This window comes from Blastococcus sp. OS1-29 (assembly GCF_057628075.1).
In genome coordinates, this window is the sequence record NZ_JBXXJK010000009.1 from 170603 (window position 1) to 226698 (window position 56096).

Genomic DNA, 56096 nt, shown 5'->3' on the forward strand with positions numbered 1-56096 from the left:
GTCGGTCCGGAACGGCAGACTGCTGTCGTGTCCGACAGCCTCGACGCCGCCCTCGCGACCCTGACCGAGCCCGCCCCGGCCGAGGAAGACGGCAGGGAGCGGCAGGTGCTGGACCTGCTCATCTGGGACGCGCCGAACATCGACATGACGTTGTCCACCGTCATCGGCGCCCGGCCGACCGCTGCCTCGCGCCCGCGGTTCGACGCGATCGCGGCCTGGTTCGTCGAGGGCGCCGGTGACCCGTCGCGGCCGGACGCCCCCGACGTCGAGGCGTGCGTGTTCGCCAACATCCCGCCGCAGCCGGGCACGTTGCAGCGCTGGGTGGAGGCCCTGCGCGGGTTCGGCTTCGCCGTGTTCGCCCGGCCGAAGACCCAACCCGACGACGACATCGACCAGGACATGCTCGACCACATCGCCGTCCGGGCCCACAGCCACCGGCTGCGGCGCCTGGTCGTCTTCTCCGGTGACGGACGGAACTTCGCCGAGCCGCTCGAGCAGCTGGTGCGCGAGGGCACGCACGTCGTGGTCGTCGCGTTCAGCGAGGTCGCCGGATACGCCATCAGCTCCGACCTGCTCGAGTTCATCGACATCGAGGACGTACCGGGGGCGTTCACCGAGCCGCTGGACCGGGTGCGCCTGGACGCGCTGCCGCCGGACGGAGCCTGGCTGCGGCCCACCCGCAGCCTGCGGGAGTTCGTCAGCAGCTTCACCGCCCGCCGAGACCGCTGACCTCCGATCGCCGGAGGTCACCCGCACGAGGAGGACCGGACAGCCGCTGCTCAGGTCGGTACCGGTTCGTGCCGATGGGCAGAGCGTGTTCGCTGGTCCGTTCCGCCGTCTGGTCGCGCTGCTGCGCCGGGGCGACGTCCTGCCCGGTGCAGGGACGTCGCCAGGCCGCGGGCGCAGGACCGACGACGACCCGGCCGGCGGCGCGACCCCCACCAGGGGATCGTCATACCGCGATCTGGGCGCCGTGGTGCCCGGCCTGGGTGACGAGCTGGCCGGTCGGGCGCGGGCCGCGGGCCTGCTGGTCTGCTGGGTGGCCATCGTGGCGGTGCCGGCGTGGACCGTGGTCGACCGGATCACCGTCCCGCACCTCGCCGCGGCGTTCTGGACCGTCCGGCTCGTCTGCGAGATCCCGATGGTCGTGGCGATGCTCGCCCTGTGGCGGCTGCCGATCGGCCGGCGCCGGCCGGAAGCCCTCACCTTCGCCGTCCTCGCCGTCGTCCAGTCCGAGATCGCGTGGATGATCCCGCAGACCCACGGCCAGGCGTACTACCTGCTCGGCTTCACCCTCGCCGTCTACGGCAGCGGCTGCATCCTCGTGGCGCGGCCACGCTGGACCATCGCGCTCGTCGGCCTCTCCTGGGCGGCGCTGACGCTGTCCGTGCTCGCCTTCCCGGGCGGACTGACGCTCCAGGACCTCGTGGCGGTCACCGTTTATCTCGGCACCGCCTCGACCATCGCCGCTCTGGCCCATCTCCAGCGCTACGCCCTGAACGGCCGCGAGCTCGTGACCCGCGTGCGACTCGAGCGCGAACAGCAGCGCACCGGCGTGCTGCTCGCCCAGCTGCAGCGGCTCAGCCACGAGGACCCCCTCACCGGCCTGGCCAACCGCCGCCGATGGGACGCCGAGCTGCTCGCCGCGTGCACCCAGGCGCGGCAGGACAGCTCCGTCGTCGCCGTGGTGCTGCTCGACGTCGACCACTTCAAGGCGATCAACGACCGGCACGGTCACCCCGGCGGGGACGAGGCCCTCCGCCAGGTCGCCGAACTGCTCTCCCGCCGCGTCCGCGCCGACGACCTGGTCGCCCGACTGGGGGGCGACGAGCTCGCCGTCCTCCTGCCGGGGTCGGACCTCGACCGCGCCGTGGAGCTGGCCGAACGCCTGCGCCGCGAGGCCGCGGAGCTCCGTCCGAGCGGCTTCGGCGCCGGCGAGATCAACCTGTCGCTGGGCGTGGCCGCCGCCGAGGGGGACCAGGCCTATCCGCTGGAGCTCATGTCCCGCGCCGACGAGCAGCTGTACCGCGCCAAGATCACCCGCAACGCGGTCGGTGCACCTCGCGCAACCCCCTCGCAGCTGCCGCTCCCGCGCTGACGCCCACCCGCGTGCTCATGCCTGCGCGGGCCGCCCGTCCATCCCCTGCCGGGCGAGCCAGTCCAGCACCGCCTGGGCCACCTCGCGCCAGCCGGAGTCGACGGTGAGCGAGTGGCCGCGGTCCGGGAACTGCCGGAACTCGGTCACCGCCGCGGATTTCCCGTACATCTTGTAGGCCGCGCGGGTCACCGTGTCCGGGATGGTGCGGTCGGCGCCGCCGGAGATGATCAGCAGCGGCGCGCGGTCACCCTTCGCGGTGTCCACGGCGGTGGCGGCCCGCGACCGCGGGGTGGCGTTGGCCAGTGCCGCCTGGAAGAGCGGACGTCCGGGTCCCGGGATCGTCCACTGCTCGTGCAGGCGGGCCGACTCCTCCTCCGACACCGCGTTGCCGAACGCGTGGCGGAACTGCCCCGCCGTCAGGCTCACGGCCCGCTTGCGGTTGGCGGGATTGCGCAGCACCGGGAAGGTGGAGGCGAGCTGCGCCGGGGGCGTGCGGACGACGCCACGGATCTGCGCCGGGTCGATGGCGACGCCGGCCCGACCGAGTCCCCGGTCGAGCAGCGACAGCACGACCAGGCCACCGAACGAGTGCCCGATCAGCACGGGAGGCTGGTCCAGGTCCCGGACGACGGCTTCGTGGTGGTCGATCACCTGGTCGATGCCGACGCCGGCCTGGCTCTCGGGGTGCTCCCGCGCGGCGGCGACGGTGGCCGGGACCCCGGGCCACTCCGGCAGGACGGGCTCGTAGCCGGCCGCCCGGAACAGCTCGGCCCAGGGCGCCCAGCTCGTCGAGTGCAGCCACAGGCCGTGGATGAAGACGACCGGCACACGGTCAGCGGGCATCGGGTGCTCCTTGTCGGCGGTGCGCTGCCCCGCGACTGTCGCGCACCGGCCCTTCGGACAGGGGAGCACCGGGTCTGCCCCTATCGGGTGGCCACCGGCCTCCTGCGCTTCCTCACTGCGGGTGTTCGGCCGATGACCCATGCGGGGGGCATGCGCTGCGCCCGCGCGGCGCGTCACGGACGGGCGGCGTGCTCGGGCATCCGCCCGACGGCTACCGTTCCCCACCGCGGGGTCCGGCCCGGGGACATCGGGCCAGGGCACCCCGCGGTACAGATCGGAGAGGACGAATGACCAGCGGCAGCGTTCCGGGCGTCGACCACCCGGTGGAGCAGACCGAGGCAGAGGTCACGCTCACCGGGCGCGGCATCTCGGTGAGCTCGCGGGTGGAGGTCGTGCAGAACGAGTTCATCTCGGTGCGTCCCTCCGTGGGCGAGTTCGTCGACCAGGTCGTCGTGAAGGTCGGTGACGTGGTCGAGCTGTTCTGGAAGACCGACGACGCCCAGCGGGCCCTGCCCGCGGAGATCACCGACGTCGAGCAGGGCGCCGTCGTCCGCTGGCGGATGCGCGCGACCGGACCGGCCGAGGCCAGCCAGCGACGCAAGGCGGTCCGCGGCCGGGTCACCGTCCCGGTGACCGCCGAGTACGGGTCGATCGACCTCAAGGGCGAGACCGTCGACCTCAGCGAGGCCGGGCTGCGCGCCGAGTTCGAGGGCCTGGGTGCCCCGCCCGAGGCCGGTGCCAAGCTCGACCTGGTCGTCGCGCTGGAGGACGGCGTCATCAAGACCAAGGCCGAGGTGGTCCGCACGGTCGCCCGCGGCGCCCGGTGGGTCATCTCCATCCGGTTCGTCAACATCCAGGAGAAGGACCAGGACCACGTCCGCCGTCGCGTCTTCCAGGCGCTGCGCGAGGAGCGGGCCAAGAAGGCGGACGACGCCCCGCCGGACCTCCGCGGGTAGCGGACGCGTTCGCGGGGCAGTTCCCGGAGTGTGACCGCCCCGCCCCGCCTGCCCGACGCGCTCGCCGCGCTGCGGGACACGCTCGCCACGACGCCGCTCGGTCTGGCCACGCCGGAGCGGGACGACGCACGCCGGGCCGCCCGCGCGGTCACCGATCAGATCGACGACTACCTGCTCCCCCGGCTGCGGGATCTCGACGCGCCGCTGCTCACCGTCGTCGGCGGGTCGACCGGGGCGGGCAAGTCGACGCTGGTGAACAGCCTGGTCGGCCGGGCCGTCACCACCGCGGGCGTGTTGCGCCCCACGACGCGCTCACCGGTGCTGGTCTGCGCCCCGGCCGACCTGCCGGCCTTCTCCGGGGACCGCGTACTGCCCGGGTTGCCGCGGGTCACCGGCTCGGCCGGCGGACCGGGCACGGTGCAGCTCGTCGTCAGCGACGAGATCCCCGCGGGTCTGGCGCTCCTGGACGCCCCGGACGTGGACTCCGTCGTCGAGTCCAACCGGCAGCTGGCCGGCCAGCTCCTGGCGGCCGCGGACCTGTGGGTCTTCGTGACGACGGCGGCCCGCTACGCCGACGCGGTGCCCTGGGACCTCCTCCGGACGGCGCAGGAGCGCGGCACCGCGCTGGCGGTCGTGCTCGACCGGGTGCCGCCGGAAGCCGCCGCGGAGGTGGCTGCCGACCTCGCCGGGATGCTCACCCGCGCCGGGCTCGCCGGGGCGCGGCTGTTCGTCGTCGAGGAGCGGCCGCTCGCCGACGGCCGCCTGCCCGAGGACCAGGTCGGGCCCCTGCGGGACTGGCTGCACGCGCTCGCCGCCGACCAGGGGGCCCGCGCGGCCGTCGTGCGGCAGACCCTGACCGGTGCACTGGACAGCCTGGAACAGCGGGTCGCCGGCGTCACGAGCGCGGTCGAGGCACAGCAGGCGGCCGCCGCGGTGCTGCGCGACGCGGCCGGCGCCGCCTACGACGCCGCGCGTCTCGGCGTGGACGAGGGCGTCCGCAGCGGCACGCTGCTCCGGGGCGAGGTGCTGGCCCGCTGGCAGGAGTTCGTCGGCACCGGCGAGTGGATGCGTACGCTGCAGGACCAGGTGAGCCGGCTGCGCGACCGGGTGGTGAGCGCGGTGACCGGGCGCCCGGTGCCGGCCGAGAACCTGCAGGGGGCGCTGGAGAACAGCGTGGAGCAGCTGCTGCGGGCGGAGGCCGACCGGGCCGCCGAGCGGACGGTGACCGCCTGGCGCTCGCTCCCCGGTGGCGCCGGGCTGCTCGCCGCCGACGAGCGGGAGCTCGAGCAGGTCTCGCCCGACTTCCCCGAGGCCGCCGCGGCCCAGGTGCGCGACTGGCAGGGGGCGGTGCTGGACCTGGTCCGGTCCCAGGGGGCGGACAAGCGGTCCCGCGCCCGGCTGCTGTCCTGGGGCGTCAACGGCGCGGGCGCGGTGGTGATGGTGGCCGTGTTCGCCCAGACCGGCGGCCTGACCGGGGGCGAGATCGCCGTCGCCGGTGGGACGACCGCGCTCGGGCAGCGGGTGCTGGAGGCGGTCTTCGGGGACGCCGCCGTCCGTTCGCTGGCCGACCGGGCCCGCGAGGACCTGGCGGCGCGGGCCGATGCCCTGCTCCGCTACGAGGAGGAACGCTTCGATCTCCGGGTGGCCGAGGCCGCACCCGGGCGCGGCGCGGCCGATCGGCTCCGTGGTGCGGTGGACGCCCTGACCGCGGCGCGCCGGGCCGCCGCGTGAGCCGCCGGGGGATCCCGCTCGCCGACCGGCTGGCGGCGCTGCGCGATGCGGTCGAGGTCGCCGACGGCCGGCTCGAGGTGCCGGAGATCGGGCGGGCCCGCGCGCTGCTGGCGAAGGCCGGCGCGCGCTCGGCGCTCGGCGACGCCACGGTCGTCGCCCTGGCCGGAGCGACCGGCAGCGGGAAGTCGACGCTGTTCAACGCGCTGTCGGGGGCGGAGATCAGCACCCCCGGCGTCCGCCGTCCCACGACCGGCGTCGCCCATGCCACCACCTGGGGCGAGCAGGAGACGGACCGGCTGCTCGACTGGCTGGAGGTGCCGCGCCGGCACCGGCACGAGCCCGAGCCCGCGCTCGACGGCCTGGTGCTGCTGGACCTGCCCGACCACGACAGCGTGCGGCTCGAGCACCGGCTCGAGGTCGACCGCCTCGTCGGGCTGGTCGACGTCCTGGTGTGGGTGCTGGACCCCGAGAAGTACGCCGACGCCGCGGTGCACGACCGCTACCTGGTGCCGCTGGCCTCGCATGCCGGGGTGCTCCTGGTCGTGCTCAACCAGGTCGACCGGCTGGACGCCGCGGCGGAGGCGGCCTGCCTGGCCGACCTGCGGGGGCTGCTGGACCGCGAGGGGCTCGCGGGCACCCCGGTGGTGCCCGTCTCCGCCCGCACCGGGGTCGGAGTCGCCCAGCTACGTGGGGAGCTGGCCCGGCGGGTCGCGGCACGGCGAGCGGCGAGTGACCGGCTCACGGCCGACGTCCGCAGCCTGGCCGGCGCCCTGGCCGCGCACTGCACGGCGACGCCCGACCCGGGCTGGGGACGGCGGCAGCAGGCGGCCCTCGTCGACGACCTCGGCGACGCGCTGGCTCGGGCGGCCGGCGTCCCGACGGTCACCTCCGCGGTCGAGCGCTCGGCGATGCGGGAGGGGGCCGCCCGCACCGGCTGGCCGCTGCTGCGCTGGGCACGGAAGCTGCGGCCCGATCCGCTCGGACGGCTGCACCTCGGCGACGAGCGTTCCCGCACGTCGCTGCCGCCGGCCGGCGCGGTCGAGCTGGCGGCCGTCGCCACGGCGGTACGCCGGGCCCGCGAGGTCGCCGGGGAGGACCTGCCCCGGGCCTGGCGCGACGAGTTGCGCCGCACCGTCGAGGACGCCGAGCAGACGCTGCCCGACCGGCTGGACGCCGCGGTGGCCGGCACGGACCTCGGCCCCGATCGCGTTCCGCTCTGGCAGCGCGCCGTCGGCGGCCTGCAGTGGGTACTGGCGCTCGTGACACTGGCCGGTGCGCTCTGGCTGCTCGTGCTCGTGCTGCTCGGCTTCTTCCGGCTCGACGACGTCCTGCCCCTGCCCCGGGTCCAGGGCGTGCCGCTGCCGACGCTGCTGCTGGCCGGCGGGCTGCTCGCCGGCCTCCTCCTGGCCCTGGTCAGCCGGCCGCTGGTGGGCATGCGCGCCCGCCGGCGCGGGCGGGCGGCCGCGCGCCGGCTGCGCGCCGCGGTCGACGCCGTGGCCGAGGAGGAGGTGCTCGACCCCATGACCGACGTGCGCGCCGACGCCGACCGGTTCCGGACGGCTGTCGAGGCAGCGGCTCGTTAGGAGAAGGACCCCCTTCTCCCCACCCCTCGCAAGCTCGGGGCGGTACCCGGAAGGGGGCCGTGCCAGAAGGAAGTCCCTCTCTTACTCGTGGTGGAAGTGCGGGGCGCGGGGCTCGGGCAGCTGCTTGCGCTGCCAGTCGCCGGTCTCGCTGCGGCCCGAGGGCAGGCGGGCCCAGACGTGCTTGCGGCCGGGCCGGCTCTCCCAGCCGTAGTCGGTCGAGAGCTGGGCCACCAGGTGCAGGCCCATGCCGCCGAGGGCGGGGTCGCGGTCGACGGCCGGAACGGGCGGCCGGTCGGGCGCCTCGTCGCTCAGATCGAGCAGCCAGCCGTTGGGGCCGGCAACCACCAGGGCTCGCACGTCGCCACCGCCGTGCCGGAGCGCGTTGGAGGCCAGCTCCTCGAACACCAGCAGCAGGCCGTCGCGCGCGTCGTCCGTCGAGGCGGACGAGACGGACGGGTGCGCGATGCGCGCGCGGAGGTCGCTGCGGACCCGCGAGACGACGTGCATGGCCTCGAGCTGCCAGTGCCAGACGTCGCCGGGAACCGACGGAACCGGTGCGCTCGGCCAGGCGGCGTGTGCCGGCTCGGGAACCGTTTCGCCGGCCATCGCCTCCCCCTCGTATCCGCTCGCGGGCGGGACCGGTTGCAGGCCCGGATCCTGTCCATCCTGACCGATCCGGCGGCGGCGCGCGAAGGGGGGCGGGTTCCGGGGTCCCCGCCAGGCACACTGAGGGCGTGGAAGACCTGCTCCGAGAGCTGAGCCGCGTCGTGTTCGTCGACCGGACGCTGACCGACGTGCTCACCGACGTGACCGCGATCGCGTCCCGCGGCATCCCCGGAGCCGAGTCGACCTCGATCACGCTGCTGCGCGGCGACAAGGCCTTCACCGTCGCGCACTTCGGGGAGATGGCCCTGGCCGCGGACGAGTTGCAGTACGAGCACGGCTACGGCCCGTGCATGGACGCGGGCCGGGGCGGCGTCCTGCTCCGGGTCGACGACATGCGCACCGAGGAGCGCTGGCCGGACTACGTGGCGCACGTCGTCGCGTCGACGCCGGTGCTCAGTTCCCTGTCGGTCCCGCTGCCGTACCAGGGATCCAGCATCGGAGCCCTGAACATCTACTCCACGAAGACCGCCGCCTTCGCGTCGCCGGAGTCCCTGCGCGCGGGGACGGACGTCGCGGAGGTCATCGCCGTCGTGGTGGCGAACGCCGACGCGCACGCCCAGCTGTTCGACCAGGCCCGCAACATGCGGCTGGCCATGGAGTCGCGCGCGGTCATCGAGCAGGCGAAGGGCGTGCTGATGGCCCAGCGGCGGGTCGACGCGGAACAGGCCTTCGAGATCCTCCGCGAGGCCTCCCAGCGCTACAACCGCAAGCTGCGCGACATCGCGAAGGGCATCGTCGACTCCACCCAGGGCGCCGAGCGGCCCCGCTGACCTGCCCCCTGTCAGCGGCGGTCGAGCGAGGCCAGTCGGGAGACGAGGAACTCCACGGCGGCCGGACTGTCGACCCGCTCCGCCACCTCGACGGCGGTCGGCGACGTCGAGACCCTGCGGCGGTCGACCAGGGTCTGACCGCGGCCGGCGCCGAGGCCCGTGTCGACCACGACGTCTCGCCGCACCGTGCCCAGCGTGCCCGGCCGGACGGCCTCGGTCACGGCCAGGGCGTCGTGGACGACGACCCCGGTCGTGCCGTACGCCCCGCGGGCATGGTCCAGGTACTGCCGGAGGATCGCCGCCGCCCCCGCGCCGATCGGGCCGGCTGCCGCGAACCGGGCGATCCCGGCCTCGTCGAGCACGGTGGGCAGGGTGACGTCGAGGCCGACCAGCACGGTCGGCAGTCCCGCCGTGAACACGGCGTGCGCGGCCTCGGGGTCGGCCCAGGCGTTGAACTCCGCCGCCGCGGTCACGTTGCCGCCGCGCGCCGCCGAGCCACCCATGACGACGAGCCGGCCGATCCGGGCCGCGGCGTCGGGGAAGACCCGGAGCAGCAGGGCGATGTTGGTCAGGGGCCCGACCGCGGCGACGGTGACCGGCGCCGGCGAGGTCACCAGCAGGTCGGCCAGGGCCACGACGGCCGGCCGCGGGTCGGGGACGGCGGGGGAGCGGGGGAGCTCGACGCCGCCGAGCCCGGCCTCGCCGTGCACGTGCCCGGCCCGCTCCGGCTGCGGGTGCACCAGGGACTCCCGGGCGCCCACCGCGACCGGGACGTCGGAGCGCCCGGCCAGGTGCAGCACCCGTAACGCGTTCTCCGTCGTCTGCGCGAGCTCCACGTTGCCGTGCACGGTCGTGATCAGCCGGAGGTCGACCTCCGGGCTCGCGAGGGCCAGCAGGATCGCCAGCGCGTCGTCGATGCCGGGGTCGGTGTCGATCACCAGAGGGATGGGTTCAGGCACCCGCGGATCTTCGCAGCCGCCCCCGACACGCCGCGCACGTCGTGGCGTCGCGGGCGTGACCGACCGGTCCGTCAGCGCTTTTCCCGCTCGGAGCGCGCTGCTTGTCGACTTGTGACTGCTGCGGAGGATGGGTCGTCGACCCGCCGGCAGGGTCTGCACAACGGTTCGGTCACGCGCCTCCGGGAGCCCGTCGCAGAAGCCGACCGCGAGGGCCTCCGCTCCCTAGTTTTCTCCTTGTCCGCGACACCTTCCCCGGTCGCGGACACGACTTCGGGAGGCGACATGAGCAGCAGCGAGCGGGCGACCGCGGCGCCTCTGTCCGTCGACCCGGTGGCCCTGGAGGCCCGCCTCAGCGTCGCCGCGCTGTTCGACGTTCTCGACCGCGCCGGCGCCGGCCCCCTGCCGGTCCGCTCCCCCGCTCGCCGGCCGTCCGCCTACCGGCCCGCCGGTGCCCGCCGGGGGGCCGGCCGGACGGTTCCGCTGCGGTCGGTGCGGCCCGCGCCGATGGCCCGGCCCGTGCCCCGGACTCCTCGTGTCGCCGAGGTGCCCGCGCCGGCCGCGCCCGGGCGACTCGCTGCCCTGATCCGGCGGGCGGCGCTCTGGGGCGCCGGCCCGAACGGTGAGTACCTGGCCTGGCGTCCCGCGGCCCGCACGGCCGCGGCCGCCGCCGTCCCCACCCCCGACGCTCCCCGGCCCGCACGACGCCCCGGCCTGGTCGCGCGTGCCGCGATGTGGGGCGCGGGCGACCACGGCGAGCACCTCGCCTGGGGCCGTCCGCCCCGCCCGGCTCCCAAGCCGGCCGCCGACCGCCCCGTGGTGCTGCGCGAGATGCCCAGCACCCCCACGATCCAGCTCCCGGCGCCTTCCCCCGCTCCGGAGCTGAGCCACCGTCGTCCGGCTCCGGCCGGACCGCGGTGGACGCCGCCGGTCCCCCGTGGAGCAGTGGCCGTCCCCGGCATAAGACCGAGCGGACCGCCTGAACGCTCCCGGGCCACCGGCTGGCCGCCGCAGGGCTCGAGGACCGGTGTCCCCACCGGCCTGGCCCGGTCCCGCGGTGACCCGCTGTCGAGTCCGGCCCGCGGATCCCCCGGGCCGGCGCGACGATCGGTGTCCCCGAACTCCTCGCGGAGCTCGTTCCCGTAAGGACCTGCTCGCCGCCTCCGAGATGGGCGCAAGCCCGCGCCTGACCGAATGCTGATGCGCGACCACGGCAGCCAGCCGCCGGACGCCGTCCTCCGCTCTCCCCCGAGCACGCCGAGACCGGTCGCCCCCTTCCCCGGGTGACCGGCACCGACGACTCGGTCCCGCTGAGTTCTCCGCCTTGCAGGCCGATCCCGGCCGCCCTGGCTCCCTCCGACGGCGCACTCCCGGCCGTCGACCGAACGTGTCGCACCACCGCTCTGCCCTCGACCTCCCGCCGACTCGCCCTCGTGCAGCGCGCGGACCCTCCAGGGAGGCGCAGACGTGCTGCGGCACCACCGGTCGGCACCGGATCCGTCGGGAGCCCGCGGCGCCGGCGCGGCGCGGCGAGAGGGCTCACGAGGGCCGGGGCGCGGCCCGGCCGGCCTCGGGAGACGGCGACGCTGGACGACGCCGCCCGGCACCGTGGATTCCCGTGCGGCGGACGCAGCTTCTCGTCCGCCACCCCCGCCGGACGGCGGGCGCTCTCCGGGTGACCCGGGGAGCGCCCGCCCCGGCCACCTTCTTCCCCTCTCCCCGCCGACCGGACCCCCCGGTGCCGATCGGCGGCTCCCGGGCCGGAATGCTGGGACCGCACGCCCCACCCCGCCCGCCGGAAGGACCTTCCCCGTGACCGCCCCCGAGCCCGGCGCCGGCTCGTCCGGGGAGCGGACGGCAGCGGTCCGCCGGCTGGAGTCCACGGCGCTGGGCTCGCAGCCGCTGCAGCGCCTGACCGCGCTCGCCGCCCGCCTGCTCCACGCCGACGCCGCGGCGGTCTCCCTGGTCGGCGACGTCGAGACCGTCGTCAGTGCCCACGGTCTCCCCGGTGGCACCCTCGGCGCCCAGCTCCCGCTCGCGGACTCGCTCAGCGCTGTCGCCCTGTCCGGTGACGGGCAGCCGCTCGTGCTCCGGGACGCCGCCCGTGATCCGCGGGTGGGCGGCCTGTCCCCGGTCGTCGACGGGCTGGTCGTCGGATACGTCGGCGTGCCCCTGCTCGCCTTCGACGGCTCACCCGTCGGGACCCTGGCCGTGGCCACCCGCGCACCGCGGGTCTGGGCGGACGACGACGTCGCCCTCCTCCGTCAGCTGGCCGAGTCGGCCGCGACCGAGCTGGAGCTCTCGGCACTCTCCCGCGAGTACGAGGCGCACCGGCTGCGCTTCGAGCTGGCCATCGACGCCGCGGAGATCGGCAGCTTCGACTGGGACCTGTCCAGCGGCCGGTTGGTCTGGGACGACCAGATGGTGGCGCTCCTCGGCTACCGGCGCGAGGACTTCGACGAGACGATCGACGCCTTCGTCCGGCGGCTGCATCCCGACGACCGGGACCGGACCGTGGAGGCGATGCGCGTCGCGGTCGAGGCCCGTGGCGATTTCGACGCGTCGTTCCGCATCGTGCTCCCCTCCGGGGAGATCCGCTGGCTGCAGAGCCGCGGCCGGGTCGTGGCCGACGACGACGGGGCGGCGACCCGGTTCCTCGGCGCCGGGTTCGACATCACCCGGCAGCAGGCCGAGGGGGCCCGCGTCGTCCGGGTGCTCGAGTCCATGAACGCCGCCTTCTTCTCGCTGGACCAGGACTGGCGGTTCGACTACGTCAACGCCGAGGCCGAGCGGCTGCTGCAGCACTCGCGCGAGGAACTGCTGGGCGGCTCGGTCTGGGAGCTGTTCCCGGCGTCGGTCGGCAGCGACTTCGAGGAGCACTACCGCGGGGCCGCGGCGACCGGCGAGGAGCGTGTCTTCGAGGCCTACTACCCCGCGCCGCTGGACTCCTGGTACGAGGTGCGGGCTTGGCCGAGCCCCGACGGGCTGTCGGTCTACTTCCTGGACGTCACCGAGCGGAAGACCGCCGAGGAGGAGGCCCGCCGGGGGGCGGCCCGGTTGGCGGTGATCGCCACCACGACGTCCGCGGTCACCGACGCCCTGGCCGAGGACAGCGGCGAGGAGGAGGCCGTGCGGCGGCTGACCCGTGCCGTCGTGCCGGTTCTCGGCGACTGGGTGATCGCCAGCCTCGTGGGGGAGGACGGCCGGCTGTTCGACGTGGCGAGCTGGCACGCAGACCCGGAGCTCCGCGAGACCGCGGCCCGCTACTCCAGGCTCCGGCTGGGCGCGCTGCGCTCGACCGCACCCATCGTGGAGGCGCTGCGCTCCGGCCGGCCGATGGTGGTCGACGACGTCGCGGCCAGCGTGGGCCGGACGCTGCCGCCCGGCCCGGTGCGCCGGGCCTTCGAGGAGCTCGCGCCCAGCACCGCCGTCGCGCTGTCGCTGCTGGCCCGCGGCCGCACGGTCGGCGCCCTGAGCATCTACCGCTCCGGCGCCCGGCCGGCCGCCGACGCCGAGGACGTCGCCACGATGCGCGAGGTGGCCGATCGGGTCGCGCTCGCGCTGGACAACTCCCGGTTGTACGAGCAGCAGCGGCGGCTGGCCGAGGGTCTCCAGCGCAGCCTGCTGACCGCGCCGCCCGAGCCCGCGAACACCGAGATCGAGGTGCGCTACCGCCCGGCCGTCCGGGCCGCCGAGGTGGGTGGCGACTGGTACGACGCCTTCGTGCAGCCGTCCGGCTCGACGGTCGTCGTCATCGGGGACGTCGTGGGGCACGACACCGAGGCCGCGGCCGCCATGGGTCAGCTGCGGGGCATGCTGCGCGGCATCGCCTACCGGGACGGCACCGGGCCCGGCGCCGTCCTCACCGAGCTGGACAACGCCATCGAGGGCCTCGGCATGGACACGATGGCCACCGCCGCGATCGCGCGCCTGGAGCAGACCGACGCCGAGCGGGCGGCCGGCACGACGCGCGTGCGCTGGTCGAACGCCGGGCATCCGCCGCCGCTGCTGATCGCCGCCGACGGGACGATCGCGGAGCTGTCGACGGCGCGGGCCGAGCTGATGCTCGGCGTGGATCCCGGCACCGTGCGCACCGAGTCCCTGGTGACCGTGGCCGCGGGCGCGACGCTCCTGCTCTACACCGACGGCCTCGTCGAGGGGCGCGACCTGCCCCTGGACGACGGCATCGCCCGGCTGAAGGCGGTGCTGGCCGAGCTGGGCGAGCGCCCGCTGGCCGAGCTCTGCGACGAGGTCATCGAGCGGCTGCGCCCGGGCGGGCTGGAGGACGACGTCGCGCTCGTCGCCGTCCGGCTGCACCGGGAGCCGCCCGCGGACGGCTGATCGGTCAGCCGCGGGGGAGGAGCGCCCAGACGTACTTGGCGCCGCCGTCGACGTACCAGCCGTGCTCGGTGGCCATCTCCGCGATCAGGTAGAGGCCGAGGCCGCCCTCGCTGGGGTCGCGACCGACGGCCGGCGTGGGCGGCGCGGACGCGGCACCGTCGGAGACCTCGATCAGGTACGCCGTGTCGGTGAACCGGACGGTGGCCCGCACCTGACCGCCGCCGTGCCGCAGGGCGTTGGAGGCCATCTCGTCGAACGCGAGGATCAGCTGGTCGAGCAGATCGGGGTCCGACGCGTCCGAGGTCGTGTTCCGGCGCAGCTGGGCGCGGACCCCGGGCAGTTCGGCCACGTCCGCCAGCTGCCAGGTGAGCGCGGCCGACGCGGGTGGCGGGGACGCGGACGGCCAGACCGCGCCCGCCGCGTGCCCTGTCATCCGTCGTTCCCCTTGCTGGTTCGCGGCCGTTGTCGTCGGCCGAACACTCCCGTATCGGCTCGGCGGGGGCGGCCCAAACCTGATGCGACCCGGATCACCCCTGAGTGGGTGAGCCGCTCGAGAGCTCGCCGAGCCGGGTGACGGTGTTCCAGTTCCGGCCGGTGCCCGCCACCGCGAGCAGGCGGTCCCACTTCCAGGCGCCGAGCGGGGTGTTCGCGATGCCGTCGGGCAGCCAGAGGTACAGCTCGCGCCCCCGCACCTGGTACTCGCCGCCGCCGTCCTCGACCGGCGGCAGGGAGGCGACCTTGTCCTCGGCCGGTGCCTCCGGCAGGAAGGTGACGAGGTACCGGGCGGGATCCGTGGCGACCGCCGCCAGCGGGTTGCCGGCGATCACGCCGGCCAGCTCCGCTCCGGTGCGGACGACGACCGGAACGGCCCAGCCGAACTCCTTCTCGATCGCCTGCTCCAGGTCGGCGACCAGTTCGGCCTCACTCAGCGGGCTGTCCAGGACGACGTTGCCGCTGCGCAGGTGGCTGCGGACGTTCCCGTGGCCGCGGGCGGTGAGCACCTCGGTGAGCCGCGGCATCCCGATCTGTCGCGCCTTGCCGACGTTGATGCCGCGCAGCAGCGCCACGTAGCGCGTCGGGGAGGGGGCCACGGCGGCACCGTAGCGCGCCTTGTCAGCCGGAGAAGAGGGGGTGCCAGGCGCCGGTGCCCACGCTGAGGGCGACGGCGAGCGCGCAGACGGCGACCGCCGCGGCGACGAACGCGGCGTCGCGGCGGTGCAGCCGCGACCCGCGGGCGTTGGTCCGGGGGATGCCGGAGTCGAACCCGCGGGCGTCCATCGCGGTGGCGAGGCGGGACGCGCGGCGGACGGCGCCCACCAGCAGGGCGAACACGACGCCGGAGAACAGCCGGGCCCGGGCTGCGGGGCCGCGGGCCTCGACGCCCCGCGCGCGCCGCGCCAGCCGCAGCGCCTCGAACTCGCCGGCCAGCAACGGCACCAACCGCAGTGCCGCGAGCGCGCCGAAGGCGAAGCGGGTGGAGACGTGCCAGTGCAGCGTGAGCGCGTCGGCCAGGCGGACCGGGTCGGTGGTGGCGACGAGCAGGACACCGGGCAGCGCCAGCCCGACGACCCGCAGTGCCAGCCCCGCGCCGGTGACGACGCCGGCGTCGGCGGAGAGCAGCACGTTGACCAGCCCCACCGAGGTGGCGCCGAGCAGCAGCGGCCAGGTCCGGCGCCACAGGGCGCGCGGGGTCGCGAGACCGGCGGCGGGCAGCAGGCACAGTTCGGCGGCGACGACCACGGCGGGCGTGACGAGGTCCAGGCTGGTCAGCAGCACGACGGTGACCACGCCGATCGCGGTCAGCTGGGCGACGGGGTTGATCCGGCCGAGCGGGGTGTCCGCGGTCGGTCCGAGGGCCAGGGAGGTCACAGCTGCAGCCGCTCGTCGGCGAGCACGTCGACGAGATCGGCGTCGTGGGTGACGAGGACGACCGCACAGCCGCGGGCGCGCTGCTCGGCCAGCAGGGCGACCAGCTCGCGCCAGGTGGCGGCGTCCTGGCCGAAGGTCGGCTCGTCGAGCACCAGCACCCGGGGGGCGGTGGCGAGCGCCGTCGCCACCGAGAGCCGGCGCTGCTGCCCTCCGGAGAGCGTGTACGGGTTCGCCTCGGCGAACGCGGCGAGCCCGAGCCGGTCCAGCAGGGCGTCGGCGGTGGCGCGGGCGGCGGTGGCGTGCTCCCCGGAGCGCAGCGGCCCGAGGGCGAGTTCGTCGCGCAGCCGGCCGGTCAGGAACTGCTGCTCGGGGTTCTGGAAGACGGTGCCGATCCGGGTGACCAGCTCACCGGCCCGCCAGCGGTGCGGTGCCCGGTGGCCGCGGCGGACACCGGCGGCCAGCTCGGTCGTGGCCTCCACCCGGCCGCTGGTGGGGGCGCGCAGCCCGGCGATCAGCAGCGCCAGGGTGGACTTGCCGGTGCCGTTGGGGCCGGTCACGGCCAGCGCACGGCCGCCCCGGAGGCACGCGCTGACCGGCGGCAGGGCGGGGGCCGGGCTGCCGCGGTAGGTGAAGCCGGCGTCGTCCGCGGTCAGCAGGAGCGCGCCGGTCGCCGCCGGCGGCAGGTGCAGCCCGACGGAGTGCACCGGCGGTCGCCAGTCCGGGCCGTGGGACACCAGACCGCCCGCCACCACCTCGACCACGCGGTCCACCAGCGGGAGCCACGGCGCCGCGTCGTGGTCGACGACGATCGTGGTGGCGCTGCGATCGGCGGTGGCCCGGGCGACCGCCGAGCGCACCAGCGCCGCGCCCGGTGCGTCCAGCTGTGACGTCGGCTCGTCGAGCAGCAGCAGGCCCGGCCGCCGGGCCAGCACACCGGCGAGGACCAGCCGCTGCTTCTCCCCGCCGGAGAGCGCCTGGGTCGGGCGGTCGCGGCCGTAGGTGAAGCCGACCGCGGCCAGGGCGTCGTCCACGCGCGGCCAGATCTCGTCCGCCGGCACCCCGGCGTTCTCCAGCCCGAAGGCGACGTCGTCCCCGGCCCGGGTCATCACCAGCTGGCTGTCGGGGTCCTGGGCGACGAGACCCAGCTGCCCGCGGGCGTCGCGCGGTGCGCCGCCGTCGACCGTGACCTCGCCGGTCACCTCCGCGCCCTCGGCGTCGAGGATCCCGGCCAGCGCCGCGAGCAGGGTGGACTTGCCGGCACCCGAGGCGCCGGTGAGCAGCACGCGCTCCCCGGGCTCGAGAACGACGTCCACGCCGGTCACGGCCCAGGCTCGGCGGGTGGGGTGCCGGACACCGAGGCCCCGGGCGACGACGCGGACCGGGCCGGTCGCCGTCCGGGTGCCACCGAGGGTGGTCACCGCGGGTCAGACGCGGCTTCGCCCGGCGGCGAACGAGCTGAGTGCGCCGGTGCGGGCCAGCGCCCGGACCAGGGCGGTGCCCCCGATCCCGCACACGACCACGGTGCTGGCGACGACCACCACGACGTAGGTCAGCTTCCAGCCGGCCGCCCAGACCGGGTACCAGTACACGAGGTCGAGCACCGCGGCCGCCAGCCCGGCGAGGGCGGCGGCGACCACGGCCTGCAGCCAGCCGAAGCGCCGGTAGCGGAACAGTGCGAAGCCGAGCTCGCCGGCGAGCCCCTGGACGAGCCCGTAGACGACGACCTGGGCGCCCCACTGTGCCCCCAGCAGGGCGGAGACGATCGCGGCGACCGTCTCGGCGAAGATCGCGGCGCCGGGCTTGCGGACGATCAGCGGCGCCACCACGGCCGGCAGCAGCCAGACGCCGTACATGAACGCCTGCGCGGGTGGGAACGCGGTGAAGGCGGCGCCGGTCGCTGCCCACAGCAGGTTCCAGGCCCAGAAGACGACGCCGAAGGCGACGCCCAGGACCGCGGTGACGACGATGTCGACGGTGCGCCAGCGGCTGCCGGCCGGAGCCGGTTCGGTGGCATCGGACGACGGACGGACGGCCTGTTCGGCCATTGCTTCCTCCAGACTCCCTGCGCCGGCATGACCCGGATCAGGTTCGAGGGTCTGCGGTGTCCCGCACTCTCAGCGCCGAAGCGCTCCCCTGCTGCGTGTGTTCGGTTGTGTCGCCGAGCGTAGACCTGCCCGTGGGAGATCAACACCCGCAGGCCACGGTCAGTGGGTCGGCCGGTGGCGCGTGGACCCCGGCGCCGGTCTCGACCGGGAGACCCTCGCGGGCCCAGTACTCGAATCCGCCGAGCATCTCCCGCACCCGGAAGCCGAGCAGGGCGAGGGCGAGCGCCGCCCGGGTAGCGCCGTTGCAGGCCGGGCCCCAGCAGTAGGTGACCACCGGGACGGACCGGTCCAGCTCGCCGTCCGCCCGCGCCGCGATCTCCCGTGCGGGCAGGTGGACCGCGCCCGGCACGTGCCCCTGCTGCCACGCCTGCACGCTGCGGCTGTCGACCAGCACGAAGCCGGGGCGGCCCGAGTCCAGCGCCGCGGCGACGTCGCTGACGTCGGTCTCCATGGCGAGACGGCGGCCGAAGTAGGCGGCGGCTGCGGGCTCGGTGGTCCAGTCGACGATCATGGTGGCGACGCCAGGGACGACGCCCGTCGCGGGACGAGGCCGGGAACTGCCGATGTCCGCCGGTCTCCTGCCGCTTCCCGGTGCGCTACCTGCTGTCCCCGCTCATCCCGCGGCGGGTCATCGCGGCGGTCGCCGCCGTCCATGCCCGGACCGGCACCAGCCGGGCCGCCTTCATCATCAGCATCATCGGCAGCGGGAAGACGATCTCGGCCTTGTCCTTCGCCATCCCGTCGGCGATCGCCCGTGCGGCTCGCTCGGGCGACACCATGAACGGCATCGGGAAGGTGTTCCGGTCGGTCATCGGCGTCTTCACGAATCCCGGCGCCACGGTCTGCACGACGACCCCGCGCGGGCCGAGGCTGCCGCGCAGCGACTCGAGCAGGTTGAGCAGCGCGGCCTTGGTCGACCCGTACGCCTCGGCGCCGGGAAGGCCGCGGTAGCCCGCGACCGACGCGGTACCGACGATCCGCCCACGCCCCTCCGCGAGCATGGTCGGGACGACGGCCTCCAGCGTGTGCACCGCCCCCATGAGGTTCGTCTGCAGGTGGTCGGCGAACGCCTGGCTGTCCCATTGCTCCACGTGGAACCGTGACCACGTGCCGGCGTTGAGGACCGCCGCGTCCAGGCCACCCAGCGCCTCCCGGACTGCATCGCCCGCCGCCACCGTGGCCGCTCGGTCGGTGACGTCGAGGGGCTCGACGTGCATCCGACCGTCTGCGACCGCGCGCAGGGCGTCGGCGTTCCGTGCGCTGATCGCGACCGAGGCCCCTCGGACGGCGAGTTCCCGGGCCAGGGCCGCGCCGATGCCGCTCGACGCACCCGTGACCCAGATCCGTGCTCCCCGGATCTCCACTCAGGCGCCCGGGAACGGGGGCCGGGCCAGGCCGAGCTGGCTGACCCCCAGGTAGCCGACGCGGAAGCCGGCCTCGCAGTAGGCGAGGTAGAACTCCCACATCCGGCGGAACGTGTCGTCGAAGGAGCCGGCGAGCTTCTCCCAGTTGCCGAGGAACTGCTCCCGCCACAGCGCGAGGGTGTGCGCGTAGTGCGGGCCCAGGTCACGGCGCTCGACGATCGACAGCCGCGTGTGGGCCGCCAGGTTGTCCGAGATGGACCGGATCGACGGGATGATCCCGCCCGGGAAGACGTACTTGTGGATCCAGGTGTAGCTGCGGCGGGTGGCCAGCAGCCGGTCGTGGGCGATGGTGATCGCCTGCAGTCCCACCCGGCCGCCGGGGCCGAGCAGGCCGTCCAGTGCCGAGAAGTAGGTCGGCCAGTAGGCCTCCCCGACCGCCTCGATCATCTCGACCGACACGATCGCGTCGTACCGGCCGGTGGCGTCCCGGTAGTCCTGCAGCCGGACGTCGACCAGGTGCCCCACGCCCGCCTCGTCTGCGCGCCGCCGGGCGAGCGCCTGCTGCTCGGTCGACAGGGTCAGGGTGGTCACCCGCGCGCCACGCTCCCGGGCCGCGCGGATGGCCAGCCCGCCCCAGCCGGAGCCGATCTCGAGCACGTGCATGCCTGACCGCACGCGCGCCAGGTCGAGGACGCCGTCCATCTTGCGGCGCTGGGCGTCGGCGAGCGAGTCGCCCGGCTCGAACCAGGCCGACGAGTAGGTCATCGTCTCGTCCAGGAACTGCTCGAACAGCTCGTTGGACAGGTCGTAGTGCCGAGAGATGTTGGTCCGGCTGTTCTGCTTGCTGTTCTCCTCGTGCGCCGGCTGGGTGCGCTCCACGACGTGCCGCAGCCGCTGCAGCAGCGGGTGAACGAGCGAGGCCATCCGCCCGGCGAACGGCGCGAGCAGATCGGCCAGGTCGGTGCCGGGCCCCGTCGTCCAGTCGCCGGTCATGTAGGCCTCGCCGAAGCCGATCTTCACGTCGGCGCCCAATCGGGCGAAGACCGCCGCCGGGCGCACCAGCCGCATGACCGGGGCGTCCTTGCCGCCGGAGCCCAGGACGCGACCGTCGGGGAAGACCACCCGCACGGGCAGCGGGGCAACGGCGCGCCGGAAGATCAGTTCGGCGATCCGCGCGTGCACCGGCGCCTTCGGCGGCGTGGCCAGACCGGGCCAGTGCGCCTCGTCCGGGCGGGGCACGGGGAAGCCGGCCCGCTCGATCCGGGGCCGCTGGACGGTGGTCACGCCGGGCTCCCGCTCGGAGGACGGGGGACGACGGGCAGTCGGCGCAACCACAGCTTTCCTCCTTGCAGCCGGATCAGGAAGGCGACCCGGAGAGACATCATCGGGAACCGCAGCGCGGTGAGGAAGACGTTGCGCGCCGTGGCGGGGCGGGCCTCGCCGCGCACGCTGGCGGTGAACGGCGTCGCACCGTCCCTGCGCAGCGCCATGCTGATCCGCAGCTGCGGGGCCGGCGCCGAGAACCGCATCAGGTAGCGGCCGTCCACCTCGAAGAACGGCGAGACGTAGAACTCCTTGTCCACCTGCACCCGTCCGGCCCCGTCCGGCCGCAGCACGTAGGCGTGCCGCTGCCCGTAGGTGTTGTGCACCTCCGCGACGATGCAGGCCAGCGACCCGTCGGCGCGGTAGCACCAGTGCGTCGACAGCGGGTTGAAGACGTAGGAGGCGCGCCCGGCGCCCGAGCGCGCCGACGCGAGCATCAGCACCCGGGAGACGTCGTCCACGCCGTGGTCCCGGGCGAGCGCGACCACGTTGTCCCTGATCGAGGACGCCGGGTCGCCGAGGTGGTCGGCCGCGTCGAACCGCGCCTGCGACCGCAGCCAGCGCGGCAGCGGCCGGCCCTGGACCAGCCGCCCCGCGGCGACGTCGTCCAGATCGACCAGCCAGAGGTAGCCCCGGTACTCGAAGGAGTTGCGCAGCGGCGTCGTCCGCGTGTGCGCGATGCGGACGTCGTAGAGGGCGGGGGTCGCGACCGGGGGGACGGCGGTCACCAGCGGGCCCCGAACGCGGCGGCCGCCCGGACCCCGGCGGCGCAGCCGTCCTCGTGGAAGCCCCAGCCGTGGTAGGCCCCGGCGAACGCGGTACGCCCGGTGTTGAGCGCCGGCAGCCGCCGCTGCGCGGCCACCGACGACGGCGTGTAGACGGGGTGCTCGTAGACCATCCGGCGCAGCACGGTGCCGGGCTCGATCCGGTCGGTCGCGTTCAGGGTGACCAGGTAGTCCAGCGGCTCGTCCAGGGCGTGCAGCCGGTTCATCCAGTAGCTGACCTGGACGTCGTCCGAGCCTCCGGCGCAGGCGTCCATCCGGTAGTTCCACGAGGCGCGGGCCCGGCGGGCGGCCGGCAGCACGCGCGCGTCGGTGTGCAGCAGCGTCTCGTTGCGGGAGTAGCGGAACGCGCCGAGCACGGCCTGCTCGTCGTCCGTGGGGTCGGCGAGCAGCCGCAGCGCCTGATCGGGGTGGGTGGCGACGACGACGGCGTCCGCCGCGCGCCGCTGGCCGTCCTCGTCGATCAGCTCGACGCCGTCCGCGTGCCGGGTGACCGCGCGGATGCCGGTGCCGGTCTCCACGCCGGTCAGACCCTTGGCCGCCCGCTCGACGTACGTCCGCGAGCCGCCGGTGACGGTGCGCCACTGCGGGGAGCCGGTCACCGAGAGCATCCCGTGGTTGTCCAGGAACCGGAACAGGTAGAGGGCGGGGTACTCCAGCGAGGTGCGGGTCCCGCTCGACCAGACGCAGGACACGACCGGGATCATGAAGTGCCGGACGAAGTACCGGGAGTAGCCGCCGAGCGCGAGGAACGTGCCCAGCGTGAGGGCGTCGACGTCGTCGGCCGCGCCGCCGTCGGCGTGCTCGATCAGCCGCCGGGCGTGCGCGTGGAAGCGCTTGACCTCGCCGAGCATCCGCAGGTAGGCCGGGTTGCGGGCCAGCCGCGGCTGGGCGAACAGGCCGGCCAGGCCGCGGGCGCCGGCGTACTCCAGCCCGCACCCCTCGCAGGTGATCGACATGCTCATCTCGGTGGGCTGCGTGGCCACGCCGAGCTCGCCGAAGAGCCGGAGCAGGTTCGGATAGGTGCGCTCGTTGTGCACGATGAAGCCGGTGTCGATCGGCACGACCCGCTCGTCGGGGGTGACGACATCCTGGGTGTGCGCGTGCCCGCCGAGCCGCGCGTCGGCCTCGAACAGCGTGACGTCGTGCGTGCGCTGCAGGAGGTAGGCCGCGGTCAGCCCGGCGACACCGGCGCCGACGACGGCGACGGTCGGCCGGGCGGACGGCGCTGACGTCACTTGCCGGTCCAGCGCAGCGAGAGCGCGTTGAGCGCGGCGAAGCCGAGCGCGGCCCCGACCGCCTTGGCCTTCCGCCGGGCGTCGGGCGCGTTGAGCCCGAAGGCGAGCGCGTCGGTGGCGTCGGACGCGATCCGGAACAGCGTCGCCGCCCGCAGCGCGGGACCGGCGGGGGCGAAGGTGATCGCGAGCCCGGAGAGCACGTCACGGGCGCCGAGCGTCTGGTGCCAGGTGCGCATCGCGGGCGACGGCCCGGAGATGCCGGTCGGCTTCGCCCAGAGGTCGGTCGTGACGAACTCCAGGGCACCGAAGGCCACGGTGGACAGGCCGAGAGCGCGGGACAGGGCCGGCATGGGAAGCACTCCTGACTCGAGAGCGAGTCCGGAGGGCCTCAGAGCGGGACGGCGAGCCCCTCCGGAACAGGTTGTCGCAGCGCATTCGCAATGTCGGCCCGCATCGGTTCGATCCCCGTCCCCCCGAGGACGACGTCACGCACGAACCGGTGCCAGCGCAGCGCTCCACGGATCATGGAGTGGCCCCCCGGCGTCACGAACCGCGCGACGTCCGCGCCGGCCGCCCGGGCGCGGAGGGCGAAGTCCGCCGACAGCTTCGCGGGCACCCACCGGTCGCCCTGGCCGTGCAGGATCGCCACGGTGCGCTCGCGCAGGTGGTCGACGGGCTCACCGGGTGGGGTCCAGGGCGCCAGTGCGCAGATGGCGGCGACCTGGGGGTCGCCGCCGGCGCGCAGCACGGCCCGGCCGCCCATCGAGTGGCCGACGAGCACGATCGGCAGGGCGGGCCCGTGCTCGGCGCGCAACTGCTCGACCGCCCAGCGGACGTCGGTGTAGGCGTCGGCGGCGGCCCCGTTCCAGCCGGCGACCCGGTAGCGGAGCAGGTGCGTGGCGATGCCGCGGTCGGCGGTGCTGGAGCGGACGAACTGCTCGATCGCGCGCATGCGCACCAGCGACAGGGCGGCCTCGCGGGGCGGTTCGACGCTGCTCGCCGTCCCGCCGTGGCAGAACATGGCCAGACCGCGCAGCTCGCCCGTGGCGGCATGGCTCTCGAGGGTCGGGGTGGGCGGGGATGTCATGCAGCGGATCTCGGCTCTCGTCGATCGTGCGGCGGTCCGTCAGCGTTCGGCCCGGGTGGCCGGCGGATGGTCAGGCGGTGCGGCGGCCGCCGCGGAGCCTCGCGCGGGCCCGGTCGCCCAGGTCACCGGCGCGGAGCAGCGCGCGGCTGACGCGGCTCCGACCGCTGCGCCGCTCGAGGGTTCGGCCGACCCGGCGGAGCAGGCCGGTGCCGAGCGGGACGAGCACGGTCAGGAGAAGCCACATGCGCAGCCGGCGGGTGAAGAAGAGCCACATGCGGGAGGAACTGCCCGCGATGGGCACGGTTCATGTGTCGCTGAGCCGGACGACCATCTTGCCGGTGTTGCCGCCGCGCAGGAGATCGAGGAAGGCGGGCACGGCGTCCTCCAGGCCTTCCCGCACGGTCTCGCGGACGACCAGCCGGCCGGAGGTCACGAGCTCCGTCGCCTGGGCGATGAACTCGCCGTGCAGGTCCGCGTGGTCGCTGACGATGAACCCGCGCAGGCTGAGCTTCTTGGTCACGAGCATGAACATGTTGCGCGGCCCGGGCTGCGGCTCGACCGCGTTGTACCCGGAGATCGCCCCGCAGAGGGCTGCCCGCCCGTGCTCGTTGAAGGCGCCGATGGCGGCCTCGAGGTGCTCGCCTCCCACGTTGTCGAAGAAGACGTCGATCCCGCCCGGCGCCGCGGCCGCGAGCTGCTTCGCCACCGGCCCGTCGTGGTAGTCGAAGGCGGCGGTGAAACCGACGTCCTCGGTCAGCCAGCGCACCTTCTCCGGCGTCCCGGCACTGCCGATGACCGCCGAGGCGCCGTTCAGCCGGGCGAACTGGCCGACCAGGCTGCCGACCGCGCCCGCGGCACCGGAGACGAAGACCGCGTCGCCCTCGGTGAACCCGGCCAGCCGGAAGAGGCCGACCCAGGCCGTCAGCCCGGGCATGCCCAGCACCCCGAGGTGGTAGCTGGCCGGGACCCCGGGAAGATCGGGCAGCACCCGCACGTGCGCCGCGTCCAGGACGGCGACGTCGCGCCAGGCGGCGTCGGCGAGAACCAGGGCGCCCTCGGGGACGGCGGGGGAGCGCGAGTCGATCACCCGGCCGACCGCGCCGCCCTTCATCGTCTCGCCGACCTCCCAGGCCGCCGCGTAGGACTTCCCGGCGTTCATCCGGCCGCGCATGTACGGGTCCACGGACATGTAGAGCATCCGGACGACGACCTGCCCGTCCTGCGGATCGGGTCGCTCGGTCTCCACCAGGCGGAAGTCGTCGGGGGTGGGCTCGCCGTGCGGACGAGCCGCAAGCTGCCATTCGCGGGTCTGCACGGGCACGGGTCCGATCCTGCCCGGCCCGCGGCGACGGCGCGCGGCCTGGTTGCGGTCCGGGCCTACGCTCGGAGCATGTTGTTCTCCCGCTTGAAGACGCAGGCGGTCACCGCCGAGGACGCGCTGCCCGGGCGCCCGGAGCCCCTCCCGCACGTGCCCGAGGTGCACGCCGTCAACGGCAACCGCATCCAGCCGCCGTTCTCCGAGGGCATGCAGACCGCGGTGTTCGGCGCCGGGTGCTTCTGGGGTGTGGAGAAGGTCTTCTGGGAGACGCCGGGCATCTACTCGACCGCGGCGGGCTACGCCGGCGGTTACACGCCGAACCCGACGTACGAGGAGGTCTGCTCGGCGCGCACCGGGCACACCGAGGTCGTGCTCGTCGTCTTCGATCCGGCGGTCATCTCCCACGAGCAGGTGCTGAAGGTGTTCTGGGAGGACCACGACCCGACCCAGGGCATGCGCCAGGGCAACGACGTCGGCACGCAGTACCGCTCGGCCATCTACTTCCAGACGCCGGAGCAGGAGAAGGCCGCGCTGGCCAGCCGTGATGCGTACCAGGAGCGGCTGACCGCGGCCGGCTACGGCGAGATCACCACCGAGATCGCCCCGCTGGGCCAGTTCTTCTACGCCGAGGACTACCACCAGCAGTACCTGTTCAAGGTGCCGAACGGCTACTGCCCGGTGCACTCGACCGGCGTCTCCTGCCCGGTCGGCCTCCCCGGCGTCTGAGGCCGTAGCTTCGCAACCATGCAGGCCCTGCGCACGCCGGACGACCGGTTTCCCGACCTGCCCGACTTCCCGTGGGTCCCGCGCTTCGTCGAGGTCGCCGACGGCGACGGGGGCGTGCTCCGGGTGGCGTGCATCGACGAGGGCCCCCAGGACGCCGAGCCGGTGCTGCTGCTGCACGGCGAGCCCTCGTGGTCGTTCCTCTACCGGCGGGTGCTCCCCGTGCTGCTCGATGCCGGGTTGCGCGTGGTGGCGCCCGACCTGGTGGGTTTCGGGCGCTCGGACAAGCCTGCCGCCGCGAGCGACTACAGCTACGCGCTTCACGTGGAGTGGATGCGCGCGGCCGTGCTCGACGAGCTCGGCCTGACCGGGCTCACCCTCGTCGGTCAGGACTGGGGCGGCCTGATCGGGCTCCGGCTGGTCGCGGAGCACCCCGACCGCTTCGCGCGCGTCGTCGTCGCCAACACCGGCCTGCCGACCGGTGACTCGCCCATGAGCGACGCGTTCCTCGCCTGGCAGCAGTTCGCGCAGACCGCGCCGCGGTTCGAGGTCGGCCGGATCGTCGCCAACGGCACGGTCGGTGCGCTGCCGCCCGAGGTGGTGGCCGCCTACGACGCGCCCTTCCCGGACGACGCGCACAAGGCCGGGGCCCGCGCCTTGCCGGGTCTCGTCCCCACCAGGCCGGACGACCCGGCGAGCGCGGCCAACCGCGCCGCCTGGGAGGTGCTGGCCCGTTGGGAGCGGCCGTTCCTCACCGCCTTCTCCGACCAGGACCCGATCACCGGCGGCGGCGACCGGATCTTCCAGAAGCTGGTTCCCGGGGCGCAGGGCATGCCGCACACCACCCTGCACGGCGGTGGGCACTTCCTCCAGGAGGACGTCGGCCCGGAACTCGCCCGCGTCGTCGTCGGCCTGATCGCATCGACGGCGGTCCGTTGACCGTCCCCGAGGACGTGCTCGGGCTGCTGCGCCGGGAGCCGGACGTCGACGCCCCGGAGCTGGTCGCCGTCGATGCCACCGACCGTCTCCTGCTGGACCTCGCCGCCGACCTGATCGCGCGGTGCGGCCCCGGTGAGGTCGCCGTGGTGGACGACAACTACGGCGCGCTGACCCTGGGCGCGGTGGCCCTGCACGGCGCCCGCGACGTCCGGGTCGCACAGGATCTGCTCGTCGGTGAGCTGGCCCTGGCCCGCAACGCGGAGCGGACGGGACTGGCCGGGACGTACCGATCCGTCCCGCTCGGCCCGCAGCTCGCCGACGGCGCCCGGCTGGTGCTGGCGCAGGCGCCGAAGGCTCTCGACGCGCTGCGCGAGATCGCGGAGGTGGTGGCGGCCGCCGCGATGCCTGACGTGACGCTGCTCGTCGGGGGCCGGGTCAAGCACATGACGCACGCGATGAACGACGTCCTCCGGGACTCCTTCAGCGAGGTGTCGGCGAGCCTCGCCCGGCAGAAGTCCCGGGTGCTCGTGGCGCGCGGGCCGAGGCCGTCGGCCTCGTCCTTCCCGCGCAGCCAGGAGCACAAGGATGTCGACCTGACCGTGTGCGCGCACGGCGCGGCCTTCGCCGGCACGAAGATCGACATCGGCACCCGGGCGCTGCTGGGCTGCCTCGACCGGATGAGGCCGGCTGCGACGGCGCTGGATCTCGGGGCCGGTTCGGGTGTGCTGGCCGCGGCGCTGGCCCGTCGTCGTCCGGAGCTGACCGTCCTGGCGGTGGACCAGTCGGCCGCGGCGGTCGCCTCGACGCTGGCGACGGCGGAGGCGAACGGCGTGGCGGACCGGATCCGGGTCCTGCGGGACGACGCGGCGGCGTCCGTCCCCGACGGCAGCGTCGACCTGGTGGTCTGCAACCCGCCGTTCCACGTGGGGGCCGCCGTCGTCACCACCGCCGCGGACCGGCTCTTCGCCGCGGCCGGCCGGGTCCTCCGGCCCGGCGGCGAGTTGTGGACCGTCTACAACAGCGCCCTGCGCTACAAGCCCACGCTCGCCCGCCTCGTGGGGCCGACCGACGTCGCGACGCAGACGCCGAAGTTCACCGTGACGGTGTCGACGCGTCGCTGACCGCCCCGATGTGGACGCTCAGCTGAGGCAAGGCTAACCTCGCCCCACAGCATCGTCGTCCCGGGAGCTCTTCGTGATCGCCAACTACCTCATCGGCTTGCGTGAAGGCCTCGAGGCCGCGCTGGTCGTCAGCATCCTCGTCGCATACCTCGTCAAGACCGGGCGACGCGACCGGCTGACTCCGGTGTGGGTGGGCGTGCTGGCCGCGGTCGCGGTGAGCCTGCTGTTCGGGGCGCTGCTCACCTTCACCTCCAACCAGATGAGCTTCCAGGCACAGGAGGCGTTCGGCGGCAGTCTGTCGATCGTCGCGGTCGCCTTCGTCACGTGGATGGTCTTCTGGATGCGGCGCACCGCCCGCTCCCTGTCGAAGGAACTGCGCGGCCGGATGGACGCCGCACTGGCCGTCGGCACCGGGGCGCTGATCGCGACGGCCTTCATCGCCGTCGGCCGGGAGGGGCTGGAGACCTCGCTGTTCATCTGGTCGGCCATCCAGGCCACCGGCCAGAACACGCAGCCGGTGCTCGGCGCCGCGCTCGGCCTGCTGACCGCTGTGGTGGTCGGGTACCTCTTCTACAAGGGTGCCCTGACGATCAACCTCGCGAAGTTCTTCCTCTGGACCGGAGCGATCCTCGTCGTGGTGGCCGCGGGGGTGCTGTCCTACGGCATCCACGATCTGCAGGAGGCCGGCATCCTCCCCGGCTTGAACTCTCTCGCGTTCGACGTCTCCGGCGCCGTTCCCCCGGACAGCTGGTACGGGACGCTGCTGCGCGGGACGATCAACTTCACGCCCGCCACGACGTGGCTGCAGGCCATCGCCTGGGTGGTCTACATCGTGCCGGTGTTCGTCTTCTTCCTCTGGCCGGCCCGGACGCCCGCGGCGGCTCCGGCCCCGACCGCGTCCGCCGCGGTCCCGGCCGCGGGCCGCTGACGCCGCACCTCCGTCCGTCGCTCTCTCCCGCTTCCTCCTGCCCTGATCGGAGTACTGCTGTGCTGTCGCGGTCCGCCCTCCTCTTCGTCGGCGCCCTCTCGCCGCTGCTCGCCGCCTGTGGCGGTGACGACGCAGGTTCCGCGTCGACCTCCAGAACCACGGTGGCGGTGGCCGCCGGGGAGGACAGCTGCACACTCGAGCGCACGAAGCTCGAGGCCGGTGCCGTGACGTTCGCCGTCACCAACAAGGGCTCGTCGACCACCGAGGTCTACGTGTACGGGGAGAAGGACGGCGACTTCACCCGCGTGGTCGGCGAGGTCGAGAACATCGGTCCCGGCATCTCGCGGAATCTCGACGTCGACCTGGCCGGCGGCTCCTACGAGGTCGCCTGCAAGCCGGGTCAGCGGGGCAACGGGATCCGGACGCCGATCACGGTCAGCGGCGGGGACGCGTCGTCCAGCGACCAGACCGAGGACGGCGGGTACGACCGGGAGATCGAGCTCTCGACGGACGGGAAGGCGATCACCGGCCTGGACGGCGGCGCGAGCACCGGCGAGCGGATCGAGTTCAAGCTGACCAACGGTGCCGACGGGCCGCGGGTCCTCGAGCTGAAGAACCCCGACGGGGGCGTCGCCGGCGAGGTGGACGTCGATGCGGGCGCCACCGGCGAGCTCGTCGTCGAGCTGGACGCCGCCGGGACGTGGCAGGTCATCGTCGAGGGGGACGGCGTCGAGGACCTGGTGGCCGAGCTTCCGGTCGGCTGAGCCGCTCCGGTCTGACTGAAAGTCTCGAACTTCAACGATTTCCGCTGTAGTCGCTCCAATGAGCGGCCGAAGAACGGGGCACCGGTGGGAATCCACCGGGTGGCCCGCTCCCGTGGAGACCCTGATGGCGCACTCGCTCTGGTCCGATCGCCCGCTCGGCGTGAAGCTGGGGGCCCTCGTCGCCGCCGGCGCCGTGTCCCTGGGGGCGTTCGCGCTCATCGCCGTCCAGGCGCTGAACGGCACGGGGACGACGACGCAGCAGATCCTCGCCACGGGGAAGGTGTCGGCCACCGCCGCCGAGGCGGACATGATGCACGACGCCATCCGCGCCGACGTGCTGCAGGCGCTGGTGAACTCGTCGGGCGCGCTCTACCAGTCCGCCGTCGACGACAGCGCCGCGCACTCGGCCAGGTTCCAGGAGATCCTCACCGGGATCACCGCCGCACACCTGGGTGCCGGGGTCGACAGCGCGGTGGAGCAGGTGACGCCGCTCGTCGACCAGTACGTGACCTCCGCCAAGCAGATCATCACCCTCGCGGGCACGAGCCGGGCGCAGGCCCAGGCCGGGTACCCGGCGTTCCTCAAGGTGTTCTCCGCCCTCGAGGACCAGTTGCCCACGGTCGGAGCCGCCGTCGACGCGGAGGCGTCCGCCGCCGCGCAGGCCAGCGCGGACCAGCGCAGCACCGCCATCACCCAGGCGCTGATCGTGGCGGGCGCCGGGGTTCTCGTGCTCGCCCTGCTCGGCGTCGTCGTGACCCGCTCCGTGGTCGGTCCGCTCCGCAAGGTCGGCGCGGTCCTGACCGCGCTCGCCGACGGCGACCTGCGCGCCACCTCCGGTGTGCAGAGCAAGGACGAGGTGGGGCAGATGGCGGAGGCGCTGGAGACCTCGATGACCAACGTGCGCTCGGTCATGACGGCGATCGGCGACAGCTCCACCACCCTCGCCTCGGCCACCGAGCAGCTGTCGGCGTCGGCCCAGGACATGGCCCGGCTCGCCGATGAGTCCTCGGTGCAGAGCGGCATCGTCGCCACGGCGGCCGGACAGGTCTCGACGAACGTGCAGACCGTGTCGGCCGGCTCCGAGCAGATGAGCTCCTCGATCCGCGAGATCGCGCAGAACGCCGCCGAGGTGGCCAAGGTCGCCAACCAGGCGGTGATGTCGGCCGACGCGACGACCGCGACCGTCGCCAAGCTGGGGGAGTCCTCGCTGGAGATCGCCAGCGTCGTCAAGGTCATCACGTCGATCGCGGAGCAGACGAACCTGCTGGCGCTGAACGCGACGATCGAGGCGGCGCGGGCCGGGGAGGCCGGCAAGGGCTTCGCGGTGGTGGCCAACGAGGTCAAGGAGCTGGCCCAGGAGACGGCGAAGGCCACCGAGGACATCTCGCAGCGGGTCCAGGCGATCCAGGAGGACACCGAGGGTGCGGTGCGGGCCATCAGCGAGATCTCCTCGATCATCGCCCGCATCAACGACTCGCAGAGCACGATCGCCGCGGCGGTCGAGGAGCAGACCGCGACGACTGCGGAGATGAACCGCAACGTCGCCGAGGCCGCACAGTCCGCCGGTCAGATCGCGGAGAACATCGACGCGGTCGCCCTGGCCACGACCTCCACGACCAGCGCGATGAACGACGCGCAGGCCGCCATCGACGAGGTCGCCCGCATGGCCACCTCGCTCAACAGCTCGGTCGCGAGATTCCGGTACTGACGCGCTATCGGAGCGACCTGAGAGACGGCGGCGGTGGGGGGCTTCCCACCGCCGCCGCTTTCATCTCCGCATAGGGGAGGGTTGTCCCCCAGCTGGCCATTCCGTACCGGGAACCGGCCGATTGCGGGACAACGCCCGGAGCGTGACCAGCACGCTGCCGGGTGGCGTCGTCAGTGGGCCGGGCGGCTGCTGCGCTGGACCGCCGGTGGGAGTGTCGACCACGGGAAGTTGATCCACCGGTCGGTGCGGCGCCACACGAAGTCGCACGACACCACCGACTGGGGCTTCTCGTAGATGACCGCCGTCCGCACCTCGGCGACGTAGCCGGAGCAGAAGTCCCGGACCAGTTCCAAGGTCTTGCCCGTGTCCGCGACGTCGTCGGCGACCAGCACCCGGCTGCCTGTGATGTCCACCCTGTCCAGGGTGGGCGGCAGCACGACCGGGAGGTCCAGGCGCTGGTCGATCCCCGTGTAGATCTCGACGTTCGGAAAGGACGTCCCTGCCCCCCGCCACTCGCAGGCTCGCGGCGGGGCCCTGCAGGAACGCCGGCTTCGGGCGGGTCGGCGGTCGAGCGCCGGCCTACAGCTCGGCCAGATCGCGGCTCGCGGTGCCGAAGAGCTCGTAGGTCAGCGTCTCGCGCTCGTCGCTCACGTCAGGGATCGTCGCAGGATGAGCGCGAGCTGGCTGTCCAACCCCGTCGTCCGCAGGGTGCTCCGGTCGCTGGTCCTCTGGGGCGTCGGTCAGCTGGCGCTGCTCGTGGTGGGCCGGCTGGTCGCCCGGCGCCTGGACCGCGGGGACGAGACCTCGACCGACCTCCGCCGGGTCTACGTGATGAGCGGCGAGGAGCTGCGGCCGACCGCGCCGGGCCTGTCGCGGGTGCGCGTCGATGCGGTGATGGGCGGCGCGCAAATCGACCTGACGGGTCTCCCGCCGTCCCCGGACGGCGTCGACGTCAGCGTGCGGACGCTCATGGGCGGCGTCGCCGTCCGCGTGCCCACGGGGTGGCGGACGTGGTGGTCGTACCGCGGCGCGATGGGCGGAGTGGGAGCCGACGACGGCATCCAGCGGGTGACCGACCCCGCGGCGGCCGACCTTCGCGTGCGGGCCCGCGCGGTCATGGGCGGCGTCGGCATCGAGTCCGTGGAGGTCTGAGCGTCAGCAGAAGCCCGGGGTGCCCTGCCAGGCGACCTCGGCGGGCGGGACGTCGTCCCTGCGCACCGAGCCCTCGATGAGCCCGTAGGGGCGGTCGTCGGCGTGGTAGACCACGTCCGGGTTGTCCAGCCCGAACGCCGACAGGTCCTGCAGGAAGTGGTGCTTGTTCGGCATGGACAGCCGGATCTCGGCAACGTCTGCGAACCGTTCCAGCGCCGCCGCGCCCATCGCATAGAGGGACTGCTGCAGGGCGAGGGAGTGGGTGGCGGCGAACGTCTCCAGCAGCGCCGTCCGGACACCCGCGTAACAGGCATCGAAGTCCAGGTCCGTGCCCGTGTAACGCCAGCGGGCGGTGACGGCGGTCGCCAGGATGCGGTCGCGGGTGTCGGCGAGGGTCGTGTACCGGTCGCGGGGGAAGGCCCAGAACTCCGAGCCGGTGGTCTTGAGGACGACGAGGTCGGTCAGCCCGGCGAGCACGTGGACCTCGTCGCCGTCCACCGTCACCACCGCGGTCCGCACCTCCCCGCCGTTGCGGCTGAACGCGTGGTCGTGCGGCCGACCGCCCACGTCGATCCGGTCCCAGCCGTAGGACTCCACGGCCACCCGGGCGCCGCTGATCCAGTCGTAGGAGCCGGCGAAGTGCCGGGCCAGCCGCAGGCCGAACTCCTCCGGGGTGCCGACGCCGTCGCGGGCGAACGCGAACACCGTGTTCTTCTGCGCGTCGGTGGTGAGCACGTGGGCGTTGTCACCGGCGATGTGCGCGGCGGTGAAGTCACCGCGCAGGGTGGAACTGACGTTGAGGTCGACGAGCGTGTGCCGCGGGGTGCTGCGGTCGACCGCGACGACGCGGACCTCCGCCTTCCCGTACTGGTTGGGCCCGAGCACGATCGCCATGGGGCGCATGTTGCACGTGGAACCGCCGACGGCGCTAGGACCCGCGGTAGGTCGAGTAGGCGAACGGGCTGAGCAACAGCGGCACGTGGTGGTGCTCGGCGGGCTCCTGGACGGCGAAGGTCAGCACGACCTCCGGGTAGAAGGTCTCCCGCGCCTGCTCGGCGAACCAGGCCCCGGTGGCGAACACCAGCCGGTGGGTGCCGACGCCGGTCGCGTCCTCCGTGAGCCGGCAGCGTCCGTCCCGGTCGGTGACGCCCTCGGCGAGCAGTTCGTCCCCCGCGAACAGGCGGACGGCCATGCCCGCGGCCGGCCGCCCGGCCACCGCGTCCAGCACGTGCGTCGACACACTCATGAGACCAATCCCCGCACTCGGAGCGCCGTGATCTGCGCCAGCTGCTCGGTCGCCTCGGCACGCTCCGCCTCGGCGTCGTTCGCCAGCCGCCGCCGCAGTTCGGCCAGCATCTCCTCCGGCGATCGCCCGGCGGCCCGGATCAGGAAGACGTGCCCGAACCGCTCCTCGTAGGCGCGGTTGCCGTCCGATAGCGCCGCCCGGGTGCCGGAGTCGACATCGCGCATCGAGCTCTGCTCCCGGCGCGACGCGTGCGCCTCGGCCGACGAGCCCTCCGGCCGGTCGCCGATGCGGGGATGGGCGGCCAGCGCCACGGACACCTCGTCCCAGGACAGCGAGCGGGCCACCTCCTCGGCGCGCGCGACCACGGCGTCGGCGTCGGGGTAGGGGCGGCCGGCCAGCACCTCCGCGGCGAACCGCGGGGCCGCGTTGCAGCCCCGCAATGCCTCGCGGACCTGCTCGGACGGCTCGTCGTTGAAGTCGTCGAGGCGGGTCACGGTGAGAGGATGCCAGCCCAGCCGAGTTCGGGAGGGCGTCGCAGTGGCAGATGTGCGTGTGGAAGGCCCGGAAGTCGAGCGGGGCGAGGAGATCCTGACGGCCGAGGCACTCGCCTTCGTCGCCGAACTGCAGGAGCGGTTCGGTGCGCATCGCGACGCCCTCCTGGCCGCCCGGGCCACCCGGCGCGCCGAGATCGCGGCCGCCCGCACCATCGACTTCCGCCCCGAGACCGCCGCCGTCCGCGAGAGCGACTGGCAGGTGCCCCCGCCTCCGCCGGGCCTGGTGGACCGGCGCGTGGAGATCACCGGGCCGACCGAGCCGAAGATGGCGATCAACGCGCTCAACTGCGGCGCGAACGTCTGGCTGGCCGACCTCGAGGACGCCAACACCCCGCACTGGCGCAACGTCGTCGGCGGGCAGGTGGTGCTGAAGGACGCCGTCCGCAGGACGTTGTCGTTCACCAGCCCGGACGGCAAGGAGTACCGCTTGCGCGAGGACGGCGAGCTGCCGACCATCGTGCCCCGTCCGCGCGGCTGGCACCTGCCCGAGCGGCACCTCCTGGTGGACGGCGAGCCGACCGTCGGCGCGTTCGTCGACGCCGGCCTCTACCTCTTCCACAACGCGCGGGAGCAGCTCGACCGCGGCAGCGGCCCGTACTTCTACCTGCCGAAGATGGAGGGCCATCTCGAGGCGCGGCTCTGGGCGCTGGTGTTCGACCACGCCGAGCAGGCGCTCGGCCTCCCGACCGGCTCGATCCGCGCCACGATGCTCATCGAGACCATCCCGGCGGCCTTCGAGATGGAGGAGATGCTGCACGAGCTGGGCACCCACGCCGCCGCGCTCAACGCCGGCCGCTGGGATTACCTGTTCAGCGTCATCAAGGTGTTCCGCGACGCCGGCCCCGAGTTCGTCTTCCCCGATCGCGGCGCGGTGACGATGACCGCGCCGATGATGCGGGCCTACACCGACCAGCTGGTCGCCGTCTGCCACCGCCGGGGCGCCCTGGCCATCGGCGGCATGGCCGCGGCGATCCCCAGCCGGCGCGACGAGGAGGCCAATCAGCGCGCGCTGACCAAGGTGCGCGAGGACAAGACCCGCGAGGCCGGCGACGGCTTCGACGGCTCGTGGGTGGCGCATCCCGACCTGGTGGCGACCTGCCGCGAGGTGTTCGACGGCGTCCTCGGCGACCGGCCCAACCAGCTCGACCGGCAGCGGCCGGATGTCTCCGTCACACCGGAGCAGCTCCTCGACGTGCCCGGCGTCCCCGGCGACCGCACGATGGCGGGGTTGCGTGCCAACGTCGAGGTGGCGATCCGCTACCTGGCGGCGTGGCTGGGCGGCAACGGCGCGGTCGGCATCCACGGCCTGATGGAGGACGCCGCGACCGCGGAGATCAGCCGCTCGCAGGTGTGGCAGTGGATCAACGCCGGCGTCGTGCTCGACACCGGCGACACCGTGACCCCCGAACTGGTGCGCCGTGTGATCGACGAGGAGGTGGCCGGTATCGGCGAACTGGACCGCCTGGACGACGCCCGGCGGCTGTTCGATCAGGTGGCGCTGGCGGAGGACTTCCCCGACTTCCTGACCCTGCCCGCCTACGAACTGGTGGATTGAACGACGCATGACACTTCCCGAGGAGCTCTATGCCGAACTCGACCGGCGGCTGACGCCGGGCGACGCGCTCCGGATGGCCCGGTATCCCGGCGAGTGGCCCGAGCGGCAGCCGGTGCACACCTGCTACGTCCCTGCCGACGCCGTCGTCCCGGAGCTGGCGACCGCCTGGGGGGCCGCAGCCCTGGAGGCGCTCGACGAGCACGGCCTGCCCGACCTGGGGCTCCACCCCGAGCTGGTCGAGGAGGTGCTGCCGCGGGTCCGGCACAAGCTGGCCTCCGAGCCGGTGGAGGACCTCCGGGTCGACGCGGAGGACGGCTACCGGCGGGGCGGGGAGAACGAGGACGAGGACGTGCTGGCCGCCGCGGTGACGCTGGCCGCCGACGTCACCGCCGGGGTCGCGCCCCCGTCCATCGGGATCCGCGGCAAGTCCCTCGAGCCGCACACCCGCCACCGCGGCGTCCGGTCCCTGGACCTGTTCCTCGGCGAGCTGCCGGGTCGCCGGGCGGTCGTCACGCTGCCCAAGGTCACCGACGTCGAACAGGTCGCGGCGTTCCTGCCGGTGATCGAGGCGCTGCAGGCCGCGCACGGGGTGACGCTGGACCTGGAGCTGCAGATCGAGACCCCGCAGGCGGTCATCGGGCCGGACGGGACGGCCACGCTCGCCCGCATGGTGCACGTCGCCGGACCCCGGCTGATCGGCCTGCACTACGGCACCTACGACTACAGCGCAGCGCTGGGCATCGCGGCGGGCTACCAGGCGTCGGACCACCCGGCCGCGGACTTCGCCAAGCAGCTGATGCAGGTCGCCGCCGCCACCACGGGCGCCCGCGTGGTGGACGGCTCCACGAACGTGCTGCCCGTCGGCCCGCGCGAGCAGGTGCACGACGCCTGGAGGATCCACTCCCGGTTGGTGCGGCGGGCGCTGCACCGCGGCTTCTACCAGGGCTGGGACCTGCACCCCGCCCAGCTGGTCACCCGGTACGTGGCGACCTACGCCTTCTTCCGGGAGGCGGTGCCCGACGCGGGGGCACGGCTGGCGGCCTACCTGGACCGGGCCGACGGCGGGGTTCTCGACGAGCCGGCGACGGTGCGTGCCCTGGCCGGGGTGCTGTTGCGTGGGCTGGACTGCGGCGCGGTGGACGAGGGGCAGGTGCAGGCCGCCGGTGGGCCGGGACGACCCGTCCTGGATAAGCTGGCTGGCCGACGGCCCGGGGGATCCTGAGGGTCGTCGATCGTCGCCCGGCCCGCCGGCCTGAGCACCAGAGCACCACCGGCGGAGCCCGCACGAGAGGGACCACATGACCGCGCTGCCCGTCGCCGCCTGCCCGACCGAGGCCGAGCTCGAGTTCGACCGCCAGGTCGACGCACTGGTCACCGTCGGGCTGCCCGAGGCGCTGGACCTGGCTCCGGAGTGCTTCAGGGCGGCCGTGGAGCCGTTGCGCGACCTGCTGCCGGACGCCGCGCCCGACGGCACGACGATCCCGTTCGTGGTGGTCGTCCCGCATCTGCCGGTCGTCGACGTGCTCGAGTCGGTGCACACCGTGGGCGGCACCGGCTTCACCACGATGGACGACGACGACCTCGCCCGCTTCCGTCCGCTGCCGGAGCTCGAGGTGCCGGCCGGCCCGTACCTGCTCGTGGACGTCGACCCCGGAGCGGACACGCTGAACGTGCCTCCGGCGCAGGTGCTGCCGCGGCTGCAGGCGGCCGGCCGCTCGCCGCTGACCATCGCCGAGGGGCTCGCCGTCCTGGTCTCCGACCCGGGTGTGCTGCGGGGGCGGAACTGCTTCTCGCTGCTGGGCTCGCGGGCCGCCGACAAGCGCGTGCCGGCGCTGTGGGTCAGCGCGCGGCGGCCGCGGCTGGGCTGGTGCTACCAGGGCGCCCCGCACACCTGGCTGGGCTCGGCGTCGTGTGCCGCCCGGCTCGCCGAGCCGATGCCGCGCTGACGGCGGAACCCGGTGTCGGTCCGATGACCTGCATGTCCCAGAATGAGCCCGCGAAGGCTGGAGCCCACCGGCCGGAGGACCACGACGAGGGGCTGGTGGACGGCGCACCGACGGACTGTTCGACGCCTGGCCGGTCCCGGCAGCCCCGAGCAGCCGACCCGCCGCGGGCGGGCAGCCACGGCCACGGCGCCGCGGTCGTCGGCACGCGGGACGAGATGCTCGCCGTCGCCCTCCCCTTCCTCGAGGCCGGACTGCGCGCCGGTGACGTGATCGCGGTGTCGTGCCCGCCGGAGACCGTGGAACTCCTCTTCGGCGAGCTGGGGGGACGGGCCGCCGGCGTCGAGATCGAGCCGCGGATCAGCCTGCTGGGGTCCCGGGCGCCCGACGCGCTCACCGTGTGCCGCCGTTACCTCGAACGGGCGGTCGAGAGCGGGTCCGGCCGGCTGCGGGTGCTCGCCGAGGTCGACTTCGGCAGCGACCCCGCCGACTGGCGCGAGGGCCAGCGCTTCGAATCGGTCTTCAACCGGATCCTCGGCGACGCCCCGGTGTCCTGCGTCTGCCTCTACGACCGGCGCCGGCTGCCCGCTGCGGTGGTGGAGAGCGCCGCGGCGACCCACCCGCAGCTGGTGCACGGGCAGGTGTGGACCGACAGCGCGGGCTTCCAGGATCCCGGCGTGTACGTGCCCTCGCTCCCCCTGCCCCGGGCGCCGGTCGAGGACGGCGCTCCCGTCTTCGCCGTGGACGATGCGCCCACCCTGGCCGGTCTGCGCCACCAGCTCGGCGCGGTCCTCGGCTCGCTGGTGCCCGACCGCGAGCAGCAGGAGGACCTCCATCTCGCCGCCGCCGAGATCGCCGCGAACGCGTTCCGCCACGGCCTCCGCCCGGTGTCCGCGCGCGTCTGGGCCGACGGTGACCTCGTCGTCTGCGTGATCACCGACCGGGGCACCACGTACAGCGATCCGCTGAGCGGGTTCACCCCGGCGCACGGGCTCGACCTCGCCCGCGGCGGCATGGGGCTGTGGCTGGCCCGGAAGCTGTGGGACCACGTCGACCTGCTGCCGACGCCGTCCGGGCTCTCCGTGCGGTTGAGCACCCGCCTGCGCTGACCGCGCCTGCTTGACGCTGCCGATCTCTCACTGTTGAGCTACCCACGTGATCGTGGTGACGGCGGCGGGCGGCAACACCGGCGCGGCCGTCGTCCGTGCGCTGTGGTCGCGAGGTGAACGGGTCCGCGCGCTGGTCGGCAGCTCGCAACCGCGCCCGGAACTGACGGCGCTCAGCGCCGAGGTCGTGGCCACCGACCTCACCGATCCGGCCGTCGTCGAGCCCCTGCTGGCGGGGGCCGACGCCCTGTATCTCATCTGGCCCAACTTCGACCCGGGCGAGACCGCCGGCGCGGTCGCCCTGCTGGCGGCGGCGCGCCGCGCCGGCGTGCGCCGGGTCGTCTACCACTCGGTGCTGCGACCGCAGGCGCGCGCCATGCCCCACCACGCGGCCAAGGACCTGGTGGAGGAGGCGCTCGACGCGAGCGGGCTGACCTGGCGGGTGCTCCAGCCGTGCGCGTACGCCGACAACCTGCACGGCTCGTTCGCCGACGTCGCCGCCACGGGGATCTTCCGCAGCCCGTGGGGACTCACCCAGGCCCAGTCACTGGTCGACCTGCGCGATGTCGCCGACGCCGCGGCCGTCCTGCTGACCGAGGACGGGCTGGACGGCGGCACCTTCGAGGCGGTCGGACCGGAGCCGCTGACCGCGCCGCGCATCGCGGAGCTGCTCGGCGAGTGGCTGGGCCGGGAGGTCCGTGCCGTCGACGCCGTCCCGGACGGGCCGGTGCCGGAGGAGTACGCCGCCCGCTGCGGCCGGCTGATGTTCGACCACTACCGCGCGCACGGCTTCACCGGCAGCCCGCGGGTGCTTGAGGCGCTGCTGGACCGTCCCGCGCGGACGTTCGCCGCCCACCTGGGTGAACAGGAACTCCCCGGTGCCAGCGAGGAACTACGGTGAGCGACGTGGAGGACGCCGTCGACCTGATCCTCGCCCAGTGGGGACGGGAGCGGCCGGATCTGGATTGCTCGCCCATGGGGATCGTCGGGCGCATCACCCAGATGCAGCGCGAGGTGTTCCTGGCGCAGCGGGCCACCTTCGCGCGCTACGGGCTGGACGCGCCGTCCTTCGACGTCCTCGCGGCCCTGCGACGCGCCGGCAAGCCCTACCAGCTCACCCCGACCGCGCTCATGCGCACGGCACTGGTGACGTCGGGCGCGATCACCCAGCGGCTCGACCGGCTGGAGGAGCGGGGTCTGATCACCCGCACGCGCAGCGCGACCGACGGCCGGGCAGTCGTCGTCACCCTGACCGACGCCGGGCGCAAGGCGCTCGACGCCGCGCTGCCGGACCACCTGGAGACCGAGCACGCGCTGCTCGACGGCCTGTCCGCCGCCGAGCGGGAGCAGTTGGCCGACCTGCTCCGCCGACTGCTGGTCGCCCGCGGCCGCACCCCGCAGGAACCCTGACGACGGTGTGCACTACACGCCGGGGAGGTCCTCGGGGCGCAGGTCGGACCGCACGCGGACGAACCGCAGCGGGTGCCGGAAGACGCCGGCCTGCAGCGCGGCGTCGGCGCTGACCTCGACGACGACGGCTGGGTCGACCCGGGTGAGCGGCACGGACAACCGGCCACCCCCGAAGCGGCCGGTCCCGATCCGGTCGGGCCAGGGATGGTCGGCGTCGGCCGGGGTCAGGACGGCGGCCAGCTCGGCCGACTGGCGCGGTGAGAGCGGGCTGGTCCGGCCGACGACGACGAGCTCACCGTCCCGGTAGCGGGCGGCGACCAGCTGGCTGGGCGCCCCGATCGGGCCGATGACGCCACCGGCCAGCACCTCGGTGGTCTCCCACGACTTGACCTTGAGCCATTCGCGCCGGCCGGGCGCGTAGCGGGTGCCCACCCCCTTGGCGACCAGTCCCTCGACGCCGGCCGGCCGGAAGTCCTCGAACCAGCGGCGCGCCTCCGCCGGGTCGGTGGTGGCGGGGGAGAGCTGCATCGGGGGCTTCCAGGGGGCGGCCAGGTCCTCCAGGGCGGCGCGGCGGCGGGACAGTCGCTGCCCCCGCAGGTCGGCGCCGCCGAGGGCCAGCAGGTCGAAGGCGACGTAGGACGCTGGGTGCCCGGTGACCAGCCCCGCGATCCTGCCCACGGAGGACACCATCCGCTCCTGGAGCAGACCGAAGTCCAGCCGCGAGCCGTTCCAGATGACCACCTCGCCGTCGAGGACGGTGCCGGCCGGCACCTGCGCCCGCGCGGCCGCGACGACATCCGGGAAGCGATCGGTCAGGTCGCGCCCCTGCTTCGACCACACCCGGGTGGCCGCGGCGCTGCGGACGACGACGAGCCGGTACCCGTCCCACTTCGGCTCGTACAGGCAGCCGCCGCTCAGGGCGTGCGCCGCGGGGATGTCCTTCACCGGCTTGGCCAGTTCCACGGCCACCGGCCCGGCGAGCTCGGGCGGCAGGCCCGGGAGACCGGGGGCGGACAGCGGCACCGGGACAGCCTGCTGGGTTCCGCCGACGCGCGCAGCCCACGCCGTCGCGCCATCACCCGATCGGGCCGGACGTGGTCGCCCGCAGTGACGGGAGACCGGTGGAACCATGGACGGCGATGACGCAACGCAAGCCGCGGGGGATGTCATTCGAGACCTGGGTCGGCACCCAGATCTCGCAGGCGATGGCGCGCGGCGACTTCGACGGCCTGGCCGGCGCGGGCAAGCCGTTGTCCCGCGCCGCCCTGGACGAGACCGGCTACGAGTGGGTCCTGGCCAAGGCGCGCAAGGAGAACCTCGACGTCTTCGGCATGCTCCCGCCGGGTCTGGCGCTGAAGAAGGAGCGCGAGGACCTGCCGCGACGGGCCGAGACGCTCCCGTCGGCGGCCGCCGTCCGCGCGCTGGCCGAGGACTACAACGAGCGCGTGCAGGCGTTCTGGCGCCGTCCGCAGGAGAGCCGTTGGTCCCCGGTTCCGGGCCTCGCCGACATCGAGGCGCTGGTGGCCGGTTGGGAGCTGACCCATCCTGCGCCCCCGCCGCCCGCGACCACGCCGGCGCCGGCCCGCAGGGCGGCATGGTGGCGCCGCCTCCGGCGCGGCTGACCGAAATCCGGCGAACCGTCAGGTCATCTGCAGTTCGGTCGGCCCATACGGGACGTAGGCCAGCCCCAGTGGGTTTCCGCGCCGCAGGAGCGCCAGACGCGATTCCCGCACGGCCCGGCCCAGCGTGACGTCGTCGTGGACGAACCGGTGGAGCACCTCCTCGGCGAAGGCCGTCGCGAGCGGTTCGAAGATCGTTATCTCCGTACCGATGACGGCCGACGCCGACGCGTCGCGGACGAACGTCTCGACGAAGTTCAGCGGTTTCGTCGGGTCGAGGGCCGTCGTCCGGCAGCCGTTGAGCACCACCAGTGGCCGGGTGAGTGGCCACGAGATGCGGTACGCATCCAGATTGTCCGGCGTGATGGCCGACGGGCGTGCAGGGTCGCCGACCACCAGGCCCGGCATCCCGTCCTTCTCCACACCGTGGCAGAGAAAGTAGACGACGTGGGGGGCGGCGGTCCGCAGCATCTCGAGTACGGCCTCGCGTTCCTCCCCCAGCTGCCAGGTCATGGGGACATGGAGCTGCTCCAGCGTCGCGAGGTGCCGCAACCTGTCGGAGAAGCTCGGGTCCGTCGTCGAGCCGACGACGAGGACCGGGGAGTGGCCGCCGGGGATGCGCACGTTCAGCTCGGTGGCGCCGCGCGCCTCCCCGCCGAGGGAGAGCGGAATACCGAGTTCGTGACGGAAGCCCCAGAAGCCGCCCGGGCAGACCACATCGAGCGCGTCGTAGTTCGGGCAGTCGCCGTCGAAGCAAGGGGCCCGCGTCAGGTCGGGGTACGACCCGATCGCCGCCTCGGCGGCCGGGCAGTAGCGCAGCAGGGGCAGATTGGAATCCAGCGGATAGTCGTAGACCAGTGCGCTGGGTACCGCCAGCCGCAGCGACCGGCGGGCGGCGAGCTCCAGACCGCCGGAGTGGCGGAGCAGGCCGGTCAGCCGGTTCACGCGCGCCCATCCGCCTGTCTCCGGCGGCTGTCCAGGAACGACGTCGGCGAGGGCTCGGGAGAGCGCCGACCAGATGCGATATCCGGAGCGGGCCATGGCGATCACGTCTGCCTGTACCTCTTCGGCCGACCGGGGACTGGCGTACCGGTCGCGGTCCGTGTCCCGCCACTCCTCCGGCGTGCCCCAGGCGACGGTGCGGAGCGTCTTGCGCGCGTTTTCCAGGAGCGTGCCCAAGATGTCCCCATCGAGGGTGGCGGTACCGGTCACCGCCTCCTGTGGGGGTCGGTCGGCATGTCTTCCCGCTCTCGCGTCGTCCTCGGCCACGAACCGGAAGTCGTGACTTCCGGACGTCCCGTCGTTGACGAGAATGCCGACCCTAGGCGGCCGCATGGCCGCGATCGTGCGGACCTCCAGATTCTCCGAGATCGTGTAGTCGGTCTCCGAACGAATCGCGCGCCGCAGCGACGGGCGGTCGGCGCTTCCGACGCGGACCTCGAGCACCCGTGACTGCACCAACCGGGCGCCGAGAAGCACGCTGCTGCGCAACCGATAGAGACCCGGCCGGTCGGGAGTGCGGAACGGGAACCGCAGCGAGTCGCCGCCCGCGATTCCGGCCGGCTGCCGGGCCACCTCCAGCCTTCCGTCCCGGCGGACGAGAAGCTCCCCCTCGCTGCGGTCTGGATCCAGCTGGAGCCCATCGGCGAAGGGGAAGAGGACAACGCGCAGTCGGGTGCCCTCTGGCGCCGTGAAGAACGGCAGCTGTTGGTCCGGGCCGACGTCCACGCGGCCGGCGACGTCTCGATCGCCGACGGCCCACCAGTAGTGGTACTCGCGACCGGCCGCCAGAACCCTGCGGGGGGACAGCGGTCGTCCGCCGGGCCTCGCGACCCCTGTGCTCACCAGTCGCCGCGGTGTCTCTGGTGCTGGCCGGTCGGAAGGGGAGCCAGACGCGTCGCGTCGGGCGGCAGGCGGACGAGCGGTGCTGCGGGACCTGCCCAGCGAACTGGACGGCGGAGGCAGGCTCGCAGGCGGCAGAGCGGGGATGCGGGCACTGCTCGAGGAACTGGTGGGAGGGGGTGGTGCCGTCCGGGGCGGCTGGCCGCCCCGCGGTGGCATGGGGGGTATGCCGGCTGTCGCCGGGCCGGTCCGCGGGGGTGCCGCCCTGGGCTCCGAAGGCCCCGCAGCCGCCGGGGGAGGGGCCGCGCCAGGAGGCTGGGCCGGCGGTGTGGAGCGGCGGCGCGCCGGGGTGTCCCTTCCGCGGGGTGGAGCGGGCGGAATGGTGTCCTCTGCTCGGCGACGGCCTCGCAGTGGTGGCAGATCACCGGGGGGGGGGGGGGCGGCCGGCCCCCCCCGTCCGTCACGGATCGGTGGGAACAGGGCCCCGGTCGATGGTGCGTCGTCGGGCCGGGCGGGGCCGCGCGGTTGGCGGCGCTCAGGGTTCTCGAGCTCGAGGTACAGCCGGTCCAGGGCCTGGGCCAGGGCTCGCTGGGTGGCGGGCGCACGCTCGAGGGCTCGGAAGAGGTCCCCGCGCATGTCGGCGCGCCTGCGCCCCCCGGCGACGATCGCGCCGGCGATCGACGACCAGCCTCCGCCGCGGACGCCCAGAGCGGCGGCGAGGATGCGACGGACCTCGTCCCCGGGCGTCGACCGCCCCCAGGGCCCCAGGCCCGGGAACGACGAGACGACGTCGAGGGCGGCGTCGACAAGATTCGCGAGGTCCCGGGGCTCCACCGTCCGCTACCGGATACCGGTGGTGTCCGGAGACGAGCTGCTCGACGGTCCGAACGGGCGGGAGCCGTCCGTCCCCTGCTGTGTCGGGGGGAGCGCCGGACGGCGGCCGTCCAGGAACCACTCGCTCGTCCACCCTGACGAGCGGGCGACGAGGACGACCAGCACGGCGAAGTAGGCGAAGAAGCCGACGGCCAACCCGATGCCGTACGCCGCGAAGAGATCGGTTCCGCTGGGGAAGAGGGCGAGAACGGCCCCCCCGCCGATCGCCCCCAGCAGTCCGGCGACGTCGGTCAGTTTGACGTCCTCCCGACGGTGCCGGTTGACGAAGTAGGAGAACCAACCGATGACGACGCCGAACAGTCCGGCCCCGACCAACTGCAGCATGGAGGCGCCAGCAGCAGGTTCAGCCGCCGTGGTCAGCACGTTTTCCCCTCCCCGTCGGTGCTCATTACGCCACGGCGCCGGCGGTACGTCGAGGACGCTCTGCCTACGTGTCGTCCTCACGGACCACGAGAAGCCTGCGGTCCGGCGCAGCGCTCAGCCGCCCGGGCGCACCAGCCCGCACTCGTAGCCGAGGACGACGGCCTGCACCCGATCGCGCAGGTCGAGCTTGGCCAGCAGGTGCGCGACGTGGCTCTTCACCGTCGTCTCCGAGAGCACCAGCTCGGCCGCGATCTCGCCGTTGGACCGGCCGCGCGCCAGCGCGGTGAAGACGTCGAGCTCCCGCGGCGTGAGCTTCCGCAGCGGCTCGGGCACGCCGGTGCCGGGCGGCGGACGGCGCACCCAGTCCTCGATCAGCCGTCGGGTGAGCGCCGGGTCGAGCAGCGCGGAGCCGTCGGCGACGGTCCGGACGGCGTGCAGCAGCGCCGCCCGCGGTGAGTCCTTGAGCAGGAAACCGCTGGCCCCGGCGCGCATGGCGGCGTAGAGGTACTCGTCCTCGCCGAAGGTGGTGAGCACCAGGACCCGCGGGCCGGGCCGGCCGCCACGGAGCAGCCGTTCGGTGGCCTGCAGGCCGTCCATGCCGGGCATCCGGATGTCCATCAGGACGACGTCCGGCCGGTGCTCGCCCACCGCCCGCAGCGCGGCCTGTCCGTCACCCGCCTCGCCGACGACCTCGATGTCGTCCTGCAGGTCGAGGATCATCCGCAGCCCCTCGCGGACCATCGCCTGGTCGTCCACGACGAGCACCCGGATCGTCATGGGGCCGGCTCCCCGACCGGGAGGACGGCGGTGACCCGGAACCCGCCGCCGTCCGCCGCCCCGGTCTCGAGGGTGCCGCCGTACAGCTCGGCCCGCTCGCGCATGCCGATCAGGCCGTGACCGGTGCGCCCGCCCGCCCGTCCGTGTCCGTCGTCGGTGACGTCGAGCCGCAGCGACGTCGGGGTGTAGGTGAGCTGCACGCGCGCCGAGGTCGCCCGTGCGTGCCGGCGGACGTTGGTGAGCGCCTCCTGCGCGATGCGGAACGCGGCCAGCTCCCGGCCGGGCGCCAGGTCGGCCGGCTGCCCGACGACGGACACCTCGACGCGCAGGCCGGCGTCAGCTGCCTCGTGGACCAGATCGGGGAGCCGGCGCAGGGAGGGCTGCGGAACGGTGGAGGACGGCCCGCTCTCGGGGGTGCGCAGGACGCCGAGGAGCCGGCGCATCTCGGCGAGCGCCTCCCGGCCGGTCCGCTCGACGCGGTGCAGCGGCTCGGCGGCCGCCTCGGGGGAGTGGGCGAGCATCTCCTCCGCCGCCTCGGCCTGCACGACCATGAGGCTCAGCCCGTGCGCCACGACGTCGTGCAGCTCCCGGGCGATGCGGGTGCGCTCCTCGGCGGCAGCCAGCGCCGCCTCCCGCTCCAGTTCGCCCTCGAGCGCCACCGCGCGGTCCTCCACCGCGGACAGCCGCAGGGCCCGTTGCCGCACGAAGGCGCCGAGCCCGCCCGCGATCCCGAAGTAGGCCAGCGGATAGACGGCGTCGAAGGCGTGGACCGGCGCCGTGCGGGCCTGCAGCACCGCCGTGGTGACGACGCCGGCGACCACGAGCACCGACCCGGCCGCCATCGAGAGCGGGCGCGCCTCGCGGGCCAGCGTGTACACGCAGATCAGCGCGGCGAGGAAGGAGGCGAACGTGGCCGGCTCGCCCCCGGTGGCCAGCACCTGGACGACGACCGCCGTCATGACCACCACCGTCACGGCGAGCGGTGACCGGCGGCGCGCGGCCAGCGGGAGCACCGCGGCCAGCGCCGACACCGTGAGCAGCGTCGGGCTGCCCGGCGGCCGGCCCGCGACGAGCTGGGTCACGGCGAGCACCGCCAGCAGCACGGGGACGGCGACGTCGATCAGCTGCTGGAGCGAGGCGAGCCGTCCGGCGCGTCCGGTGCGCGTGGCAACCACGACCACGACCCCTCCTTCCGCCGATGTCCGCGTCAGCCTGCCGCCTCCTCGCGGCCCGGCACCACCGCCTGGAGCACCGGTTCCCTCGTCCGTGCGGAGGAGACGGTTCACGCGGGCGGCCGAGGACGGGCGGCTCCCGGGACGGCAGCGTGCGGTGCAGCGGCCCACCCGGGGCCCGCGCCGTCCGAGGAGGACCCATGAACCCCAGCTCGCTCCTTCGCTCGCTCGCCACCGCTGCCGCGCCCCTGACCGTGGTGGCCCTCGGTCTCGTGGTCGCCGCGGCATCGACCGCCAGGGGGCCCGCCGTCGAGGCCTCGCCGTTCGCCGTGGCGTCCTCGGCGGTTCTGCTCGTGGCGTTGCTGGGGGTGGGTGCCGCCGCCGTCGTCGCCGTCGCGCCGCTCCGCGGCGCCGGCCGCACGGTCGCGGCGCCCGCGGTCGCCGTCGTCGGCACCGTGCTGGTGGCCGGCGGCCAGTGGGCAGCCCTGTTCGTGCTGCCGGGCCTGTCGCAATACGCACCGCGGGTGCTCTCCTCGGGCGCGCTGGCCGGCGTGACCGTCGGCTACGTCGCGTCCTACGCCGTCTTCGCGCTGGGCTGGATCGCGACGGCCGTCGCCCTGCTGCGGGCCCGCGCCGTCCCGGTCCGGCTCGGGGTGCTGCTCCTGGTCGGCAGTGTCGCGTCCCTGGTCCCGGCCCCCGAGGCCATGCGGCTGCTGCTCGTGAGCCTCGCCGTCACGCTCATGGGCCGCCGGCTGGCGGCGACCGCGCCGGCCCTGGAGACCGTGCATGCGTGATCGATCCGTATCCGGGAGGGGCTGCCGACTCTCTTGACCGGTGCACGGGTCGGGAGAACCGTGAACCCTCTCGGCCCCGGCCGCTGGAGGTCGTCATGACCCGCTCACCCGTCGCCGTCCTCTCCGGGCTCTGTCTCGCCGTGCTGCTGAGCTCGTGCGCCGGGGGCGGCCGGGGGGTGGACACGGCGGCGGACGCCGCGGCCGCCTCGGCGGCGGAGCACTCCAGTGCCCCGGACGTCGGCGGTGGGCCCGCGGACGTCGGCAGCACCGCCGCCCGGCCCACGGGCGCGAATCCCGGTGTTCCGGGCGGGAACACGGGTGCGCCGGGCAAGAACCCCGGCGCTCCCGGCGCGAACTCGGGCGCTCCCGGCGCGAACTCGGGCGCTCCCGGCAAGAACCCCGGCGCTCCCGGCGGGAACCCGGGCGCCCCGGGCGGAAACCCGGGCGGCGACCCGGCCGGCGACGGTGCGGACGTCTCGGCGCAGGGCAATCCCGGGGCACCCGGTGACGTGGCGGTGTTCGAGGAGGCCGGGGTGCCCCACAGCGTGCTCCGGAACGACGCGGCCACCAAATGCGCGGACGGCGTCTGCACCCTGCGGGAGCCGAAGATCGCTGCCGGCAACCCGGACGACGTCGGGGGCGTCGACGAGTGTCTGATCAAGGCGCAGTCCGACATCCGGTACGACCCGCCGGCCGAGGGCGGTTTCTTCCGGAAGGGCGCGACGGTGCAGGCGACCGTCGACTGCACAGTCCAGGACCCGGGGACCGGCGGCACGGGTGACACGCAGCCGGCGGACGGCGCCCAGCCCGGCGGCAGCCAGTCGGACGCCAGCGCGTCCGACACCTCCTCTGCCGCGGACCAGGTTCCCGCCGGCCAGCCGCAGGGATAGCGGATGCACGCTCCGGGCCGGAAGCCGCGGCCCCGATGACCGCGGTCGGGACCGGGCCGGGCACCGAGGCTTCGCAGTTGTCCCCGCCGGCCGGGGACGGGCACGTCCCTCCGGACCGCCCGCCGGACGAGATCGATGCGACCGATGCCCTCCCGCGGCTGTTCAAGGTGTTCGGCGGGATCGTCGCGCCGACGTCCCTGCTCACCGCGCTGCTCTTCTACTTCGGCCGCAGCCGCGCGGCCGGCTACTACCGGTACTTCCACGTCAACTCGACGGTGCTGGACCTGACCACGAACGACTACCTGTTCTCCGGCGTCGACGGCCTCTTCGTGCCGATCGCGGTGGCCTGCCTGCTCGCACTCGTGCTGCTGTGGGCCAACCGGCTGCTGCTGACCCGCGTGCCGGCGACCGCCCGGCGGCGCACCGTGCGCGTGCTGGTTCCCCTGTCGGGCGTGACCGGCGCCGTCCTGGTGGCGCTGTCGTTCGCCGACCTGCTCACCGAGGGCGGTCTGTTCGGTTCGAACTCCGCCACCGGCGGGCTGTTCCTGTCGATCGGCGTGATCGCGCTGGTCTACGCGGTGCGACTGCTCCGGCTGGCACCCGCGAAGCAGGCCCAGCAGGCGCGGCGTCCGGCGACCGGTCTGGCCGAGTGGGCCGCGGCCTTCCTGCTCGTCAGCATCGGGCTGTTCTGGGCGGCCGACGCCTACGCGTTCGGCGTGGGCACGGGCGGGGCGATCACCCTGCACCGCGCGTTGCCGACGGTGCCGGAGGCGGTTCTCTACAGCGAGCAGAGCCTGAGCCTCGACGTGGCCGGGGTGTCGGAGGTGCGCTGCTCCGACCCCGATGCCGCCTTCCGTTTCCGCTACGACGGGCTGCGGCTGGTCCGCCAGGCCGGCAACCAGTACCTGCTGCTGCCCGTCACCTGGGACCGGACGACCGGCACGGCGGTGCTCATCCCGCGCAGCGGCAGCATCCGGCTGGAGTTCCGCGCCCCGTCGGCGCCGCCGTCCGCCTGCTGAGACGGTCGGGGCGTGGCGGTCATCACGCTCGGACGAGGGCGACTGGACAGCTGATCGCGGCTACGGTTGAAAGCTCAACCAGCAAGAGGAGCTCATCGTGTCGCGTCCCGTCCTCCAGGTCATCGTCGCCAGCACCCGCCCCGGCCGCCGCGGCCTGGCCGTGGCCGGCTGGGTGCAGCAGCTCGCCGAGCAGCACAGCGGCTTCGACGTCGAACTGGTCGACCTCGCCGAGGTGGCCCTGCCGGTCTTCGACGAGCCCAACCACCCCCGGCTGCAGCAGTACACGCACGAGCACACCCGGGCGTGGGCCGCGACCATCGCCCGAGGGGACGCGTTCGTCTTCGTCACGCCCGAGTACAACCACTCGTTCCCCGGCTCGCTGAAGAACGCGCTGGACTACCTGTCGAGCGAGTGGGCGGACAAGGCCGCCGGCATCGTCTCCTACGGGGGTGTGTCGGCCGGCCTGCGCGCGGCCACGGCGCTCAAGCCCGTGCTGGCGGCACTGCGCATGATCCCGGTGGTCGAGGCGGTCTCGATCCCTTTCTTCGCCCAGTTCCTCGACGAGGACGACGCGTTCGTCCCCACCACCGAGCTCGAGGCCGGCGGCAAGGCGATGCTCGACGAGATGGCCCGCCTCACCGGCGCGTTGCGTCAGCTGCGTCCCGCTGCCTGATGTCCCCATCGTGATCAGCGACCCTGATCACGATGGGTCCTCCCCCGCCGTCGACCGTGAGGGAGGACCCAGAACGGTGGGGGAGGACGCCGGCGGCGGCCGGTCAGCCCCTCAGAGGACGTCGAACTCGTTGAAGGCGGCGCCGCCGGAGAGCGTGGCGTAGCCAGGGCCGCGATCGAAGAACGGCTCCTCGCCGGTGCGGGCCTCCTGCCGTGCCCGGCGGAGCTGCTCGGTCGCCGCCTCGTCGGCGGTGCCGTCGTCCTTCACCACGACGCCGTAGTCCTCGCGCGCACCCTCGACGGACACCTTCCGCCAGGCGATGTCCCGGAGGACCTCGTCGACCGGGCGGTCCAGCGGGTCACCCCAGCCGCCGCCGCCCGTCGTCCGGATGCGGACGACGGTGCCGGCCTTCAGCGGTTCGGCATCGGCGAGGGCGTCGACCTCGTGCTCGTTCGGGCCGCCCGGATCGACCGTGACCTGGAACGGCCGCCCGGCCTTGCCGCCCTTGACGCCCCAGCAGGCCAGGATCGAACGGTCGGCGATCGACATGAAGTGCGCGTCGCGCAGCACCCGGATGTGCTTCTCGTATCCGCAGCCGCCCCGGTACCGGCCGGCGCCGCCGGAGTCCAGCGCCAGGCCGAGGCGCTCGACGCGCAGCGGGAAGCGGCCCTCGGTGAACTCGGTGGGCAGGTTCCGGGAGTCGGGGACGACGTGGATGGTGTCCTCCCCGTCGGCGTAGAACCGGCCGCCCGACCCGCCGCCGAGCACCTCGCGCATCAGGTAGGGCTCGCCGCCTGCGTCGGTGCCGTAGACGCCGGTGTAGCGGATCGTCTCCTGGTCGGCGGGCATCCGGCCGCCGGTGGCCTTGGCCAGGACGCCGGCCAGCACGCCGAGCAGGCGCAGGATGACGAACGTCCGCGCGTTGGTCGGCGCCGGGAAGATCGGGGTGAGCAGGGTGCCCTTCTCGGGGAACCGCATCTCGATCAGGGGGACGACGCCCTCGTTGACGTCGAGCTGGGCCATCCGCTCCGGGGTCTCGGCCAGGTTGCGCAGGATCGGCGCCAGCCACTTCTTCAGGAAGTTGCCGTCGGCGTAGTCGCCGCAGTGGTTGATCGGGCCCTTGGCCTGCGGCCCGGTGCCGGTGAAGTCGATGATCAGCGGCGTCTCCCGCGAGGAGTCCATGGTCAGCGTGATCCGCTGCCGGTGCAGCTGCGGCTCCTCGACGCCGTCGTGCTCGGCGTAGTCCTCCCAGACGTACGTGCCGTCGGGGATCTGGCTCAGGATCTCCCGCCGGTAGACCTCGGTGGAGTTGGACAGGATCGCCTCGAAGCAGGCCTCGACCGCGGCGACGCCGTACCGGTCGAACAGCTCGCCGAGTCGGCGGGCGCCCGCGAGGCAGGCCGAGCACTCCGCGTCGAGGTCGGCGGCCAGCGAGTCGGGCATCCGCGAGTTGCGGGTCATGATCTTCAGCGCGCTCTCGTTCGGCACGCCGCGGTCCCACAGCTTGATCGGGGGGACCATCAGGCCCTCCTCGTACACGCTGGTCGCCGCCGACGGCATCGACCCGGGCACCGCGCCCCCGATGTCGTCGTGGTGACCGAACGCCTGGATGAAGGCGACCACCTCCGGCGTCCCGGTCTCCGGGTTCGCCGCGAACACGGGCACGGTGACGCACAGGTCGGGGAGGTGGCCGATGCCGCCTTCGGAGAGGTAGACGTCGTTGTGGAAGAAGACGTCGCCGACGTTCATCGTCTCGATCGGGTAGTCGCGCACCACAGGGTGCACGAGCGCGCTGTAGCTGCGCCCCGTGAGCTTGCGCAGCTGCCGGTCGTGGATGCCGGCGCGGAAGTCGTGCGCATCCCGAATCATGGGGGATCTCGACGTTCTTCCGATGGAGGTCTCGACCTCCTTCTCGATCGCCGCCAGGGTGCCGGCGACGATCTCGACGAGGACGGGGTCGGCGTCGATCTTCGGCTGGGTCACTGAGCCGACTCCTTCGTGAGCAGCAGGTTGCCGTAGGCGTCGACCGTGGCGACGAAGCCGGGGTGCACGGGCACCGTGGAGCCGAACTCCTCGATGATCGCCGGCCCGGTGACCACGTCGCCGGGCGCGAGGTCGGGTCGGTTGTAGGTCGGTGTCTCGATCCAGTCGTCGAAGAAGACGCGGCGAGAGCCGGATATCGCCCCGCCGACCGTGCCTTCCGAGCGGGCCTCCAGTTCGACCATGTCCGGACGGCGGATCGGCCCGATGCCGCTGACGCGGAGGTTGACCCACTCCACGGCCTGACGCGGGTCGGTGGCGAAGTCGTAGCCGTACAACTGGCGGTGCGCGGCGTGGAACACCTGGGCAACCGTGTCGCTGTCCTCCGCATCCAGTTCCCCGTCCGGCACCGGGATGCGCACCTCGAACGCCTGGCCGACGTAGCGCAGGTCCGCCGTCCGCTGCATGCGCTGCTCACCGCGGCCGAAACCCTCGCCGTCCAGCGCCTTCTGCGCCTGCGACTCGAGGTCGGCGTAGACCGAGCGCACCCGGGCGAGGTCGAGGTCGGCGTGCTTGGCGACGACGGTCTGCACGTAGTCGTTGCGGACGTCGACGGTCAGCAACCCGAAGGCGCTGACGTTGCCCGGGTTCGGGGGCACGAGCGTGCGCGGCAGGTTGAGGATGTCCATCAGCCGGCAGGCGAGCAGCGAGCCGGAGCCCCCGAACGTCGTGAGCGTGAAGTCGCGGACGTCGAGGCCCTTCGCGACGGTCACCTGCCGCAGCGCGTTGGCCTGGTTCCACGCGGAGATCTCGAGGATGCCGGTGGCGGTGCGCTCGAGGTCCATGTCGAGCTCGGCGCCGAGCGCGCTCAGCCCGTCGAAGGCCGCCTCGACCGAGAGCGGGATCTCCCCGCCCAGCAGGTGCGGCGGGATGCGGCCCAGGACGACGTGCGCGTCGGTGACGGTCGGCTGGTCGCCGCCGTCCGGGTAGCACATGGGGCCGGGGTCGGCGCCGGCCGACTTCGGGCCGACCTTGAGCGTGCCCTCGGGGGAGAGCCAGGCGATCGAGCCGCCGCCCGCGCCGACGGTGACGACGTCGATCATCGGGATCTTGGACGGGTAGTCGCCGACCGAGCCCTCGGTGGTGAGCGCCGGCTCGCCGTCGATGACCACCGTGACGTCGGTGGAGGTGCCGCCCCCGTCGCAGGTGAGCACCCGGTCGAAGCCGGCGGTGCCCGCGATCAGCGCCGCGCCGAGGGCGCCGGCGGCCGGGCCGGACAGCATCGTGGTGATCGGCTGGTGCACGACCTCGCCGGCGCTCAGCACGCCGCCGTTGCTCTTCATGACGTAGAACGGCACGCCCGGCGCGATCTCGTCCAGCCGCGTGCGGATGTTGGTGACGTACGCGCCGACCTTGGGCTTCACCGCGGCGTCGACCAGCGTGGTCACCGAGCGCTCGTACTCGCGGTACTCGCGCAGCACCTGGCTGGAGATGCTGACGACCGCGCCGGGGTGCTCCTCGCGGATCACGTCCAGCATCGCCCGCTCGTGGGCGTCGTTCGCGTAGGCGTGCAGGAAGCAGACGCCGAGGGTGCTGATGCCGGCGTCCTTGAAGAAGCGGACGGCCGCGCGGGCCTCGTCCTCGTCGAACGGGCGCACCTCGGCACCGGTGTGGTCCAGCCGGCCGCCGACGGTTCGGACCAGGTCGGCCGGCACGATCCGCGGCGGCTTGACCCAGAAGTAGCTGTTGCCGTAGCCGTCGGGCACCGACTGGCGGGCGATCTCCAGCACCGACTCGTAGCCCTCGGTGGTGATGAACCCGATCCGGTCGAGCTTGCCCTCGAGCAGCTGGTTGGTCGCGACCGTCGTCCCGTGGCTGACGGCAGTGACCGCCTCGCCGGAGAGGCCCATCAGGTCGAGCACCTTGCGGACGCCGTTGAGGAAGCCCTCGGCCGGGTCGGCGGGGGTGGACGGCGTCTTGGTGGTCGTCGTCCGGCCGGTCTCCTCGTCCACGGCGACGACGTCGGTGAACGTCCCGCCGGTGTCGATGCCGATGCGGACCCGGCGCGCTGTCATGGCCGGTATCTTAGCGGTGAGATATCCCCGCGGGAAGAGCGGTCAGTAGCTCTGCACGGCCGCAACGGTCGCCGTGATCCCGATGAGCAGGCTCAGGCCGGCGAGGCTCAGGCCCGTGGCGCGCGCGTTGCGGAGCCACCGGCCGCGGCGGACGACGACGGCGAGCACCAGCGCGGCCACGACGAGCACTCCCTGGGCGGCCCAGCCGGCGCTCAGCCACGTGCTCGCCGACCGGCAGGGGGCGCAGTCGGTCGCCACGCAGCCGAACGTGTCCGTGCACGCGGTGAGCACGCCGAAGGCCACCCCGAAGGCGACGATCGTCCCCAGCACCAGCGGCACGACGAAGGCGGCCAGCAGGGGCCAGCGGGCGGGCATGCGCTCAGCGTGCCAGCCGGCGTCCGTCGTGCACGTTCCCACGCCGCTCATCGGCGACGACCAGAAATGCCCCGATTCTTGCGGACGACGTGACGACCATTCCGGGAAGGAAGCGCGGACCCGATCCGGCTCGACCGGAAACGCCAGGTGGTCGCGCTCACGCCGCTGGTCAGCGGTGTGCTGCCGCTCACACGGAAGCCAGGAAGAATGTGGTCCAGCTCATGCCACCCATTCCTCGGTGGCCGTTCTCACACCATTCCAGGACGCTGCCGAGTCGAATCATGAATATGATTCTCGTAGAAACTTTTGCACGCGCATTCGCAATACCCAGGAGGAACCTCAGATGACTGCCTTCGCCGCCCAGCGCGTCACCCGCCCCGTGATCGAGACCCCGGCCCGTCGCCGGCGCTCCGCCGACGCCCGCCCGTTCGCGACCGCGCAGGCGGCTCGGGCCCGCGCCGTCCTGGCCCGCGACCCGTACGTCCGCATCGTCCTCGCGCGGGACTGATCCGCCGCCGTGGACGTCAGCTCTCGACGTCCACGGCCTTCAGCGGCAGGCCGCGGAACGCAGCCAGGCGCTCGGCCTGCTCCTCGATGGCGGTGCGGTCCGCCGGGCTCCACAGCTCCACGGACACGATGACCGCGGCGCCGGCCTTCCGCGCTCGCCAGGTGCCGGCGATCTCGCCGCCGGACAGCACGCCACCGGGCCGGCCCAGGGTGCGCCACAGGTCCTTCCCACGGTCGGCGTCGGGCACGAGCAGCGACCGGTCCCGCGCCTGCAGGTAGAGGTCGAACGGGGCGAGCAGCAGGGTGGGGCGGGGGGTGGGGTCGTCGAGCCGGGCGGCGTCCGCGGCGAGCAGCCAGCGGCGTTCGCCGTCCAGGGAGACCTCGGTGACGTCGTCCGGCCAGTGCGCCTCGACGTCCTTCACCGGGGCGTCGAGATATCCGGCGACGTGCTGCGGGGTCGCCGGCCCGAGCAGGCGCAGGTAGGCCCGGACCACGTCGAGCCGCTCGGGTACCTCGGCGGCCGCCGTCAGTCCGGGAACCGGCCGGAGGACGGGGGGAGAGGTGCCGGCCTCCAGCTCCAGCCCGGCGCGCAGGGCCGCCAGCCGGAACGGCATCTCGTAGAGGTGCACAGCGTCGCAGACCCGGCAGAAGCGCTGGTACGGCTCGTCCATGACGGCCGCCAGCCGGCTGGACATCTCGCCCTTCACCATTGGCTCGGTCACGATCGAGCGCATCGCCTCGGCGACGGCGTCCAGCGCGGCCAGGTTGGAGATGCCGGCCGCCTTCAGCGGGCGGGACGCGTCGTAGATGCGCTTGCCGGCATCGGCGTCGGAGAACGGCGCCGTCGCGGCGACCACTGCGGGCAGGTCGGCGCGGCGGTACGCGTGCGGGGCGCCGCGGAGCGTCCACACGGTGGCCAGCTCGTCGGCCGGCGGGT

General features: G+C 74.0%; 57 protein-coding genes and 1 riboswitch (1 of these 58 cut by a window edge). Of the genes, 27 read left to right on the forward strand and 30 right to left on the reverse strand.

What is annotated here, in order from left to right:
• The first annotated feature begins 27 nt into the window (after positions 1-27).
• Positions 28-729, forward strand: a complete 702-nt coding sequence (locus tag AC2H4J_RS21715) for an NYN domain-containing protein (RefSeq protein ID WP_487466995.1) — start codon at positions 28-30, stop codon at positions 727-729.
• A gap of 85 nt (positions 730-814) precedes the next feature.
• Positions 815-2098 carry a GGDEF domain-containing protein gene (locus tag AC2H4J_RS21720; protein ID WP_487466996.1) on the forward strand — a complete coding sequence of 428 codons (1284 nt, stop codon included), beginning with the start codon at positions 815-817 and terminating at the stop codon, positions 2096-2098.
• Between the two features lie 15 nt (positions 2099-2113).
• Here AC2H4J_RS21720 and AC2H4J_RS21725 read toward each other — a convergent pair whose 3' ends face one another.
• Positions 2114-2941, reverse strand: a complete 828-nt coding sequence (locus AC2H4J_RS21725) for an alpha/beta hydrolase (protein WP_487466997.1) — start codon at positions 2939-2941, stop codon at positions 2114-2116.
• Positions 2942-3228: 287 nt separating this feature from the next.
• Here AC2H4J_RS21725 and AC2H4J_RS21730 point away from each other — a divergent pair, with 287 nt between their 5' ends.
• From AC2H4J_RS21730 to AC2H4J_RS21740, 3 genes are read left to right on the forward strand one after another with little or no spacing between them, the layout of a single operon-like run.
• Positions 3229-3897 carry a PilZ domain-containing protein gene (locus AC2H4J_RS21730; protein ID WP_487466998.1) on the forward strand — a complete coding sequence of 223 codons (669 nt, stop codon included), beginning with the start codon at positions 3229-3231 and terminating at the stop codon, positions 3895-3897.
• Positions 3898-3927: 30 nt separating this feature from the next.
• On the forward strand, positions 3928-5628 hold the full coding sequence (locus tag AC2H4J_RS21735; RefSeq protein WP_487466999.1) for a GTPase family protein: 1701 nt from the start codon (positions 3928-3930) through the stop codon (positions 5626-5628).
• A complete protein-coding gene (locus tag AC2H4J_RS21740) occupies positions 5625-7211 on the forward strand; it encodes a GTPase (RefSeq protein WP_487467000.1) in 1587 nt (528 codons plus the stop codon). Before AC2H4J_RS21735 ends, AC2H4J_RS21740 begins: the two co-directional genes overlap by 4 nt.
• An 81-nt stretch (positions 7212-7292) precedes the next feature.
• On the opposite strand, the gene AC2H4J_RS21745 is transcribed toward AC2H4J_RS21740, so the two are convergent.
• On the reverse strand, positions 7293-7817 hold the full coding sequence (locus AC2H4J_RS21745) for an ATP-binding protein (RefSeq protein WP_487467001.1): 525 nt from the start codon (positions 7815-7817) through the stop codon (positions 7293-7295).
• Between the two features lie 128 nt (positions 7818-7945).
• Between AC2H4J_RS21745 and AC2H4J_RS21750 the strand changes: the two genes are divergently transcribed.
• Positions 7946-8647 carry an ANTAR domain-containing protein gene (locus AC2H4J_RS21750; protein WP_487467002.1) on the forward strand — a complete coding sequence of 234 codons (702 nt, stop codon included), beginning with the start codon at positions 7946-7948 and terminating at the stop codon, positions 8645-8647.
• An 11-nt stretch (positions 8648-8658) separates the two neighbouring features.
• Here AC2H4J_RS21750 and AC2H4J_RS21755 read toward each other — a convergent pair whose 3' ends face one another.
• A complete protein-coding gene (locus tag AC2H4J_RS21755; RefSeq protein ID WP_487467003.1) occupies positions 8659-9606 on the reverse strand; it encodes a nucleoside hydrolase in 948 nt (315 codons plus the stop codon).
• A gap of 282 nt (positions 9607-9888) precedes the next feature.
• On the opposite strand from AC2H4J_RS21755, the gene AC2H4J_RS21760 reads away from it, so the two are divergent.
• The gene (locus AC2H4J_RS21760) at positions 9889-10749 is read left to right on the forward strand and encodes a hypothetical protein (protein WP_487467004.1); all 861 of its coding nucleotides are present in this window, start codon (positions 9889-9891) and stop codon (positions 10747-10749) included.
• A 666-nt stretch (positions 10750-11415) separates the two neighbouring features.
• Positions 11416-13944, forward strand: a complete 2529-nt coding sequence (locus AC2H4J_RS21765; protein WP_487467005.1) for a SpoIIE family protein phosphatase — start codon at positions 11416-11418, stop codon at positions 13942-13944.
• Between the two features lie 4 nt (positions 13945-13948).
• Here AC2H4J_RS21765 and AC2H4J_RS21770 read toward each other — a convergent pair whose 3' ends face one another.
• The 14 genes from AC2H4J_RS21770 to AC2H4J_RS21835 form a co-directional block, all read right to left on the reverse strand.
• Positions 13949-14377, reverse strand: a complete 429-nt coding sequence (locus tag AC2H4J_RS21770; protein WP_487467006.1) for an ATP-binding protein — start codon at positions 14375-14377, stop codon at positions 13949-13951.
• A gap of 94 nt (positions 14378-14471) precedes the next feature.
• Positions 14472-15035, reverse strand: coding sequence for a DUF1697 domain-containing protein (locus AC2H4J_RS21775; RefSeq protein ID WP_487467007.1), 564 nt, complete (start codon positions 15033-15035; stop codon positions 14472-14474).
• Positions 15036-15057: 22 nt separating this feature from the next.
• Entirely contained in the window at positions 15058-15813 is a 756-nt protein-coding gene (locus AC2H4J_RS21780) for an energy-coupling factor transporter transmembrane component T family protein (RefSeq protein ID WP_487467008.1), read from the reverse strand.
• On the reverse strand, positions 15810-17231 hold the full coding sequence (locus tag AC2H4J_RS21785) for an ABC transporter ATP-binding protein (RefSeq protein ID WP_487467009.1): 1422 nt from the start codon (positions 17229-17231) through the stop codon (positions 15810-15812). The genes AC2H4J_RS21780 and AC2H4J_RS21785 overlap by 4 nt, the downstream gene beginning before the upstream one ends.
• Before the next feature lie 6 nt (positions 17232-17237).
• Positions 17238-17858 (reverse strand): ECF transporter S component, encoded by a 621-nt coding sequence (locus tag AC2H4J_RS21790; RefSeq protein WP_487467010.1) that lies wholly within the window; start codon positions 17856-17858, stop codon positions 17238-17240.
• Positions 17855-17958: riboswitch (TPP riboswitch) on the reverse strand. It overlaps the preceding gene by 4 nt.
• A gap of 39 nt (positions 17959-17997) precedes the next feature.
• Complete coding sequence (locus AC2H4J_RS21795) at positions 17998-18429, reverse strand: rhodanese-like domain-containing protein (RefSeq protein ID WP_487467011.1); 432 nt, start codon at positions 18427-18429, stop codon at positions 17998-18000.
• Positions 18430-18514: 85 nt separating this feature from the next.
• The gene (locus tag AC2H4J_RS21800) at positions 18515-19282 is read right to left on the reverse strand and encodes an SDR family NAD(P)-dependent oxidoreductase (RefSeq protein WP_487467012.1); all 768 of its coding nucleotides are present in this window, start codon (positions 19280-19282) and stop codon (positions 18515-18517) included.
• A complete protein-coding gene (locus AC2H4J_RS21805) occupies positions 19283-20566 on the reverse strand; it encodes a class I SAM-dependent methyltransferase (RefSeq protein ID WP_487467013.1) in 1284 nt (427 codons plus the stop codon).
• Complete coding sequence (locus AC2H4J_RS21810; RefSeq protein ID WP_487467014.1) at positions 20563-21333, reverse strand: DUF1365 domain-containing protein; 771 nt, start codon at positions 21331-21333, stop codon at positions 20563-20565. The genes AC2H4J_RS21805 and AC2H4J_RS21810 overlap by 4 nt, the downstream gene beginning before the upstream one ends.
• Positions 21330-22625 carry an NAD(P)/FAD-dependent oxidoreductase gene (locus AC2H4J_RS21815; protein WP_487467015.1) on the reverse strand — a complete coding sequence of 432 codons (1296 nt, stop codon included), beginning with the start codon at positions 22623-22625 and terminating at the stop codon, positions 21330-21332. The genes AC2H4J_RS21810 and AC2H4J_RS21815 overlap by 4 nt, the downstream gene beginning before the upstream one ends.
• Positions 22622-22975: a hypothetical protein gene (locus tag AC2H4J_RS21820; protein WP_487467016.1), complete on the reverse strand. Its 354-nt coding sequence runs from the start codon at positions 22973-22975 to the stop codon at positions 22622-22624. The genes AC2H4J_RS21815 and AC2H4J_RS21820 overlap by 4 nt, the downstream gene beginning before the upstream one ends.
• Positions 22976-23013: 38 nt before the next feature.
• On the reverse strand, positions 23014-23712 hold the full coding sequence (locus AC2H4J_RS21825) for an alpha/beta hydrolase (RefSeq protein ID WP_487467017.1): 699 nt from the start codon (positions 23710-23712) through the stop codon (positions 23014-23016).
• Positions 23713-23782: 70 nt separating this feature from the next.
• Positions 23783-24013 (reverse strand): hypothetical protein, encoded by a 231-nt coding sequence (locus tag AC2H4J_RS21830; RefSeq protein ID WP_487467018.1) that lies wholly within the window; start codon positions 24011-24013, stop codon positions 23783-23785.
• 3 nt (positions 24014-24016) lie between these two features.
• Entirely contained in the window at positions 24017-25033 is a 1017-nt protein-coding gene (locus AC2H4J_RS21835) for an NADP-dependent oxidoreductase (RefSeq protein ID WP_487467019.1), read from the reverse strand.
• A gap of 69 nt (positions 25034-25102) precedes the next feature.
• Between AC2H4J_RS21835 and msrA the strand changes: the two genes are divergently transcribed.
• The 6 genes from msrA (at position 25103) to AC2H4J_RS21865 (ending at position 31213) form a co-directional block, all read left to right on the forward strand.
• A complete protein-coding gene (msrA, locus tag AC2H4J_RS21840) occupies positions 25103-25756 on the forward strand; it encodes a peptide-methionine (S)-S-oxide reductase MsrA (protein ID WP_487467020.1) in 654 nt (217 codons plus the stop codon).
• An 18-nt stretch (positions 25757-25774) separates the two neighbouring features.
• Positions 25775-26692 (forward strand): haloalkane dehalogenase, encoded by a 918-nt coding sequence (locus tag AC2H4J_RS21845; RefSeq protein WP_487467021.1) that lies wholly within the window; start codon positions 25775-25777, stop codon positions 26690-26692.
• The gene (locus AC2H4J_RS21850) at positions 26689-27813 is read left to right on the forward strand and encodes a class I SAM-dependent methyltransferase (protein WP_487467022.1); all 1125 of its coding nucleotides are present in this window, start codon (positions 26689-26691) and stop codon (positions 27811-27813) included. The genes AC2H4J_RS21845 and AC2H4J_RS21850 overlap by 4 nt, the downstream gene beginning before the upstream one ends.
• Positions 27814-27886: 73 nt before the next feature.
• Complete coding sequence (gene efeU / locus AC2H4J_RS21855) at positions 27887-28741, forward strand: iron uptake transporter permease EfeU (RefSeq protein ID WP_487467023.1); 855 nt, start codon at positions 27887-27889, stop codon at positions 28739-28741.
• Between the two features lie 59 nt (positions 28742-28800).
• Entirely contained in the window at positions 28801-29505 is a 705-nt protein-coding gene (locus AC2H4J_RS21860; RefSeq protein ID WP_487467024.1) for a hypothetical protein, read from the forward strand.
• Between the two features lie 124 nt (positions 29506-29629).
• Positions 29630-31213, forward strand: coding sequence for a methyl-accepting chemotaxis protein (locus AC2H4J_RS21865; protein ID WP_487467025.1), 1584 nt, complete (start codon positions 29630-29632; stop codon positions 31211-31213).
• 170 nt (positions 31214-31383) lie between these two features.
• Here the strand turns inward: AC2H4J_RS21865 and AC2H4J_RS21870 are convergent, their stop codons facing one another.
• The gene (locus AC2H4J_RS21870) at positions 31384-31626 is read right to left on the reverse strand and encodes a phosphoribosyltransferase (protein ID WP_487467026.1); all 243 of its coding nucleotides are present in this window, start codon (positions 31624-31626) and stop codon (positions 31384-31386) included.
• A gap of 256 nt (positions 31627-31882) precedes the next feature.
• Here AC2H4J_RS21870 and AC2H4J_RS21875 point away from each other — a divergent pair, with 256 nt between their 5' ends.
• Positions 31883-32365, forward strand: a complete 483-nt coding sequence (locus AC2H4J_RS21875) for a hypothetical protein (protein ID WP_487467027.1) — start codon at positions 31883-31885, stop codon at positions 32363-32365.
• A 3-nt stretch (positions 32366-32368) separates the two neighbouring features.
• On the opposite strand, the gene pucL is transcribed toward AC2H4J_RS21875, so the two are convergent.
• The 3 genes from pucL to uraD are packed head-to-tail and all read right to left on the reverse strand — an operon-like array spanning position 32369 to position 34105.
• The gene (gene pucL, locus AC2H4J_RS21880; RefSeq protein ID WP_487467028.1) at positions 32369-33259 is read right to left on the reverse strand and encodes a factor-independent urate hydroxylase; all 891 of its coding nucleotides are present in this window, start codon (positions 33257-33259) and stop codon (positions 32369-32371) included.
• Positions 33260-33293: 34 nt separating this feature from the next.
• Positions 33294-33611 carry a hydroxyisourate hydrolase gene (gene uraH, locus AC2H4J_RS21885; protein WP_487467029.1) on the reverse strand — a complete coding sequence of 106 codons (318 nt, stop codon included), beginning with the start codon at positions 33609-33611 and terminating at the stop codon, positions 33294-33296.
• Entirely contained in the window at positions 33608-34105 is a 498-nt protein-coding gene (uraD, locus tag AC2H4J_RS21890) for a 2-oxo-4-hydroxy-4-carboxy-5-ureidoimidazoline decarboxylase (protein ID WP_487467030.1), read from the reverse strand. Before uraD ends, uraH begins: the two co-directional genes overlap by 4 nt.
• A gap of 58 nt (positions 34106-34163) precedes the next feature.
• On the opposite strand from uraD, the gene aceB reads away from it, so the two are divergent.
• The 6 genes from aceB to AC2H4J_RS21920 all read left to right on the forward strand — a co-directional run bounded on the left by aceB (position 34164) and on the right by AC2H4J_RS21920 (position 40179).
• Positions 34164-35720: a malate synthase A gene (aceB, locus tag AC2H4J_RS21895; RefSeq protein WP_487467031.1), complete on the forward strand. Its 1557-nt coding sequence runs from the start codon at positions 34164-34166 to the stop codon at positions 35718-35720.
• Between the two features lie 7 nt (positions 35721-35727).
• Positions 35728-36942, forward strand: a complete 1215-nt coding sequence (locus tag AC2H4J_RS21900) for a DUF6986 family protein (RefSeq protein WP_487467032.1) — start codon at positions 35728-35730, stop codon at positions 36940-36942.
• 76 nt (positions 36943-37018) lie between these two features.
• Positions 37019-37666 carry a DUF5701 family protein gene (locus AC2H4J_RS21905; RefSeq protein ID WP_487467033.1) on the forward strand — a complete coding sequence of 216 codons (648 nt, stop codon included), beginning with the start codon at positions 37019-37021 and terminating at the stop codon, positions 37664-37666.
• A gap of 32 nt (positions 37667-37698) precedes the next feature.
• The gene (locus AC2H4J_RS21910) at positions 37699-38772 is read left to right on the forward strand and encodes an anti-sigma factor RsbA family regulatory protein (RefSeq protein WP_487467034.1); all 1074 of its coding nucleotides are present in this window, start codon (positions 37699-37701) and stop codon (positions 38770-38772) included.
• A 46-nt stretch (positions 38773-38818) separates the two neighbouring features.
• Positions 38819-39670 carry an SDR family oxidoreductase gene (locus AC2H4J_RS21915; RefSeq protein WP_487467035.1) on the forward strand — a complete coding sequence of 284 codons (852 nt, stop codon included), beginning with the start codon at positions 38819-38821 and terminating at the stop codon, positions 39668-39670.
• The gene (locus tag AC2H4J_RS21920) at positions 39667-40179 is read left to right on the forward strand and encodes a MarR family winged helix-turn-helix transcriptional regulator (RefSeq protein ID WP_487467036.1); all 513 of its coding nucleotides are present in this window, start codon (positions 39667-39669) and stop codon (positions 40177-40179) included. Before AC2H4J_RS21915 ends, AC2H4J_RS21920 begins: the two co-directional genes overlap by 4 nt.
• Before the next feature lie 12 nt (positions 40180-40191).
• On the opposite strand, the gene AC2H4J_RS21925 is transcribed toward AC2H4J_RS21920, so the two are convergent.
• Complete coding sequence (locus AC2H4J_RS21925) at positions 40192-41202, reverse strand: ATP-dependent DNA ligase (RefSeq protein ID WP_487467037.1); 1011 nt, start codon at positions 41200-41202, stop codon at positions 40192-40194.
• A 140-nt stretch (positions 41203-41342) separates the two neighbouring features.
• Here AC2H4J_RS21925 and AC2H4J_RS21930 point away from each other — a divergent pair, with 140 nt between their 5' ends.
• Positions 41343-41801 (forward strand): DnaJ family domain-containing protein, encoded by a 459-nt coding sequence (locus AC2H4J_RS21930; protein WP_487467038.1) that lies wholly within the window; start codon positions 41343-41345, stop codon positions 41799-41801.
• Positions 41802-41819: 18 nt separating this feature from the next.
• Here AC2H4J_RS21930 and AC2H4J_RS21935 read toward each other — a convergent pair whose 3' ends face one another.
• The 4 genes from AC2H4J_RS21935 to AC2H4J_RS21950 form a co-directional block, all read right to left on the reverse strand.
• Entirely contained in the window at positions 41820-43643 is a 1824-nt protein-coding gene (locus tag AC2H4J_RS21935; protein ID WP_487467039.1) for a CHAT domain-containing protein, read from the reverse strand.
• Positions 43644-44480: 837 nt separating this feature from the next.
• Entirely contained in the window at positions 44481-44858 is a 378-nt protein-coding gene (locus tag AC2H4J_RS21940; protein WP_487467040.1) for a hypothetical protein, read from the reverse strand.
• A 153-nt stretch (positions 44859-45011) separates the two neighbouring features.
• The gene (locus AC2H4J_RS21945) at positions 45012-45674 is read right to left on the reverse strand and encodes a response regulator transcription factor (protein WP_487467041.1); all 663 of its coding nucleotides are present in this window, start codon (positions 45672-45674) and stop codon (positions 45012-45014) included.
• A complete protein-coding gene (locus tag AC2H4J_RS21950; protein ID WP_487467042.1) occupies positions 45671-46855 on the reverse strand; it encodes a sensor histidine kinase in 1185 nt (394 codons plus the stop codon). The genes AC2H4J_RS21945 and AC2H4J_RS21950 overlap by 4 nt, the downstream gene beginning before the upstream one ends.
• Before the next feature lie 191 nt (positions 46856-47046).
• Between AC2H4J_RS21950 and AC2H4J_RS21955 the strand changes: the two genes are divergently transcribed.
• The 4 genes from AC2H4J_RS21955 (at position 47047) to AC2H4J_RS21970 (ending at position 50222) form a co-directional block, all read left to right on the forward strand.
• Positions 47047-47640, forward strand: a complete 594-nt coding sequence (locus AC2H4J_RS21955; RefSeq protein ID WP_487467043.1) for a hypothetical protein — start codon at positions 47047-47049, stop codon at positions 47638-47640.
• A 95-nt stretch (positions 47641-47735) separates the two neighbouring features.
• Positions 47736-48530 (forward strand): hypothetical protein, encoded by a 795-nt coding sequence (locus tag AC2H4J_RS21960; RefSeq protein ID WP_487467044.1) that lies wholly within the window; start codon positions 47736-47738, stop codon positions 48528-48530.
• A gap of 35 nt (positions 48531-48565) precedes the next feature.
• Positions 48566-49549 (forward strand): hypothetical protein, encoded by a 984-nt coding sequence (locus AC2H4J_RS21965; protein ID WP_487467045.1) that lies wholly within the window; start codon positions 48566-48568, stop codon positions 49547-49549.
• A gap of 97 nt (positions 49550-49646) precedes the next feature.
• The gene (locus AC2H4J_RS21970; protein ID WP_487467046.1) at positions 49647-50222 is read left to right on the forward strand and encodes an NADPH-dependent FMN reductase; all 576 of its coding nucleotides are present in this window, start codon (positions 49647-49649) and stop codon (positions 50220-50222) included.
• A 111-nt stretch (positions 50223-50333) separates the two neighbouring features.
• Here the strand turns inward: AC2H4J_RS21970 and AC2H4J_RS21975 are convergent, their stop codons facing one another.
• From AC2H4J_RS21975 to AC2H4J_RS21985, 3 genes are read right to left on the reverse strand one after another with little or no spacing between them, the layout of a single operon-like run.
• Entirely contained in the window at positions 50334-52205 is a 1872-nt protein-coding gene (locus tag AC2H4J_RS21975) for a hydantoinase B/oxoprolinase family protein (RefSeq protein WP_487467047.1), read from the reverse strand.
• Positions 52202-54277, reverse strand: coding sequence for a hydantoinase/oxoprolinase family protein (locus AC2H4J_RS21980; protein WP_487467048.1), 2076 nt, complete (start codon positions 54275-54277; stop codon positions 52202-52204). Before AC2H4J_RS21980 ends, AC2H4J_RS21975 begins: the two co-directional genes overlap by 4 nt.
• A gap of 42 nt (positions 54278-54319) precedes the next feature.
• Positions 54320-54652: a hypothetical protein gene (locus AC2H4J_RS21985; protein ID WP_487467049.1), complete on the reverse strand. Its 333-nt coding sequence runs from the start codon at positions 54650-54652 to the stop codon at positions 54320-54322.
• A 343-nt stretch (positions 54653-54995) separates the two neighbouring features.
• On the opposite strand from AC2H4J_RS21985, the gene AC2H4J_RS21990 reads away from it, so the two are divergent.
• Positions 54996-55160: a hypothetical protein gene (locus AC2H4J_RS21990; protein WP_487467050.1), complete on the forward strand. Its 165-nt coding sequence runs from the start codon at positions 54996-54998 to the stop codon at positions 55158-55160.
• A 16-nt stretch (positions 55161-55176) separates the two neighbouring features.
• On the opposite strand, the gene AC2H4J_RS21995 is transcribed toward AC2H4J_RS21990, so the two are convergent.
• On the reverse strand, positions 55177-56096 hold the 3' portion of the coding sequence (locus AC2H4J_RS21995) for a winged helix DNA-binding domain-containing protein (protein ID WP_487467051.1). 166 nt of this gene lie beyond the right edge of the window; only the last 920 of its 1086 coding nucleotides appear in the window; its start codon lies beyond the right edge, outside the window; the stop codon is at positions 55177-55179.

Bases quoted from the DNA above. Each gene is read 5' to 3' on its own strand.
- AC2H4J_RS21725 (WP_487466997.1), bottom strand. From the start codon at position 2,941: ATGCCCGCTGACCGTGTGCCGGTCGTCTTCATCCACGGCCTGTGGCTG.
- AC2H4J_RS21730 (WP_487466998.1), top strand. From the start codon at position 3,229: ATGACCAGCGGCAGCGTTCCGGGCGTCGACCACCCGGTGGAGCAGACC.
- AC2H4J_RS21745 (WP_487467001.1), bottom strand. From the start codon at position 7,817: ATGGCCGGCGAAACGGTTCCCGAGCCGGCACACGCCGCCTGGCCGAGC.
- AC2H4J_RS21760 (WP_487467004.1), top strand. From the start codon at position 9,889: ATGAGCAGCAGCGAGCGGGCGACCGCGGCGCCTCTGTCCGTCGACCCG.
- AC2H4J_RS21770 (WP_487467006.1), bottom strand. From the start codon at position 14,377: ATGACAGGGCACGCGGCGGGCGCGGTCTGGCCGTCCGCGTCCCCGCCA.
- AC2H4J_RS21790 (WP_487467010.1), bottom strand. From the start codon at position 17,858: ATGGCCGAACAGGCCGTCCGTCCGTCGTCCGATGCCACCGAACCGGCT.
- AC2H4J_RS21795 (WP_487467011.1), bottom strand. From the start codon at position 18,429: ATGATCGTCGACTGGACCACCGAGCCCGCAGCCGCCGCCTACTTCGGC.
- AC2H4J_RS21820 (WP_487467016.1), bottom strand. From the start codon at position 22,975: ATGCCGGCCCTGTCCCGCGCTCTCGGCCTGTCCACCGTGGCCTTCGGT.
- AC2H4J_RS21825 (WP_487467017.1), bottom strand. From the start codon at position 23,712: ATGACATCCCCGCCCACCCCGACCCTCGAGAGCCATGCCGCCACGGGC.
- msrA (WP_487467020.1), top strand. From the start codon at position 25,103: ATGTTGTTCTCCCGCTTGAAGACGCAGGCGGTCACCGCCGAGGACGCG.
- AC2H4J_RS21845 (WP_487467021.1), top strand. From the start codon at position 25,775: ATGCAGGCCCTGCGCACGCCGGACGACCGGTTTCCCGACCTGCCCGAC.
- AC2H4J_RS21865 (WP_487467025.1), top strand. From the start codon at position 29,630: ATGGCGCACTCGCTCTGGTCCGATCGCCCGCTCGGCGTGAAGCTGGGG.
- AC2H4J_RS21875 (WP_487467027.1), top strand. From the start codon at position 31,883: ATGAGCGCGAGCTGGCTGTCCAACCCCGTCGTCCGCAGGGTGCTCCGG.
- pucL (WP_487467028.1), bottom strand. From the start codon at position 33,259: ATGGCGATCGTGCTCGGGCCCAACCAGTACGGGAAGGCGGAGGTCCGC.
- uraH (WP_487467029.1), bottom strand. From the start codon at position 33,611: ATGAGTGTGTCGACGCACGTGCTGGACGCGGTGGCCGGGCGGCCGGCC.
- AC2H4J_RS21900 (WP_487467032.1), top strand. From the start codon at position 35,728: ATGACACTTCCCGAGGAGCTCTATGCCGAACTCGACCGGCGGCTGACG.
- AC2H4J_RS21905 (WP_487467033.1), top strand. From the start codon at position 37,019: ATGACCGCGCTGCCCGTCGCCGCCTGCCCGACCGAGGCCGAGCTCGAG.
- AC2H4J_RS21910 (WP_487467034.1), top strand. From the start codon at position 37,699: ATGTCCCAGAATGAGCCCGCGAAGGCTGGAGCCCACCGGCCGGAGGAC.
- AC2H4J_RS21930 (WP_487467038.1), top strand. From the start codon at position 41,343: ATGTCATTCGAGACCTGGGTCGGCACCCAGATCTCGCAGGCGATGGCG.
- AC2H4J_RS21940 (WP_487467040.1), bottom strand. From the start codon at position 44,858: ATGCTGCAGTTGGTCGGGGCCGGACTGTTCGGCGTCGTCATCGGTTGG.
- AC2H4J_RS21945 (WP_487467041.1), bottom strand. From the start codon at position 45,674: ATGACGATCCGGGTGCTCGTCGTGGACGACCAGGCGATGGTCCGCGAG.
- AC2H4J_RS21955 (WP_487467043.1), top strand. From the start codon at position 47,047: ATGAACCCCAGCTCGCTCCTTCGCTCGCTCGCCACCGCTGCCGCGCCC.
- AC2H4J_RS21960 (WP_487467044.1), top strand. From the start codon at position 47,736: ATGACCCGCTCACCCGTCGCCGTCCTCTCCGGGCTCTGTCTCGCCGTG.
- AC2H4J_RS21965 (WP_487467045.1), top strand. From the start codon at position 48,566: ATGACCGCGGTCGGGACCGGGCCGGGCACCGAGGCTTCGCAGTTGTCC.
- AC2H4J_RS21980 (WP_487467048.1), bottom strand. From the start codon at position 54,277: ATGACAGCGCGCCGGGTCCGCATCGGCATCGACACCGGCGGGACGTTC.
- AC2H4J_RS21985 (WP_487467049.1), bottom strand. From the start codon at position 54,652: ATGCCCGCCCGCTGGCCCCTGCTGGCCGCCTTCGTCGTGCCGCTGGTG.
- AC2H4J_RS21990 (WP_487467050.1), top strand. From the start codon at position 54,996: ATGACTGCCTTCGCCGCCCAGCGCGTCACCCGCCCCGTGATCGAGACC.